47 protein-coding genes are annotated in these 57553 nt (G+C 65.1%); 17 read left to right on the plus strand and 30 right to left on the minus strand.

The features are described from left to right. Together KBA48_RS04320 and KBA48_RS04325 are read left to right on the plus strand one after the other, a co-directional pair. The coding region (locus KBA48_RS04320; protein ID WP_292903767.1) for a PilZ domain-containing protein at positions 1–331 on the plus strand (331 nt) is incomplete at its 5' end. 165 nt (positions 332–496) lie between these two features. Beyond that, positions 497–1768 carry a DUF4010 domain-containing protein gene (locus tag KBA48_RS04325; protein WP_292903768.1) on the plus strand — a complete coding sequence of 424 codons (1272 nt, stop codon included), beginning with the start codon at positions 497–499 and terminating at the stop codon, positions 1766–1768. Positions 1769–1783: 15 nt separating this feature from the next. Here the strand turns inward: KBA48_RS04325 and KBA48_RS04330 are convergent, their stop codons facing one another. After that, complete coding sequence (locus KBA48_RS04330; RefSeq protein WP_292903769.1) at positions 1784–1993, minus strand: hypothetical protein; 210 nt, start codon at positions 1991–1993, stop codon at positions 1784–1786. A gap of 145 nt (positions 1994–2138) precedes the next feature. Beyond that, positions 2139–2612: a MaoC family dehydratase gene (locus KBA48_RS04335; RefSeq protein WP_292903770.1), complete on the minus strand. Its 474-nt coding sequence runs from the start codon at positions 2610–2612 to the stop codon at positions 2139–2141. A gap of 159 nt (positions 2613–2771) precedes the next feature. On the opposite strand from KBA48_RS04335, the gene bfr reads away from it, so the two are divergent. Further along, entirely contained in the window at positions 2772–3248 is a 477-nt protein-coding gene (bfr, locus tag KBA48_RS04340) for a bacterioferritin (protein ID WP_292903771.1), read from the plus strand. A 64-nt stretch (positions 3249–3312) separates the two neighbouring features. Here bfr and KBA48_RS04345 read toward each other — a convergent pair whose 3' ends face one another. The 4 genes from KBA48_RS04345 to KBA48_RS04360 form a co-directional block, all read right to left on the minus strand. Then, on the minus strand, positions 3313–4095 hold the full coding sequence (locus KBA48_RS04345; protein WP_292903772.1) for a siderophore-interacting protein: 783 nt from the start codon (positions 4093–4095) through the stop codon (positions 3313–3315). Between the two features lie 2 nt (positions 4096–4097). Beyond that, positions 4098–4667: a PadR family transcriptional regulator gene (locus KBA48_RS04350; RefSeq protein WP_292903773.1), complete on the minus strand. Its 570-nt coding sequence runs from the start codon at positions 4665–4667 to the stop codon at positions 4098–4100. A 544-nt stretch (positions 4668–5211) separates the two neighbouring features. Then, positions 5212–8304 (minus strand): efflux RND transporter permease subunit, encoded by a 3093-nt coding sequence (locus KBA48_RS04355; RefSeq protein WP_292903774.1) that lies wholly within the window; start codon positions 8302–8304, stop codon positions 5212–5214. Then, positions 8301–9410 carry an efflux RND transporter periplasmic adaptor subunit gene (locus KBA48_RS04360; protein WP_292903775.1) on the minus strand — a complete coding sequence of 370 codons (1110 nt, stop codon included), beginning with the start codon at positions 9408–9410 and terminating at the stop codon, positions 8301–8303. Before KBA48_RS04360 ends, KBA48_RS04355 begins: the two co-directional genes overlap by 4 nt. 123 nt (positions 9411–9533) lie before the next feature. Here KBA48_RS04360 and KBA48_RS04365 point away from each other — a divergent pair, with 123 nt between their 5' ends. Then, the gene (locus KBA48_RS04365; RefSeq protein WP_292903776.1) at positions 9534–10169 is read left to right on the plus strand and encodes a TetR/AcrR family transcriptional regulator; all 636 of its coding nucleotides are present in this window, start codon (positions 9534–9536) and stop codon (positions 10167–10169) included. Between the two features lie 219 nt (positions 10170–10388). Here KBA48_RS04365 and KBA48_RS04370 read toward each other — a convergent pair whose 3' ends face one another. Further along, a complete protein-coding gene (locus KBA48_RS04370) occupies positions 10389–11381 on the minus strand; it encodes an aldo/keto reductase (protein WP_292903777.1) in 993 nt (330 codons plus the stop codon). 104 nt (positions 11382–11485) lie between these two features. Here KBA48_RS04370 and KBA48_RS04375 point away from each other — a divergent pair, with 104 nt between their 5' ends. After that, positions 11486–12391, plus strand: coding sequence for a LysR family transcriptional regulator (locus KBA48_RS04375; RefSeq protein WP_292903778.1), 906 nt, complete (start codon positions 11486–11488; stop codon positions 12389–12391). Positions 12392–12406: 15 nt separating this feature from the next. Here KBA48_RS04375 and KBA48_RS04380 read toward each other — a convergent pair whose 3' ends face one another. The 5 genes from KBA48_RS04380 to KBA48_RS04400 all read right to left on the minus strand — a co-directional run bounded on the left by KBA48_RS04380 (position 12407) and on the right by KBA48_RS04400 (position 17179). Next, positions 12407–12934, minus strand: a complete 528-nt coding sequence (locus KBA48_RS04380; protein ID WP_292903779.1) for a hypothetical protein — start codon at positions 12932–12934, stop codon at positions 12407–12409. Then, complete coding sequence (locus tag KBA48_RS04385) at positions 12934–13503, minus strand: hypothetical protein (RefSeq protein ID WP_292903780.1); 570 nt, start codon at positions 13501–13503, stop codon at positions 12934–12936. Before KBA48_RS04385 ends, KBA48_RS04380 begins: the two co-directional genes overlap by 1 nt. A 5-nt stretch (positions 13504–13508) precedes the next feature. Then, on the minus strand, positions 13509–14060 hold the full coding sequence (locus KBA48_RS04390) for a hypothetical protein (RefSeq protein ID WP_292903781.1): 552 nt from the start codon (positions 14058–14060) through the stop codon (positions 13509–13511). Between the two features lie 200 nt (positions 14061–14260). Continuing rightward, positions 14261–15607 (minus strand): amidohydrolase family protein, encoded by a 1347-nt coding sequence (locus tag KBA48_RS04395; protein WP_292903782.1) that lies wholly within the window; start codon positions 15605–15607, stop codon positions 14261–14263. Between the two features lie 75 nt (positions 15608–15682). Further along, positions 15683–17179 (minus strand): MFS transporter, encoded by a 1497-nt coding sequence (locus KBA48_RS04400; RefSeq protein ID WP_292903783.1) that lies wholly within the window; start codon positions 17177–17179, stop codon positions 15683–15685. A gap of 249 nt (positions 17180–17428) precedes the next feature. On the opposite strand from KBA48_RS04400, the gene KBA48_RS04405 reads away from it, so the two are divergent. Next, on the plus strand, positions 17429–18607 hold the full coding sequence (locus tag KBA48_RS04405) for an FAD-dependent oxidoreductase (protein ID WP_292903784.1): 1179 nt from the start codon (positions 17429–17431) through the stop codon (positions 18605–18607). Between the two features lie 6 nt (positions 18608–18613). Here KBA48_RS04405 and KBA48_RS04410 read toward each other — a convergent pair whose 3' ends face one another. From KBA48_RS04410 to KBA48_RS04435, 6 genes are all read right to left on the minus strand, one after another. Then, positions 18614–19348, minus strand: a complete 735-nt coding sequence (locus KBA48_RS04410) for a DUF6065 family protein (RefSeq protein WP_292903785.1) — start codon at positions 19346–19348, stop codon at positions 18614–18616. 2 nt (positions 19349–19350) lie between these two features. Next, positions 19351–20544, minus strand: a complete 1194-nt coding sequence (locus KBA48_RS04415; RefSeq protein ID WP_292903786.1) for a DUF2336 domain-containing protein — start codon at positions 20542–20544, stop codon at positions 19351–19353. A 4-nt stretch (positions 20545–20548) separates the two neighbouring features. Then, positions 20549–21088 (minus strand): MarR family transcriptional regulator, encoded by a 540-nt coding sequence (locus KBA48_RS04420; protein ID WP_292903787.1) that lies wholly within the window; start codon positions 21086–21088, stop codon positions 20549–20551. 173 nt (positions 21089–21261) lie between these two features. Next, entirely contained in the window at positions 21262–21684 is a 423-nt protein-coding gene (locus KBA48_RS04425; protein WP_292903788.1) for a VOC family protein, read from the minus strand. An 11-nt stretch (positions 21685–21695) separates the two neighbouring features. Then, positions 21696–22157, minus strand: a complete 462-nt coding sequence (locus tag KBA48_RS04430) for a hypothetical protein (RefSeq protein WP_292903789.1) — start codon at positions 22155–22157, stop codon at positions 21696–21698. Positions 22158–22293: 136 nt separating this feature from the next. Then, entirely contained in the window at positions 22294–23202 is a 909-nt protein-coding gene (locus KBA48_RS04435) for a spore coat protein U domain-containing protein (protein ID WP_292903790.1), read from the minus strand. 264 nt (positions 23203–23466) lie between these two features. On the opposite strand from KBA48_RS04435, the gene KBA48_RS04440 reads away from it, so the two are divergent. Further along, positions 23467–24870 carry an amidase gene (locus tag KBA48_RS04440; RefSeq protein ID WP_292903791.1) on the plus strand — a complete coding sequence of 468 codons (1404 nt, stop codon included), beginning with the start codon at positions 23467–23469 and terminating at the stop codon, positions 24868–24870. Here the strand turns inward: KBA48_RS04440 and KBA48_RS04445 are convergent. Both KBA48_RS04445 and KBA48_RS04450 read right to left on the minus strand, forming a co-directional pair. Next, positions 24812–27400 (minus strand): fimbria/pilus outer membrane usher protein, encoded by a 2589-nt coding sequence (locus tag KBA48_RS04445; RefSeq protein ID WP_292903792.1) that lies wholly within the window; start codon positions 27398–27400, stop codon positions 24812–24814. The two genes, KBA48_RS04440 and KBA48_RS04445, sit on opposite strands and share 59 nt — an antisense overlap. A 16-nt stretch (positions 27401–27416) precedes the next feature. After that, entirely contained in the window at positions 27417–28148 is a 732-nt protein-coding gene (locus KBA48_RS04450; protein ID WP_292903793.1) for a molecular chaperone, read from the minus strand. A gap of 352 nt (positions 28149–28500) precedes the next feature. Here KBA48_RS04450 and KBA48_RS04455 point away from each other — a divergent pair, with 352 nt between their 5' ends. The 3 genes from KBA48_RS04455 (at position 28501) to KBA48_RS04465 (ending at position 31635) form a co-directional block, all read left to right on the plus strand. Further along, a complete protein-coding gene (locus tag KBA48_RS04455) occupies positions 28501–30429 on the plus strand; it encodes an ATP-binding protein (protein WP_292903794.1) in 1929 nt (642 codons plus the stop codon). 109 nt (positions 30430–30538) lie between these two features. Further along, on the plus strand, positions 30539–31024 hold the full coding sequence (locus tag KBA48_RS04460; protein WP_292903795.1) for a sigma-70 family RNA polymerase sigma factor: 486 nt from the start codon (positions 30539–30541) through the stop codon (positions 31022–31024). Then, entirely contained in the window at positions 31021–31635 is a 615-nt protein-coding gene (locus KBA48_RS04465) for a hypothetical protein (RefSeq protein ID WP_292903796.1), read from the plus strand. The genes KBA48_RS04460 and KBA48_RS04465 overlap by 4 nt, the downstream gene beginning before the upstream one ends. Positions 31636–31747: 112 nt before the next feature. Here the strand turns inward: KBA48_RS04465 and KBA48_RS04470 are convergent, their stop codons facing one another. The 6 genes from KBA48_RS04470 to KBA48_RS04495 all read right to left on the minus strand — a co-directional run bounded on the left by KBA48_RS04470 (position 31748) and on the right by KBA48_RS04495 (position 42722). Further along, positions 31748–33334, minus strand: a complete 1587-nt coding sequence (locus KBA48_RS04470; protein ID WP_292903797.1) for a tyrosinase family protein — start codon at positions 33332–33334, stop codon at positions 31748–31750. A gap of 134 nt (positions 33335–33468) precedes the next feature. Then, positions 33469–34680, minus strand: coding sequence for a DUF3667 domain-containing protein (locus KBA48_RS04475; protein WP_292903798.1), 1212 nt, complete (start codon positions 34678–34680; stop codon positions 33469–33471). An 89-nt stretch (positions 34681–34769) separates the two neighbouring features. Continuing rightward, positions 34770–35837 carry an efflux RND transporter periplasmic adaptor subunit gene (locus tag KBA48_RS04480; protein WP_292903799.1) on the minus strand — a complete coding sequence of 356 codons (1068 nt, stop codon included), beginning with the start codon at positions 35835–35837 and terminating at the stop codon, positions 34770–34772. Positions 35838–36179: 342 nt separating this feature from the next. Continuing rightward, positions 36180–39290, minus strand: coding sequence for an efflux RND transporter permease subunit (locus KBA48_RS04485; RefSeq protein ID WP_292903800.1), 3111 nt, complete (start codon positions 39288–39290; stop codon positions 36180–36182). A 187-nt stretch (positions 39291–39477) separates the two neighbouring features. Further along, on the minus strand, positions 39478–40635 hold the full coding sequence (locus KBA48_RS04490) for a hypothetical protein (protein WP_292903801.1): 1158 nt from the start codon (positions 40633–40635) through the stop codon (positions 39478–39480). Positions 40636–40661: 26 nt separating this feature from the next. After that, positions 40662–42722 carry a di-heme-cytochrome C peroxidase gene (locus KBA48_RS04495; protein ID WP_292903802.1) on the minus strand — a complete coding sequence of 687 codons (2061 nt, stop codon included), beginning with the start codon at positions 42720–42722 and terminating at the stop codon, positions 40662–40664. A 210-nt stretch (positions 42723–42932) separates the two neighbouring features. On the opposite strand from KBA48_RS04495, the gene KBA48_RS04500 reads away from it, so the two are divergent. The 3 genes from KBA48_RS04500 to KBA48_RS04510 all read left to right on the plus strand — a co-directional run bounded on the left by KBA48_RS04500 (position 42933) and on the right by KBA48_RS04510 (position 44682). Beyond that, complete coding sequence (locus KBA48_RS04500; RefSeq protein WP_292903803.1) at positions 42933–43655, plus strand: hypothetical protein; 723 nt, start codon at positions 42933–42935, stop codon at positions 43653–43655. A gap of 110 nt (positions 43656–43765) precedes the next feature. Next, a complete protein-coding gene (locus tag KBA48_RS04505) occupies positions 43766–44164 on the plus strand; it encodes a globin family protein (RefSeq protein ID WP_292903804.1) in 399 nt (132 codons plus the stop codon). Positions 44165–44244: 80 nt separating this feature from the next. Continuing rightward, the gene (locus tag KBA48_RS04510; RefSeq protein WP_292903805.1) at positions 44245–44682 is read left to right on the plus strand and encodes a YbjN domain-containing protein; all 438 of its coding nucleotides are present in this window, start codon (positions 44245–44247) and stop codon (positions 44680–44682) included. Positions 44683–44720: 38 nt separating this feature from the next. Here the strand turns inward: KBA48_RS04510 and KBA48_RS04515 are convergent, their stop codons facing one another. From KBA48_RS04515 to KBA48_RS04530, 4 genes are all read right to left on the minus strand, one after another. Further along, entirely contained in the window at positions 44721–46142 is a 1422-nt protein-coding gene (locus KBA48_RS04515) for a short-chain fatty acyl-CoA regulator family protein (RefSeq protein WP_292903806.1), read from the minus strand. 79 nt (positions 46143–46221) lie between these two features. Then, positions 46222–46647, minus strand: coding sequence for a helix-turn-helix transcriptional regulator (locus KBA48_RS04520; protein WP_292903807.1), 426 nt, complete (start codon positions 46645–46647; stop codon positions 46222–46224). A 243-nt stretch (positions 46648–46890) separates the two neighbouring features. Further along, positions 46891–47325, minus strand: coding sequence for a hypothetical protein (locus KBA48_RS04525; RefSeq protein ID WP_292903808.1), 435 nt, complete (start codon positions 47323–47325; stop codon positions 46891–46893). Next, the gene (locus KBA48_RS04530; RefSeq protein ID WP_292903809.1) at positions 47322–50633 is read right to left on the minus strand and encodes a winged helix-turn-helix domain-containing protein; all 3312 of its coding nucleotides are present in this window, start codon (positions 50631–50633) and stop codon (positions 47322–47324) included. Before KBA48_RS04530 ends, KBA48_RS04525 begins: the two co-directional genes overlap by 4 nt. 488 nt (positions 50634–51121) lie before the next feature. Between KBA48_RS04530 and KBA48_RS04535 the strand changes: the two genes are divergently transcribed. The 4 genes from KBA48_RS04535 (at position 51122) to scpA (ending at position 57538) form a co-directional block, all read left to right on the plus strand. Further along, positions 51122–52654, plus strand: a complete 1533-nt coding sequence (locus KBA48_RS04535; RefSeq protein WP_292903810.1) for an acyl-CoA carboxylase subunit beta — start codon at positions 51122–51124, stop codon at positions 52652–52654. 167 nt (positions 52655–52821) lie between these two features. Beyond that, positions 52822–54822 (plus strand): acetyl/propionyl/methylcrotonyl-CoA carboxylase subunit alpha, encoded by a 2001-nt coding sequence (locus tag KBA48_RS04540; protein WP_292903811.1) that lies wholly within the window; start codon positions 52822–52824, stop codon positions 54820–54822. Positions 54823–54885: 63 nt separating this feature from the next. Next, positions 54886–55275, plus strand: a complete 390-nt coding sequence (locus tag KBA48_RS04545; RefSeq protein WP_292903812.1) for a hypothetical protein — start codon at positions 54886–54888, stop codon at positions 55273–55275. A 106-nt stretch (positions 55276–55381) separates the two neighbouring features. Continuing rightward, a complete protein-coding gene (scpA, locus tag KBA48_RS04550) occupies positions 55382–57538 on the plus strand; it encodes a methylmalonyl-CoA mutase (protein WP_292903813.1) in 2157 nt (718 codons plus the stop codon). Positions 57539–57553: the final 15 nt, after the last annotated feature.

A 57553-nucleotide genomic window follows, 5' to 3' on the forward strand; every position in this document is an offset into this window, starting at 1 on the left:
GTCCGACACCCCGGCCGAACGCCGCACGCATCCGCGTACCCCGACCGAACCCGTTTATCTGATGGTTGCCGGCCGCCCCGCCCGTCTGCTCGACTGGTCGTTCGGGGGGCTGCGTGTGCGTCCGGAGGATCGGGGCGGCGGTTTTGTCATCGGCCAGCGGGTGGACATCACCGTGTTGCGTCCCGACGGGCGCAGTTGGGCCCGTCTGCCCGTCACCATCCGTCATGTCGATCACGCCGATGGCGGTGCGCTCGGCGTGATGCTGGTCGACCGGCTGTCGGCTTTCCCGTTGCTGCTGGAACTGTTCAACCACTCCCTGGCGCGGGCCTGATACCAAGAGCCATGGGGGGTATGAGCACTCGCCCTCACGCGCCGGGCGCCGCGGCCTCCAAGGGTCATGGTCCATGACCCTTGATATGAGCCTTCCGCTCCCTTGCCCGCGTCGGCCGGCCGGGGCATCCTGCGCGCCGCGATGCCGGCCTTGGAAAGGGATGACGTGGACGAGCTTGACCTTCTGATGCGGCTGGCCGTGGCGCTGGCCATCGGCTTGCTGGTGGGGCTGGAACGGGGTTGGCGCCTGCGCGACACGCCGGAGGGACAGCGCGCCGCCGGCCTGCGCACCTTCGCCATTACCGGGCTGCTGGGCGGCACCGCGGGGCTGCTGACCCATTCCTTCGATAATCTGCTGTTCCTGGGCCTGGCCTTTCTGGGCTTCGCCGGCGCCTTCACGGCGTTCCACTGGCTGGAATCCCGCGAGGAAGGGCGTAATTCCGCCACCGGCGTCATTTCCGGCCTGCTGGTCTTTCTGCTGGGGGCCTATGCCACGCTGGGCGACTTGCGCGTGGCGGTGGCCGTCGCCGTGGCCGCAACCTTGTTGCTGGCCCTGCGCGACCCGTTGCATGACTGGCTGCGGCGGCTGCAATGGGCGGAAATCCGCGCTGTGCTGATCCTGGCGACCATGAGTTTCCTGGCCCTGCCGGTCCTGCCCAACCGCACCATCGATCCCTGGGGTGTGCTGAACCCGGCGGAAATCTGGTTCCTGGCCATCATGATCGCCGCCATCTCCTTCGGCGGCTATGTCGCCGTGCGGGTGCTGGGCGAGAAACAGGGCGTCATTGTTGCGGCCCTGGCGGGTGGCCTCGCCTCCTCCACCGCCACCACCCTGACACTGGCCCGTCTGGCGCGGCAGCAGCAGGAGGCGGGTCCCCTGCTGGCGGCGGGTGTGCTGATCGCCGGCATGGTGATGGGGCTGCGCGTGGTGCTGGTGGCAGGCCTGCTGAACCGGGCGATGGTGGTGCCGCTGGCCGTGCCGGCCGGGGCGGCGCTGCTGGTCCTGGCGCTGGCCAGTGCCGTCCTGCTGCTGCGTGATGGCAAAGGCAAGAGCGATCAGACGGACAGCCCGCCCCTGGCCCTGTCCAACCCGCTGGAACTGGCCACGGCGCTGAAGCTGGCGCTGTTCATTGCCGTCGTCCTGGTGGGGGCCGAATTGCTGCGCCGGTTCGTAGGCGATACGGGCCTGCTGCTGGGGGCCGCCGCATCGGGCATCGCCGATGTCGATGCCATCACCATCGCCATGTCCCGCATGGGGCAGCAGCAGCCGGACAGCCTGCATCTGGCCGCAGGCGCCATCCTGTTGGCCGTGGGCGTGAATACGGTGGCCAAATCCGTGATGGCGGGGTCGGTCGGCGGTCTGCGCCTGGGTCTTTTTGTCGGCGGCCCCAGCCTTCTGGCCCTGTTGGCCGGGGGGGCCGCCTACTGGTTCTGGTGATGGCGCGGCGCGGGGTCAGCGCACGCGGCGGAAACGCTGTATGTCGGCCAGGGCAAAAATCGACAGGCTGAGCCGATGGACAGGGTTTCCATCAATGGCCAGTTCCACATTCGGCGCCTTGATCCCCGGCTTGGCATGAACGGCCATGATCTGAAGCCGACGCCGGGGCGGCGTCAGTTCCTCCACCCATTCCCCCGGAGAAAAATCAATCACTTCCCGCGCCATGATGGCTCCCATTGCACCGACAGGGGGACATCATACGCAAATTTCCAACCTTTTGGGAAGGGTGGCGGAGGTGGGGATAGTCCATTCGGAATAAATTTGCCTGCATGGACATGTCTAGAAGACCCCCACTCTCCGCTTTAACAAGTTAATTAGCCGAAATATCCGGTATCGCACGCGCACGCACCATTCCAATGGAGATCGTCGACATGACGACTTCATCCTTCTGGTTCAGCACTTCCGTCGTCTGCCGGATGGTGCCCATTTCAGGGCGCGAGCGTGAGCGCTTCACTTCCACGATGCGCACCCGGACGCGCAACCGGTCGCCCGGACGCACCGGCTTCAGCCAGCGCAGCTCATCCAGGCCAGGGGAGCCCAGCGATGTCTGCGGCGACAGCATGTGATCGACCAGCATACGCATCATGAAGCCCGCCGTCTGCCAGCCGCTGGCCACCAGTCCGCCGAAATGGGTGGCCTTGCCCGCCGCCTCGTCCAGGTGGAAGGGCTGCGGATCATATTCCCGCGCAAAGGCCACAACCTCTTCGGCCGTGACCAGACGGTCGCCGAATTCGAATGCCATGCCGGGGGCGAAATCTTCCAGGTAACGGACGGGCGGACTCATGCTGCTCCTTTCGGGGAGGGGTACACGCGATTGGTTATCAATCGCTTTTCCCTTCAATTGCAATACGTTATCAGAAGACAAAGGCGGTGGACCATGCCAGTATCGGGTCAGCGGAACATTGTTCCAACCCGTTCCTCCTGATCCATTGTGAAGGTTCCCATGCAAGGCGACGCCACCGTCATCCGCCATCTCAACACCATCCTGGTCAACGAGCTGACGGCGATCAACCAATATTTCCTGCACGCCCGCATGCTGAAGAACTGGGGTTTTCTGCGCCTTGGCAAGAAGGTGTACGAAGAAAGCATCGGTGAGATGAAGCATGCCGACCTGCTGATCGAGCGGGTGCTGTTCCTGGAAGGGCTGCCGAACCTTCAGGATCTGCACAAGCTGAAGATCGGCGAGGATGTGCCGGAATGTTTCGAGGGCGACCTGTCCATCGAAACCCGCAACCGCACCGAGCTGCTGGAGGCCATGCATTATTGCGAGGGCGTCCGCGACTACCAGTCCAAGGAGATTTTCCGCCGCATCCTGGAGGATACGGAGGAGCATATCGACTGGCTGGAGACACAACTGGGCCTGATCAAGTCCGTCGGTCTGCAGAACTACCTGCAAGAACAGATGGGCCGCGACGACTGATCGCGCGGACCGGCCCTCGCGGCTGCCCTCTTATCCCCGGGGTCATCATCGGTGACCCGGGGGATTATTCCCCCGCTTCCGGTTTCTGCCAGTAGCCAGAGGCCTTGATCCGCTGTGGATCGATGCCATGGCGGGTGGAGAGCAGGTCGCGGATCTGGCGCACCTCCCCGGCTTCCGCCGCCACCCAGGCGAAGATGTCCGTTTCCGTGACGCACAGACGGGCGACCGCGTCGGCCAAAGCGTGACCGCCATGGGCCGGATCGCGGAACAGCCAGTGGATGGTCGCATCGGCCCTGCTGTGCAGTTGCAGCTTTTCCGCCGGATTATCCACGGCGACCAGGACCAGGGTGCGCGTGCCGGCCGGCAGTTCCTCCAGCCGGCGGCCGATGGCCGGCAGGGCCGTTTCATCCCCGATCAGCAGATGCAGGGCGTAATCCACGGGCCAGACCGTGGAGCCGCGCGGCCCGCCCAGCACCAGCGTGTCGCCGGTGACGGCGCGGTGTGCCCAGAGCGTCGCCAGTCCCGCCGTGCCATCCGCCACCCCATGCAGGGCAAAATCCAGGGTGAGCCTGCCCGCCGCGACGTCGAAATAACGGGGTGTGTAGTCGCGGGCGATGGGTTTTTCATCCCCGCCCGGCATGGCGATCAGACCCGTTGCCGGATCGGGGAAAAACAGTTTTACATGATCGTCGAAACCCAGGGACTGGAACCCCTGCATATCGCCCCACAGGGTGATGCGGCGCATATGGGGCGACAGGTCCCGGATGGCGGTTACGGTCAGGTCGCGGCGGCGTGTGTCGAACCGCACGCGGCGCGGCTCACGCGCCGGAAAAATGGCATCGGGCATGCTTATTGCCTTTCGATCTTGCGGGCCAGCTCGTCGATCCAGTCGACGATGGTTTCCACTTCAGTCTTTGACAGGGGGCGCATGCCACGGGTGCGCAGCGCACCCTTCAGATTGTGCATGGCGCGGAACAGGGCGGCATATTCGTGGATACCGCCGCGTTCCTCCTCCCCCTCCAGCATCAGGGACAGCAGGCGGGCCACCTCGTCCGCCTGTTCGGCCAGGAAGGACTGGCCGGCCGGAGTGATGCGGGCCAGCTTGCGCCCGTCATCCGCCGCCGCGATGGTGATCAGGCCGCCATCCTCCAGCCAGCTCAACGCCGGATAGACGACGCCGGGGGAAGGGACGTAGCGGCCCTGCGACCGTTCCTCGATCTCCTTGATCAGCTCATACCCATGGCGGGGCCGGTCCTCCAGCAGCTTCAGCAGCACCAGCCGCAGACCGCCATGGCCGAAGCCGCGCCCATGGCGCCCGCCCCGACCGGGATGGCCGTGGCGGTGCCGCCCGCCGAAACCGCGCATATCGTCATCATCGTCACCGCCGCCGAAGCCGCCGCGTCCGAAAAAACCACGCATGTCGAATCTCCATATCCGATCATAACTCGATATATCTGATATCGCGCTGAGTGACGGAAAAGTCGATAGGGATTAGATGCATATTAGATATATCGAGTTATGCTCTGAATGCAGGGCTGGGGTTTTTGCGGGTTTTCCTCGCCCTTGTCTGGGAGGGGCGGTCTTCTCCTTTTCCCTCACCCTCCCACCCGCTGACGCGGGCGGGCCCCTCCCTCTCCCGCAAAGCGGGCGAGGGACGAAATCAGGCGTGGGGCCAAGTTCCGCCCCTCGCCCACGCCAGTGGGAGAGGGAGGGGCCCAAGCCCGTCAGGGCTTGGGAGGGTGAGGGTGGCGAGGGTTTGGGAGGGTGAGGGTTTAAGAGGCGAGGGGTTTGGGTTGGCAAACCCCTCGCCCCTATACCAGCGGCATGAAATCTTGACCTTCGGTCACTCTTTCCTGCCCCTCAAGCGCCGGGCGGCTGCATCCGCAGCCTTGGCTAACGCCGCACGTGCGGCGCGGCGGCGGTCGCCACCGATACTAACGGTCAAGAATTTTGACCGTTAGTATTACTCGGCCCCGCCCCAGCCGCCGGGGGCGGTCGGTCCCGTCTCGTCCTTGCGGACGCGGAACCAGGCGGCATACATGGCGGGCAGGGAGTAGAGGGTGAGCGCCGTGGCCACGATCAGGCCGCCCATGATGGAGATGGCCATGGGTCCCCAGAAGCTGGACCGCGACAGGGGGATCATGGCCAGCACGGCGGCGGCCGCCGTCAGGGCGATGGGCCGGGCGCGGCGCACCGTGGCATCGACCACGGCGTCGAAACGACCATGGCCGGCGGCGATGTCCTGTTCGATCTGATCGACCAGGATGACGGAGTTGCGCATGATCATGCCGGCCAGCGCAATCACACCCAACTGTGCCACGAAGCCGAAAGGCTGCTGGAAGGCAAGCAGGGCCAGCGTCACGCCGATCAGGCCCAGCGGCGCCGTCAGGAACACCAGCACCACCCGCTGGAAGCTTTGCAACTGTACCATCAGAACCGTCAGCATGATCACGATCATGGCCGGAACGACCGCCATGATGGAGGCCTGACCCTTGGCACTTTCCTCCACCGCACCGCCCACCTCGATCCGGTAGCCAGTGGGCAGTTTGGCGCGCAGGGGGCCGAGGACGGATTCGATTTCCGCCATCACCGTCGGAGCCTGGACATTGCCCCGCAGATCGGCGCGCACGGTCAGGGCCAGATCGCGCGACCGGGTCCAGAGAATACCTTCCTCCAGCCCGTACTCCAGGCTGGCCACCTGTGACAGGGGAACGGGGCCGTTGGGGCCGCGCAGACGCAGTTGGGCCAGCCGGTCGGACGCCACGCGTTCATCCTGTCCGGCGCGCAGCACCACGTCGATCAGTTCGATGCCCTCCCGGTACTGGGTGGCGGTATAGCCGGTCATCACCGTCTGCAGCGCCAGCGCCAGATCCTGGCTGGTGACGCCCAGCGCGCGGGCCCGGTCCTGGTCAACCACCAGCCGCACGGACTTCACCTTCTCCGTCCAGTCGAGATTGACGTCGGTCGTGTGCGGATTGTCCCGCATCAGGTCGCGCAATTCGCCGGCAATGCTGCGCAACAATTCCGGGTCACGCCCCATGACGCGAAACTGCACCGGATAGCCGACGGGCGGTCCGTTTTCCAGCCGTGCCACGCGGGTGCGCACGTCGGGGAAGCGGGTTTCCAGATCGTGCGGCAGGGTGCGGGCCATTTCCACGGTCCGTTCCAGCGACTTGGTCACCACGATGAACTGCGCAAAGTTTGGCCGCTTCAGCTCCTGGTTCAGGGGCAGATAGAAGCGGGGGGCGCCGCTGCCGACAAAGGCGCTGAAGCTTTCGATGCCGTCATCCTTGGCGAAGACGGCTTCCAGTTCCTTCACGCGTTCCTGGGTGACGCCGATGGAGGTGCCTTCCGGCAATTCCAGATCGACCACCAGTTCCAGGCGGGCCGAATTGGGGAAGAACTGCTGCTGCACAAAGCCGAAGCCGACGATGGACAGCACGAAGGCCCCGACCGTGGCCGCGATCACGATGTAGCGGTGGTTGACGGTCCAGACCAGGCTGGCCCGAAGGCGGCGGTAGAGCGGCTTGTCATAGGCGGCGTTATGGTCGTCGCTATGCGTGCCCTCCAGGTTCTGCGGCAGCATCTTGTAGCCCAGATAGGGCGTGAAGATCACCGCCACCAGCCACGAGACCAGCAGGGCCGTGGCCACCACCCAGAAGATGGCGCCCGTATATTCACCCGCCGCCGAATGCGCGAAGCCCACGGGCACGAAGCCCGCCGCCGTCACCAGTGTGCCCGACAGCATGGGAAAGGCCGTGGAGGTCCAGGCAAAGGCAGCGGCCTTGGCCCGGTCCCAGCCCTGTTCCAGCTTCACCATCATCATTTCCACCGCGATGATGGCATCGTCCACCAGCAGGCCCAGCGCGATGATCAGGGCGCCGATGGAGATCTTGTGCAGGTCGATGCCCGCCGCCTTCATCACGCCGAAGGTCACGGCCAGCACCAGCGGCACCGACAGGGCCACCACCACGCCGGTGCGCAGGCCCAGCGACAGGAAGGTGACGATCAGCACGATGCCCAGCGCCTCGGCCAGGGCGCTGGCGAATTCGTTGATGGAACTGCGCACCACTGTGGGCTGGTCGGCGACCAGCGAAATCTCGATCCCGTGCGGCAGGGTGGCCTGGATGTGTTTCATCTCCGCCTTGACGGCGTCGCCCAGCTTCAGGATGTCGCCACCCGCCGCCATGGCGATGGACAGACCCGTCACCGGCTCACCATTATGGCGCATCAAGGTTTCGGCCGGGTCGCGGGCGGCGCGGCGGATGGTGGCGATGTCACCCAGGCGCAGCAGCCGGCCGCCGGCCTGAATCGGCACCTGCGCCACCTGTTCCTCCGTCTTCAGCGCGCCGGAGACACGCACGCGGATCAGGTCGGTGCCGGTATCGATGGTCCCGGTGGGGTTGACCTCGTTCTGCGCGGCCAGGGCCTGGCCGATCTGCTGTACCGTCACACCCAGCGAGGCGAGGCGGCCGGTGTCGAACTCCACATAGATCCTCTCATCCTGCACGCCCAGCAGATCGACCTTGCCGATCGATGGCAGGGTCAGCAGCCGCTGGCGGGCCGCCAGCAGCACCTGTCGCATCTCCGTCTGGCTGAAGCCTTCGCCGGAGAAGGCGTAGATGATGCCGAACGTGTCGCCGAATTCGTCGTTGAACTGCGGACCGATCACGCCGGCGGGCAGGGTATGGGCCATGTCGGCCACCCGCTTGCGCACCTGATACCAGATGTCGGGCAGCGTGTCGGAGCGGGTATAATCATGCAGGTTGATGAAGATCACGGTTTCGCCCGGCCGCGCATAGGACCGGGTGAAGTGATAGTTGGGCACCTGCTGCAAAGTCTGTTCGATGCGGTCGGTGACCTGTTCCTGCACCTCCCGTGCGGTGGCGCCCGGCCATTGGGCCGTGACCACCATGGTGCGGATGGCGAATTGCGGGTCCTCGGCCCGGCCCAGCGTCACGAAGGAATAGACGCCGATGGCCAGCGACATGACGATCATGAACAGCACAAGTGCCTGATGCCGGATGGCCCAGGCGGAAAGGTTCAGTCCGCTCACGGCAGGCCCCCATCCCAGACGCGCACGGGCAGGTTGGCATCCAGCCGGTGGGCGCCGGCCGTCACCACCAGTTCACCTTCCTTCAACCCGGCCTTCACCGCCACCCCGTCGGGGCGATAGGCGCCGACCTCCACGGGGCGCAACTGCACCCGGTCCTTGGACGGGGCCAGGACCCAGACAGCGGGCTTGTCCCCCTGCTGGAACAGGGCGGACGACGGCAGCAGGGCCACGGAAGGTGCCGCGGCGTCGGGGAAGCTGACACGCGCCGTCATGCCCAGACGCACGGCATCGGGCGCGTCGGCCGGCAGGGCCACACGCAGGCGGAAGGTGCGGCTGGCGGGGTCGGCCACCGGGGTGATCTCGCGGATCGTGCCGGTCAGGCTCAGGTCACCATCGGCCCACAGCGCCACGGTCGCGGTGCCGCCGACCGATAGCCGGGCCAGATCGCCTTCCGCCACGTCGATGGCGATTTCGCGGCCCAGATCGGTCGCCATGCGCAGCACCGTCTGCCCGTCGCCCACCATCTGTCCGGCATCGGCCAGGACGGCGGTGATCACCCCGCCCTGGTCCAGGGTCAGGGACCCATAGGCCCGCTGGTTGCGGGCGATGGACAGGCTGGACGCCGCCTCCCGCTTCTGCGCGGCGGCGGTGTCGGCGGCGGCCTTCACCTGATCGAACTGCGCCTGGGCAATGGTGCCGCTGGCCAGCAGGGGGGTGTAGCGTTTCAGGCTGGCGGCCGTCTGGATCGCCTGCGCCTCGGCCTGGGCCAGCCGCGCCTCAGCGGCCTTCAGCGACAGTTCCAGGTCGGTCGGGTCCAGGCGGGCCAGGATCTGTCCGGGCTTCACCCGGTCACCCACCTCCACCATGCGGGCCGCGATGCGGCCGCCGACACGGAACCCGGCCTGCACCTCTGTCCGGGGCACGATCGTGCCGGTGAAGGACCGGTCGGCATGGCTGTCCTTGAAGGTGACCGCCGCCACGCGCACGGGGCGGGCCGGCACCGGCTCCGCCTCCTTCGCGCCGCATCCGGCCAGAACCAAGGGCAACAGGACGGCCAACGCCGCCCCCCGCCGCCAATTGCCGCCGGCGCCCCGAAGCCCCACCATCTGATACCCCCCAAAAGAAACCCTGTATGGATGGATAGGATAATGTAACGTACATTACAGTCTTCAAGTGATGACCGTCACGCCCCGTTGCGGGATGTGCGGGGGGAGTGCGATGATCCCGCCATGACAACCGAACTTGCAGAATCCGCCGACCATTCCCCCCGCATGGTGGCCCGGCGGCAGGCCATGATCGACGCCGCCGCCACCGTGTTTTTCGAGCATGGGTTCGAACGGGCCAGCCTTTCCGCCATCGTGCGGCGGTCGGGGGGCTCGCTCTCCACACTCTACCAGCTTTTCGGCAGCAAGGAGGGGCTGTTCGAGGCCATGATCACCCAGCGCTGCGCGGAGATCATGGAGCCGCTGACGGCCCCCAGCCTGCCCGACCAATGCCCGCGCGAAACCCTGACGCGCATCGCGCGCGGGCTGATGGGTGTGCTGATGGACCCGGAGGCGCAGGGACTCTGGCGCATGCTGATGGGGGAGGGGATCAAGTTCCCCCGCCTGCCGGAGATTTACTTCCGCTGCGGGCCGGACCCGTTGCAGGCGGCCATGATCCGGTATCTGGGGGATCTGCATGAACGGGGCATCGTGCGATGTCCCGACGTGGCGGCCGTGGTCAGCGCCTTCTGCGGCATGATGCAGAGCGACCTGTTCTATCGCACCGTTACCGGCATGCGCCCCATTCCCGATGCGGCGGAGGTGGAGCGGCATGTGCAGAAGATGGTGGACCTGTTCATGCGCATGGTGGCGCCGGGGTGAGGGGGCGTTGCTCCTGTTTCTGTCGAGTGGGGCCGATGGCGCGCCTTTTGCCCTCACCCTTCCACCGCTTCGCGGCGGGCCCTCCCTCTCCCACGTTCGTGGGCGAGGGGCGACATTGAGCGCATTGCCAAAGCCAAAGTTCCGCCCCTCGCCCGCCTGGCGGGAGAGGGAGGGGCCCAAGCCGGCAGGCTTGGGAGGGTGAGGGAGCGACGCACCCTTTCAGCGCTCGCTGTCCAGATGGGCCATCTGCACCGACGGGTACCGGTCCCCGGCCACGGCGTCGGCCGGCATCGCCGCTTCGATGGCGGCCAGTTCGCTGGCGGACAGGACCAGACCCGCCGCCCCCAGGCTTTCCGTCAGCCGGTCGCGGCGGCGCGCACCGATCAGCGGCACGATGTCGGCCCCGCGTGACGCCACCCAGGCGATGGCGACCTGTGCGACGCTGGCCCCGATCCCGTCCGCCACCTTTCGCAAGGCCTCCACCAGCGACAGGTTGCGGTCCAGGTTCTCCCCCTGGAAGCGGGGCACGGCGGCACGGTAGCCGGCATCGCCCCTGTCCTTGGTCCAATGGCCGCTGATCAGGCCGCGCGACAGCACGCCATAGGCCGTGATGCCGATGCCCAGTGCGCGGCAGGTGGGCAGGATCGAGGCCTCTATTCCCCGGCTGATCAGGGAATATTCGATCTGCAGGTCGCTGATCGGATGCACGGCGGCGGCCCGGCGGATCGTGTCCACCCCCACCTCCGACAGGCCGATATGGCGGACATAGCCTTCCCGAACCAGATCGGCGATGGCGCCCACCGTGTCCTCGATCGGCACCGCAGGGTCCAGGCGCGAGGGGCGGTAGATGTCGATATAGTCGGTGCCCAGCCGTTTCAGGCTGTAGGCCACGAAATTGCGCACCGATTGCGGGCGTCCATCATAGCCCAGAAAGGCCCCGTCCGGCCCGCGCACGGCCCCGAACTTCACCGACAGCACCACATCCTCGCGCCGCCGCTCCTTCAGCGCTTCGGCAATCAGCATCTCATTATGGCCCATGCCGTAGAAATCGCCTGTGTCCAGGATATTGATCCCGGCATCCAGTGCGTCATGGATGGTGGCGATGCTTTCGGCCCGGTCAGCCGGACCATACATGTCGGACATGCCCATGCAGCCAAGGCCGACAGGGGCAGTGGCGGGGCCGGTGGTGCCAAGATTGCGGCGGTGCAGCATGATGGGTCTCCGTAGGGGAAGGATTGGCATGGCCCCATCCTGCCATCCCGGATATTATGCGATAATCCGTCCTTATAAGAATGACCTGTTCGGAAATCCGTACAATGGCACCCTTTGTGAAACCCTATGCCCTTTCCGATCTGGATGCCTTTCTGGCCGTGGCGCGGCACCGTAATTTTCGGCGCGCGGCCAAGGAACGCGGTGTTTCCGCCTCCACCCTGTCGCAGGCGGTGCGCGATCTGGAAGAAATGATGGGCATGCGTTTGCTGCACCGCACAACGCGCAGTGTAACCCCGACAGAGGCGGGGCAGCGGCTGGTGGAAAGCCTGTCGCCGGCCATGGATGCCGTCACCCAGGCGCTGGACGGGCTGAACCAGTATCGCGACACGGCGTTCGGCACGCTGCGCCTGAATGTGCCGTCCATCGTGGCCCGCACGGTCCTGCCCGGTCTGATCGGCCCGTTCCTGGCGGCCCATCCCGGAATCAGCCTGGACATCGTGGATAACAACGCCCTGGTCGATATCTTCGCCGCCGGGTTCGATGCCGGCGTGCGGTATGAGGAAATGCTGGCCCAGGACATGGTGGCGTTGCCTATCGGGCCGCGGGTGCAACGCTATGTGCTGGCAGCCTCCCCCTCCATTGTTGCGCAGCATGGGCTGCCGCAACACCCGACCGACCTGCTGTCCCGTCCCTGTTTGCGCCACCGTTTCCCGGATGGAGGGCCGCTGGCCTGGGAGTTCGAGCGGCAGGGGGAGGTGCTGAAGCTGCATCCGCAAGGCCCACTGGTCAGTTCCTCGACACCCCTGCTGCTGCGCGCCGCCCTGGACGGTCTGGGCTGGATTTACACGTTCGAGGATTTGCTGGCCGACCATTTCGCCGCCGGCACCCTGGTCCGGGCCTTGCCGGATTGGTCGCTGTCCTTCTCCGGCCCATTCCTCTATTACAGCAGCCGCCGGCATGTGCCGGGGCCGCTCAGGGCGCTGGTGGACTGGCTACGACGGGTTTCCTGACGGACGCTTATATGGCTACCGGCATCGCCAGATTTGCCAGAGACCGCTCGCCAGAAAGACCGCTGCAACGGCCAGCATGAACAGACCCCCAACAGGCTTCTGCATCATAATCGCCCCCGCGGCGGGCACCCAGCAAAGGGCCGCCGTCACGTCAAAGGCGAGCGCCTCACGGGGTTGATTGGCCCACAGACGGACCGGGTGATCAGCGCGCACCCAGCGCCCACCAACCCACAGCAACAGGAAATTCAGGAACAGATTTCCCGTCAGCCCGGCAACGCCCGGCAGAAGCATCGCTTCCCCCATGCCTGACCACCAAAGAATGAAGGCGAGTTTCAACAGAAGGATGTGGAAACAGGCCATGGCTGTGGTCAGTTTCGGCAACCAGCCGGCCCAAGCCGGGGACAATTGACGCAGATAGCGACCGGATTGCCATTCGTCACCGCGAGGCTGCAAAAAAAACGGTATGGCGGCTCGGGTCCAGACTGGCTGCCAATGAAAGAAACCGTAATAGACCTGCCCATCTTCATCGATGAACAACGCCATCAGCCGTCCCCCACCGCCAGCGCCAATCTCAAAGCCCTGTTCTCCCGCCGAACCGCCTTCACCCGGCCCCAGAGCAGCCAGACCCAGACCAACGCCAGGAAGATGGATGGCCCGTCCCCGTCCATGACGTCCAGCCCCTTGACCCAGGTTAGCACATAAAGCGGCCCCGCGAAGGACAGGATCAGGGCGAGGCGCAGCAGCCGAGGCGGCCAGGGCTGGACCGGAACCAGCGTCACCGGTCCCTCGAACGGCACGCCCTGCGCACAGATCTCCGTGACAAAAAACAGGCGCAGCGCGGCACACCACAGGAAGCCCGTCACGGCCAGCGCCAGGGCAACAGGCCAGTCCCGTTCGGCCAGCAACAGCGACGCCAGGGTCAGGCCCAGCCCGCCCGTTATGGCGGCAACGCAGCCAACCCGCAGCCAGCCGGCCCGATCCGGTCGCAGACGGGCAATGTGGGGCCGGATGCCCTGCGCCATACGCTCCGCCGACAGGGCCGGCGGGTGCAGGATAGGTGCGATCCGGTCATGCCAGTAGCGATGGCCTTGATTGTCCTGATAAAGCGGCATTCTGGTCAGGAAGGTCGAACGTGCATCCGCATCAGGGAAAGCAAAAGCAGACCCATCTGCGCCAACATGAATAAGATACCGCCCCCCAGCACCAGGGCGACAGCCTGACGCCAAAGGCTGTCCATATCGTCGCCCAGCATGTCAAGCGTGACGGACAGGTACAGGGTGATAAGAGACAGTTTGCCGGCCAGTTCCAATAGCAGCGATCCCCATGGCTGTGGCCGCAGCAGACGCAGGACCGTGCTTGGCACCATCTGGATACCGGTGCGCCGAAGGATCACCATTTGGCCGATGAGGGCGACCATGACGGACATCGCAGGCAGGCCTCCTGCCATATCGTGCCCGCCCCTGATCATCAGCACCACTGCCACCGCCGCCAGCAACAGGGACAAAGACCCGATCAATCGCCCGGACCATGTGAAGCTGTCCAGCCGATGCCCATGGATCAGGAAAGGCGCACCCCATCGGTGAGCCCGATCTTCGGTGTATGTTGTGATGACCGGGCCTGCCGCATCGATCCAGTAGAGATTGCCCATATCATCCTGGTAAAGCGCCATCACCCGTTCTCCGCGACCCACCGCCCCCGATTACACAGTGCCGTCAGCAGGCATAGGGCCATGAAGCCTGCAGGCGATCATCATCGCCGATTCATTCCTGAGGTTGCGATGCAATGGCTTTGTTCGCGCATCATAATCGGGCGGTGGCGGTCCTGTCCAGGGGCGGGGCCGCCACCGCCCCTGGATTTCTTGTCCCCGGATCAGGTCTTGGGCACGAACGGCATCGCCGCCCCGTTCAGCTTGTGTACCGTGCCCTGGCGCATCACGAACTGCACACGGCTCAGTTCCGTCACATCCTCGATGGGGCTTTTGGCCACAGCGATGATATCGGCATCCTTGCCGGCTTCCAGGGTGCCGATGCGGTTGCTGCGGTCCAGAAGGTCGGCGGCGTTCACGGTGGCGGCCTTGATGGCGTCGGCGGCCGGCATGCCGGCATCGACCATCAACTTGAACTCATAGGCATTCGTGCCGTGGGCGGACACGCCGCTGTCGGTGCCAAAGGCCACCTTGACGCCGTTCCGCACGGCGTTGCCGAAGCTCAGCTTCATGCGCTCACCCACATCCAGGGCCTTGGCGGCCTGGGCCGGGGTCAGGGTGGTGCTGTTCTTCGCCATGTTCACGACGGTGTAACCGGCCAGCAGGGTTGGCACCAGATAGGCGCCGGACTGCTTGAACAGCTTGATGCTGTCGGCATCGATGAAGGAGCCGTGTTCGACAGAATCCACGCCGCTGCGCAGCGCCAGATTGACGCCGCCGGCCGCGTGGGCGTGGCTGGCCACCTTCTTGCCCATCAAATGGGCCGTGTCGATGATGGCCTTGGCCTCGTCATCGAACATCTGCTGGCCGGTGCCAGCGGCGATGTTGGACAGCACGCCGCCGGTCGTGGCCAGCTTGATGACGTCCGCGCCCTTGCGGATCTGTTCGCGTACCGCGCGTCGGCAATCATCGGCGCCGTTGCAGATGCTTTCGGGGCGCAGCGCGTGGGTCACTTCCTCGCTGAAGCCGTTGACATCCCCATGGCCGGCCGTGATGGAAACCATCATGCCGGCGGCCAGGATGGTCGGCCCCTCGACCTCCCCCTTGTTGATGGCATCGCGCAGGGCAAAGCCGGTGCGGGCGGGTGCGCCCAGGTCACGCACGGTGGTGAAGCCGGCCATCAGGGTGCGGTTGGCGTAAACGACACCGTCCAGCACCGTTTCCTCCGGGTCGTCCTGCACCTCGGCAAGTTGCGAGCGGGGACCCAGTTCGCCCGTGATATGCACATGGCAATCGATCAGGCCCGGCAGCACAAAACTGTCCTTCAGGTCGATGGTGCGCGCATCGGCAGGGGCGCCGGCCCCGGCGGCATCCAGATAGCCGCCCTTGACCGCGCTGACCTTGCCGTCGGTGACGATCAGGGTCTGCTGCGTCAGCGGCTTCTGCCCCGGTACCGCCAGCAGGGTGCCGGCATGGATCAGTACCGTTTCAGCCCCCGCCGCCCCGGTCAACAGGGCGACCGACGCCACGGCCCCGGCCAGATTGCGGCGCCAGTTTGAATGTATGGACATGGGATTGCCTCACCCGCGTTTGTTATCCGTTACGGATGGAATGACCGGGTTCGGCAGCGAAGGCAAGGGGTTGCTTCAGGCATCATCCTTCACGGCCAGCATGGAAAGGGCGGCCAGGATCATGGAGCATCCGCCCAGGACCAGCGCCCAGATGGCCTCCCCCCCGAAACCCGCGCGCAGGATGGCGCCCAGGATGCTGGCCGCCAGCACCTGCGGCACCACGATGAAGATGTTGAAGATGCCCATATAGACCCCCATCTTGGCCGCCGGCACCGCCGCCGACAGGATGGAATAGGGCGAGGACAGGATCGACGACCAGGCAAAGCCCACCCCGATCATGGGCAGCCACAGCAGGGCCGGGTCCGTGATGAACATGAAGCTGATCAGGCCGGCACCGCCCAGGCACAGGCTGAACATATGCGCGCCGCGCCGCCCGATGACCCGCGCAATGACGGGCAGCAGGAAGGCGGCGATGGCCGCCACGCCATTATAGACCGCGAACAGCAGACCGACCCAGTCGGCCCCGTCATTATAGGCCTGAGATGCCGTATCGCTGGTCCCGTAATGGAAGGCGGTGACGGCCGAGGTGGTGTAGATCCACATGGCGAACAGGGCGAACCAACTGAAGAACTGCACCAAGGCCAGCCGGCGCATCACGGCGGGCATGGCGAACAGATCCTCCATCACCTCGCTGAACCCGTTCTGCGCCGTGCCCGAGCCTTTCAGCCGCGCATGAACCAGAAGGCACAGGCCGAAGGCGATCAGGCCCGCGCCCAGGATGTGAACCTCCTTCTCCAGGTCCAGCGCCCCCACGGCCAGCGTCACCCCGGCACCAAGCAGCGCGGATATCAGGCCCCAGCGGCGGAAATCCGTGGCCGGACGGTCGGCGCGCGCGACGGCATCCACCCCGCGCTGGGCCAGCCTTGCAGCCTCGAACGCTGCCATCTGTTCGGGCGAATATTCGCGTGTGGTCAGGACGGTCCACAGAACCGCGATCAGGATGGCGGCGGCACCCACATAGAAGGCGATATGCACCGTCAGCGGCACCACGCCGGGGGCGGCCGTATTGTCCATGCCGAACCAGTGGGTCAGCATCCAGGGCAGGGCCGAGGCGCCCACGGCACCCACCCCGATAAAGAAGCTTTGCGCCGCGAATCCGGTCATCCGCTGTTCATCGGGAAGCAGGTCGCCCACAAAGGCGCGGAACGGTTCCATGGTGATGTTGATGCTGGCATCCAGAATCCACAGCATGGAGGCCGCGAACCAGAGCGCCGGGGACGAGGGCATGATCAGCAGGGACAGCGTCACCAGGATGGCGCCCAGCAGGAAATAGGGCCGGCGCCGGCCCAACCGCCCCCAGGTCTTGTCCGACAGGTGCCCGATGATGGGCTGTACCAGCAGACCCGTCAGCGGGGCCGCGACCCACAGGATCGCCAGTTCGTTGATGTCGGCGCCCAGCGTCTGGAAAATGCGGCTGGCATTGGCATTCTGCAACCCGAACGCCACCTGGATACCCAGGAAGCCGATGGACATGTTCCAGATCTGGATCAGGCTCAGCCTGGGCTTCTGCATGGTCCCGTTTCCCCCGTAGCATTCTGCTTTGTTGCCCGCGACCATGCGGGGGGTGGGGCACGCCGTCAACGGCAGGTCCGGTTGAATACGTAGTCAGGCCGCGGTCCGCCTGCATAAGAAAAACCAGGGTCAAACCCCAGCAAATATCATTCGCCGTAGCCGCGCGACAGGCGACCGAGGCTTTGTGATCACCCGCGCAATGGCTTAGGCTGGCGCCCGATGAAGCTGACTGAGAATGACAGGCTCCGCATGACCCGTCCCGCCCTTGCCCGCCGTTCGCTGCTGACCGGCGGCGGTGCCGCCCTTTCCATGGCTCTGCTGGGCGGCTGTGCCACCGGTCCGGTCAAGGTCGCCCGTGCTCCGGCCCCCAAGGCTCCGGTTCTGACCCTGCCGTCCTTGCGGGTGTCGGTCGACCGCATCACCCAGATCACCGTTTGCACCCGCCCCTTCCGGCCGCAGGGCCCCCGGATCGAGCGGGTGAGGTTCGGCGACAAGGACATGGTCCACCATTACGGGCATGGCGGCTCCGGCTGGTCGCTCTCCTGGGGGTCGGCCAGCATCGCCACCGACCTGGCGATGGGGACGGGCGCGCGGGAGATCGCCGTCATCGGCTGTGGCGCCATCGGCCTGACCACGGCCTTGCAGCTTCAGCGTGCAGGCGCGCGGGTCACCATCTATGCCAGGGACCTGCCGCCGGCCACCCGTTCATCGCTGGCCACCGGCGTCTGGTCACCGGAAAGCCGCATCTGCCTGCAACAGCACGCCACACCGGAATTCAAGGCACAATGGGCCGGCATGGCGCGGATCAGCTTCGACCGGTATCAGACCCTGCTGGGCCTGCCCGGCACGCCCATCGAATGGATCGATACGCATAATCTGTTCTCCAACGCCCCGTCCGTACCCGATGACCGCCCGGCCTTCGCCCATGGGCTGACGCGGGAGATGACGCCCGAACTGCGCACCCCCCGCGTCACCTATGCCGCCGGCAACCACCCGTTCGGCGACCGGGAGGTGCTGACCACCTCCGGCCTGATGTTCAACATCGCGGCCTATTCCGACTATCTGCTGTCCGGCTTCCTGTCGCTGGGCGGGAGGATCGAGGTGCGGGAATTCCACAGTGCCGCGGAACTGTCGGCCCTGCCGCAAAAGACGCTGGTCAATTGCACCGGCTATGGCGCCAAGGCCCTGTTCGGCGACGACACGCTGGTGCCGGTGCGCGGACAGTTGGCCCGCATGATCCCCGATGGCGAGGTCCGCTACGGCCTTTATTTCAACCAGACCTCCTTTGTGCCGCGCCGCGACGGCTGGGTGTTCCAGGTGACGGGGGCCAATGAATATTACGGCTTCGGGATTGACGATCCCACCCCCGACCGTGCAGAGGCGGAACGGGCCGTCACCACCATCGCGGGCCTGTTCGCGGGGGTTTGAGCGCGGTTAGCGCCGGTCGACAAATCCCGGCGGGCGCAGCTTGATCAGATGGTCGGGGTCGGCCGGGCTGCCATCGGGGTTCAGGCCCAGATAGTAGCTTTTCTGCCATTTTTCGGCCTGGGCGGTGGAGCCGGGCTGGGCCAGATCGGCATTGAAGCGCAGGCGGCCGGACGACCATTCCTGGAACCGCCGTTCCAAGTCCGGATCATCCCCGATGGACCGGATTTCCGGCTCCACACTTTCCAGCAGGCGGCGCTGCACGGGGAACAGGGCGCAGAACGGCTCCCCCGCCGCGAACCGGACCACGCGGCCGGGAGCGGTGAATTTCCAGTTCATGGTGAAGCTGTAGGGCGCCCAATCGGTTTCGATGATGCCGGTCAGGGCGGCGATGCCGTCCTTCGGCATGTTCACCGGCCCCTGGGCATAAAGGCTCCATCCCGGTTCGGTGCGGAACACCGCCTCGATATGGAAGGTCAGCACGCCGGAGCCGAAATGGCTGATCGCCGGGGCCATGGTGCCCGGATCGGGCGTGATGGTGATGGCATCGGTGGAGGCACCGCCATCCCAATGGGCCGTGAAGCCGGACCGGCACAGCACCTCCCACCCGTGGGCATTGGCGATGTTCAGCGGCAGGCAGCGATAGGCATAGGCCTGCGGCGTCGCATCCATCCAGTCCCGCGTGGCAGGTGCCGCCCGCAGCAGCGGCGGTTCGCCATGCAGGGCATAGCAGGTGAGTTTCATGCTCAGGCCCGCATGGGGTTCAGGCTGGCACCGATATCGATGCCGGGCTGGTCGGAGATCTGCATCAGCAATTCATCCACCTCCCGCTCCGCCGTGTCGGCGAACCGGTCGAACAACGTCTCCAGCACCGCCTGCTGATACCGCTCCCGCGTACACTCGCCGCTGGCATAGTCGGTTTCCAGCGCCACCTGCTGTGCCGTGCGGAACGGGGCGGTCAGCGTGCCGGGGATGTTCGCCGCCTCCATCAGGCAATGCAGGCCCAGGATGCCATCATCCCAGGCCAGGATGCCGGCCGCCTGCGGCGTGATATTGGCCCGTGCCGCCATGCCGGCCACGAACAGTTCCAGATCACCGGCGCACAGGGCCCGGAACAGGACCTGGGGTGTCAGCCGGCCCTGACGGTAAAGATACTTGGCCACCATCTCCGCATCGTCGCGCGACAGCAGCAGCGGTTGCAGCACGCGCAGGGTCGCCGCCTCCCGCCCGCCCTCCGCCAGGCGTTTGGCCAGTGCCGGCTCGATCTTGTGATCGCGGATCAGTTGCTGGCGCACATCCTCCGACACCAGGGCGATCATGCGTTCGACGATGGCAAAGGTCACCTCCGGGCGGGCCGCGATACTGTCGGCCACGATGCGGAACTGCCCGAACCTTTCGGCGGCGCGGGTCAGGGTGGCCGCCCGCACGGCGGCGCCCCGGTTGCGCAGCAGATGCACCACGGTGACGACATTGCCGGTTTCGACCAGGGCGGCCGACACCGCCGCCGATACGGTCCGGCGGCCGGCGATGGCCAACTGCTTCTGCGGATCACGCTCCGCCACGATCTCCAGCAGCAGTTCCTCCGGCAGGCCATCCACATATTTCAGGATGGGGACCGCGACCTGCGCCACGTCGCGGGCCAGCTTCTCGGCGATGTCGGCGGTCAGGATGGGGCTGTTATGGATCTGCCAGGCCACGGCGGCCCGCACCTCGGCTTCCGCATCGGACGCGAAGGCGCGCAGGATATCCAGCGCCAGCCGCTTCTCCGCTTCGGTGAGGTCGCCTTCCTCCATTTCCATGACCAGCTTGGACATGGTGTCGATTCGCGGCGCGGCGCCGGGCTGGTGCAGCAGACGGTCAACATCGCTGCTGTTCAGCCGCGACCGGAGGATGGGGCGTAACGGGGCTTCCGGGTCCCCGCTGGTCGGGGGCATCATCATGCCATCAGTCCTGACCACGGCTGTCATAGCGCACGACGTCGCCCCACAGACGTTCCAGCCGGCGCAACATGCGGTAGGTGGTCTCCAGGTCCTGTGCATCGCCGGGGGTGCGCAGAAGCTGCGTCGCCTGCCGGCTTTCCAGCTTGCCGATCTCCGCGCACAGCCATTCCCCCTTTTCCGACAGGCGCAACCGGGCCGCGCGGCGGTCGCGGGCCGAGGCGCCGCGGTCGACATAACCCTGTTCGACCAGATGCTTCAGGTTGTAGCTGGCGTTGGAGCCCAGGTAGTAGCCGCGTTCCATCAGGTCGCGGACCGTCAGCTCGTCATGCCCGATATTCAGCAGCATCAGCACCTGCATCGGGCTGATATCGTCCACGCCGATCCGGCCCAGCTCCACCCGGACCACATCATGCAAACGGCGTTGCATATGGTCGATGACGCGGGCGATATCTGCATAAAGCGAGACTTCGCTGACCGGCGCTTCCCCCCGGTCGTGGGTAACATGTTCGATGGGTGCGTCGCCCATGCGGGTCAACCTGATCATCGTTCCAAAGCCCCGCCCCTCGTCACCCGCCATCATGACCGCCTCTTGGCTCGCCGGGCCATAAAAAACCGTCCTGCCCGGCTCATAGATTAGACTCTATGGCGGTTACCGCAAGTGCGCAGGAAGGAAATCGGTGCACCCCGGAGACATAGGTCGTTGGTGAGGGGAGGGGGTCAGCGCGCGAAGATCATCGCCTCGTCCCGGAATGCCTTGAATTCCAGGGCGTTGCCGGAAGGGTCCAGCAGGAACATGGTGGCCTGTTCCCCCACCTTGCCCTGAAAACGGATGCCGGGTTCGATGATGAAGCGCTGACCCGCAGCGCGAAAACGCTCGGCCAGCGCGTGCCAGGCGTCCCAATCCAGGATCAGGCCGAAATGGCGCACCGGCACATCATGCCCGTCCACGGGATTGGTGTCGGCATCGCCGCATTCATCGGGGGCCAGATGGGCCACGATCTGGTGCCCGTACAGGTCGAAATCCACCCATTCCGGGCTGCTGCGCCCTTCCGGACAATCCAGCAGCCCGCCATAGAAGGCGCGGGCGGCGGCAAGGTCATGGACGGGGAAGGCCAGGTGGAAGCGGGGGCGCGACGTCACGGTTCAATCCTTCATTTCGCGGCGATGGCGATGGTTACCGTATCTTCATACTGCCCGGCCTGACGCTGGGCGCCCGCGGGCACGGAGACCGACAGAACCGTCTGGCGCCCGCTGCCCGTGACATCGCGGGCGGTGGACAGGGTGCCGTTGCTGCTGCTGTTGTCGCCATATTGCATGGTATAGGCGATGGTGGCACTGCCGGACGACAGCGCCCCGCCATTCTTGGACGTCAGGCTGACCGTGTAGCCATTGGCGGCGTTGCAGCGTTCCTCCACCGTCGCCACGGGGATGGAGGCGGACCCGGCATTCAGGTCCAGCGTGGCATTGCCGGTGGACAGCGTGACGGCACAGGTGGTGGTGACGGTTGCACGCAGGGTGATGGTTCCCTGGGCCGACCCCTGTGCCCCCGCAGAAGTGGCCAGCAGACCGAGGCCCGTGATGCATAACGCCAATAAATACCCCGTCCGTGCCATGGCCGGTCCTTTCCGCCCGTTCTGGGCAACCACGGCGGTTTGGTCCGCGCCGTGACGGTCATGATATGCCGGTCCTGAACCCATCCGCCTTGATGCCGATCAAACGACGGATGCCGGCCGTTTCGCCAGCTTGGTATCAGTTGGCAGTGATGGTCAAGATCAAGTTGTCATGATAGGTGCCGGCCAGCACCTGTCCCGCCGCCCCGGTTTCCACCCGCAATTCATAACGGCCGGCTCCGCCCAGATCGACATTGGCCCCGCGCGCCACCGACACGGCCCGGCCGGAGACGTAGAGCTGATAGCCCACGCTGCCGCCACCGGTGGTGACAAGGCGTCCGCCATTCTCTGACGACAAGGACAGCGAATAATCGCCATTGCCGCTGATATCCAGGTCGAAACGCCCGGACCCGCCACGGGTCAGGTCGCCCAGATCCACGGTGCCCACCGTGCCGCTCAACGGCCGCGCCACCCCATCGACGATGACGCTGGCGCTGACCACGGACCGGACCTTGGTGCGGACCTGGGCCGTGCGGGACGCGATGGGGCCGACCGGAATACCATCCAGCAACTGATAGACATTCACCGTCACCCGGTCGGAATAGGTGCCCTTGACCACCAACTGCCCGCCGGGGATGTTGGAGAAGAACTGGATCGACGCCTTGTCGTTCTTGGGGTCCATCGCCAGGGCGAACATGTTGCTTTCGCTGCCCCTTATGTCGCCGACCCGCTGGCCCAGACGGCTGTCCTTGTACAGGTCGTAGACCAGCCGGTCCTTGGAGCTTTCCAGCACGCGGCTGCCATTGTTGCCATCATCGATGCCGACCAGCAGGGCGCAGGCCGGCCCGTCATCATGTTCGAGTTCCACCGTGTGATATCCCGTGGCGTTGCCGCCATAGGGGTCGTATTCGGCCGTGGGTTCGATCCGGTCGATACTGCGGATGTCGATATCGCAGCGGTTCTTGTCCGTCGCGGATACCGGCGCCGATAGCAGCAGGCACAGGGCCAGGGCGGAGGCGAGGCGGGACGGGCGGGCAAGGATCGGCATGGTCATTCCAGGTGTCAACGGTACCACCAGAGGTGGATGCAACGAGAATGCCAGCTTCGGTGGCGGCAATCCAAGCGATACGATGGATAGCACCAAGAGCCATGGAGCATGGCTCTTGGTATGTGCCCTCGCCCTCACGCGCCGGGCACCGCCATCCGGCGGCCTCCAAGGGTCATGGTCCATGACCCTTGGCAAAAGCCTGGATCGCGGGGCCGCCGTCGCTATGATGACCACCCCTTCAGCCACCCGCCGGTCTTTCCGATCATGCCTGACTTCGCCCGTATCGCCGAGACCGCCCTGGACCGTATCGCCCGGTTCGATCCGCATCTGCACGCCTTCGCCCTGGTGGAACCGGAATGGGTGCGGGAGGAGGCCTGGCGGCAGGACAAGGCGGCGCCGAAGGGGCCGCTGGCCGGTCTGACCCTGGCAGTCAAGGATCTGCTGGACCTGCGCGGCCTGGCCACGGGCGGCGGGTGCCGCACGCCCGTGATCGCGGATGCGCCAGCGAACGCGGCGGCCGTCGACGCCCTGATGGCGGCCGGCATGCTGACCCTGGGCAAGACCCATACGGTGGAACTGGCCTTTGGTACCTGGGGCATCAACCGCGCCACCGCGACGCCACGCAACCCGTGGGATGCCGCCACGGTCCGGGTGCCGGGCGGATCGTCCAGCGGGTCCGCCGTGGCGGTGGCGGCGGGGCTGGCCGATGCCGCGCTGGGCACCGATACGGGCGGATCGATCCGCATCCCGTCGGCCCTGAACAATGTGGTGGGGCTGAAACCCACGCGGGGCCGGGTGCCGATGGGCGGCTGCCTGCCGCTGTGCCCGGAACTGGACACGATCGGGCCCCTGGCCCGCACGGTGGAGCGGGTGGCCCGCATGCTGGGCGCCCTGCGCGACCCGGCGGCGGGGCCGGTCCAGCCGGGGCCGAAGCTGGCGCGGCAGGCACAGTTCGATGCCGATGCCGCCCTGGCCGCCAGCCCGCGCGGCCTGATCCTGGCCGTTCTGCCCGACCGGTTCATGGATGGGGTCGACGGGGCGGTGGGGGCGGCCTATCTGGCCGCCCTGGCACGGCTGGAGGCGCTGGGCGTGAAGCTGGTGGAGGCGGCGCCCGCCATCAATCCATCGGCCTGCGTGGAACCGTCCGGCCTGTTGATGGCGGGGCGTGCCTGGCGGCTGTGGCAGCGGCGTATTGATCATTACGATTCCGAAATGGATGCCGGCGTGTTGGGTCGGCTGCGCGGGGGCGAAGATATTTCGGATGCGGAATTAACCAGGCTGATCAAGGCCCAGGCGCAGGATAAGACGCGGTTTTACGCCTGGGCACAGGATTTCGACGCCATCGCCACGCCCACCGTGCCCATCCCCGCCCCGGCCCTGGCCGATGCCGACGAGGGGCGGTTGCCGTTCAGCCGGTTCGTGCGCATGGGCAATTGGCTGGACCTGCCGGCCCTGGCCGTGCCCTGCGGGGCGACGGATACGGGCCTGCCGCTGTCCCTGCAGCTTCTGTCCACACCCTGGCGGGAGGCGGTGCTGGTGACGCTGGGCCACGCGTATCAGTGTGCCACCGACTGGGCCGACCGTCGCCCCGACCTGGGGGCGATCGTGGCTATGGCAGCCGGATCGGCTCCAGCTTCACCACACCTTCCGCCTCCGACGGCACGGTGACGGGGTAGGGGGTCTTCTCCGCCCCCGTCACGATCAACCGCCATTCGCCGGGCCGCACGCTGTCGATCCGGAACAGGCCGGTCCGGTTGGTGAAGAAGGCCAGATCCTTGGCATCCTTGATGCCCACGGGCCGCAGCACGCCCGACAGCAGGGCGGCGGGCTTGCCATCGGCCGTCACCAGCGTGCCGACCAGCGAGGCGATGGCATCGGTGCCGATGGTGATGATGGTCCCGGACTTGTACCCCGGCTGAACGGCCGGCCGGTCCTCCCCCAGGTCGTAATTGGCCGGCGCATCGGGCACGTCCAGCAGGATGGGCCGCACCAGATAGGCGGAGATGTTGGGCACCACGGGCACGCCCAGCCAGTCCGTCTCCGCCGTATAGCGGTCATCGACGGGATCGACGCCCACATCCTTGCCGTCAAGCCGTGGGTGCGGCACGACGATGGCGAAGCTGTTGGTGATGGGGCGTGTCACGCCGACATGCCCGTCGGCAAAGGCCAGCGCCGTGGCCGCCGTAAGCTGGGTCCGGCTTTCCACGCCCTTGGCATCGTTCAGGCTGCGCCGCACCGTATCCTGTCGCAACTGCGCCTCGAACCGCTGATGCGTGTAGCTGAGGTTGCCCTGGACCCGGTCGCCCGCCGTTCCCTTCTCGTTCAACAGTTCCAGCCCGCCCGACAGGGCATTGACCGGGTACAGCGACTGGAACCGCCAGTCCAGGCGCTGCTGCCGGGAGATCGTGTCGATATTCAGACCGGCACTCTGCCGCCCGCCGCTGAAGATGAAACGGGTGGTGAGATAGAGGCCCGTCTCCTTCACCCCGAAACCGTCGCGGCCATGGCTGAAGGTCAGGTCGATATTGCCGGTTTCGAACAGCCGGCGGCGCAGCGCCAGATCGACCGAATAGCTGTCATCCTCGCTGCTGCCCCGCGTTTCCCGATAGCGGCCGCCCAGCGAGGCGGTGATATCGGCGAATAGCGGATGGCTGACGCGCAGCGCCGCATCCAGCTTGGTATTGGAAATGAAGGTGGAGCCGAAGGAACGGTAATTGGGATCATAGTAGGAGACCTGCGCCGTGATCGCCTGACTGTCCAGCACGGAGGCACCGTTGGAATAGGAGCGATAGCGCAGTGTGCCGCCATAACCCTGTTTGCGGTCGGCCGGGGTTTCGGTCGGGTCCCAGTCCCGCCGCCGCAGATAGGCGGCCGGTTCGATGCCGAACGTGCCCAACGGCGTCGCCACCAGCGCTTCCGCCGTCACGCTGGTTTCCGTCTTGTTGATCTGCGTGCCCAGGGTCAGGGTGAAATTGTCGGTGACACCCACCCGGTGATAGGCCGACAGGACGGGGTCCTTCTCGTCATAGACATAGCGGTCATTGACGACCTGCGAGGTCACGCCCAGGCTGTAGCCATATTCCTGCACCCCGGCGGCCAGCAACTGGCTGTCGAAAAAGAATGGGAAATCGATGGTCTGTTCCCGGCCATAAGCATCGGTGATGCGGATCTGCACATCGTTGGTGCCCGACGCGCCGGGGAAATTGTTCAGATTGTAGGGGCCGGGTTCCAGACGGAAGGTGCGGGTGGGGCGCCCATTGACGATGACCTCCACCACCGACGGGTTTTCCAGGATGAAATCCCGGTTGCCGCCCGGCTGCACCTGATCATAGGGCCGGATGGAGAAATTCTTGGCCACCGAGATGCCGGCCATGGCACGGCCCACCTGTGCGCCGACCACCGGCACCGACAGGTCACCCACCTGTGTGCGCATGCCCATGTCGGTGAAATCATGCACCAGCCGCACCGCCCCGCGCGACAGGGTGCGGACGGCGTTTTCACGATAATTCACCTCCCCTTCCACCACCCAGCCCTTCCAGTTGATGGCCGGTTCCAGGGAGACGGAAAGCGGCCCCAGCCCATCCTTGCCCAGGCCGGTGGGCACGGACAGATAATCGATGGCGGCCCGCATGTTCATCTGTGCCGACAGGTCGGCCTGCGGGATGATCGTATAGGCGCGCGCCGCCGCGCCGCGTTCCAGCACAGACAGGTCGCGCGGTTTGCGCGCCGCCGCCGGCACTGTCACCTTCACCAACTGATCGGCACCATCATAGGCCAGTTGGATGCCCGTCCGGGCCATACGCGCCGGGGCCGCCAGCCCGTCCGCCCCCGCCTGGGCCAGGAAGGCCTGCAACGGTTCATCCTGGGCGATGGGGCGCAGCAGGTCTGCCAGCTTGCGCAGGTCCACCACCGTGTCGGCCGCGTTCAGCGACACCATGGCCGGTACCTGCCCGATCTCGAACCCGTCGAAAAAGACGGGGATGTCGGCCTTCTGGCTGGCGGTCTGCTTTTTCTGGCCAAACGCCTTCTTGAACAGTTCGTCCGCCGTGATCTTGGCCGGGGTGGCCGCCGGGGGCGGCGCCGGTTCCGTTCCCGCCCCCGAAGCCAGCCGGGCCGGGGCCAGGGCAAGCGCCAGCGCCGACGGCCAGGCGATGGCCAGCCGTCTTTGCCGTCGGGTCAAAAGGGCGCGTGCGGACATGGGGGCAGGGCGGCGATCAGGGGAGGTTCAGCTTTGCCTGCAGCGGCCCCTTGGGCAGATCGGCGGGCCAGGGCAGCAGGAAGCCCCGCGTCACGCCGGGCAGCACATTCTCCCCCGCCAGCCCCCCCAGCCGGTCGGACGGGATGGTGACCGACTTGCCCCCCGCCGACACGGTCAGTGTCGGGTCCTTCAGGATCTTGTGGGCCGTGCCATCGTTGCGGACCTGGATTTCCATCACGGTCCCGTCGACCAGTTGCCGCGGGCCGGCACTGATCACGTTGATCTGCGGCTTCACACCCGGCGGTGTGACATAGATCGACGCCTTGTATTGCACCAGCAGCTTCACTTTCCCGCCTTCGGTCGGGGTCTGACCGATATCGACATCCAACTGCTCGGCGATCAGCCGGTATGCCAGTTCACGGTCGGGCGTGGCATTGCCTGTCCATTGCACCCGCACCGACTGGCTCTGATTGGGTTCCAGCACGATCTGTTCGGGGAAGATGATCCATTCGTCGGACGGTTCGGCCGGCAGATCCTCCCCATCCGGTCCCATCTTGCGTCCCGTGATATGGACCTCGATGGCGATGGGGAGCTGGGTGTCGTTCTCCACCCGGAAGATCTGCGTGGCGCCCCGGCCCGACGGCTCGAACTCCATCTCGATGGGAATGAGGCGGAAGGCGGCGGCGGGGGCGCTGTACAGCAGCAGGGCCCCCATGGTCAGCAACAACCCGCGAATGACGCTTTTCATGATCTCTGCCCCGGACTTTGCATTCCCGATGCCGTCCTGCGGACGGCCCCCACTGGCCCGAAGGTTTAATCCCAACGGACAGACCTTTGAATCATATCGACCTATCATTTGCCACAACGAAGCACGGAACAAGATGACCGGATGCGCATCGGTGGGGCGCACCCTGTTTTCATTCATCCATGTCCGGTACCAGCCAGGCCGCCGCGATGCAAGTCGACAGAAAAAATTCCGCGCAAATCCGTGTTAATGTGTTCATGAATCGGAGGCAGAATATTCACCATCCTCTACTATAGATCATGTTGGGGTCGCCATTCAGTGGTCGCGATTGCGTATTGAGCCGCCATGTTGCAAGATGGACGGGCTGCTCAATCTTCTGTTTACGATCGCTGCTGTCATTTTGACGACCATGAACCTGGAATATGCCCTGCTGCTAGTCAACGCTGCGCCCCTTCTGGGGGCCAGTGCGCTGCTGGCTGTTGTCTGGTGGCATGGAAGGCGGGAAGTCTATGCGCTGGCATGGGCCGGGACTTTCGGCCTTGCGCTCTTGGCGGCGCCGATGATCGGTGTGGTGAAGGGGCCGTTCACCCTGGCCACGGGGATTGTGGGGCTGGTGGCCGATTTTTTGTACAATCTGGCCCTCTATCTTTTCGCGTACGGGGCCGCCCATTATGCCGGCCAGCGCCTGCGCTGGCGACGCTGGCTGGTGGGGGGGCTGCTGGTGATGGTGCTGGTGGCCGTGGCCCTGGCCCGCAATGACGGCGTTCTGCGCCAGTTGCTGAATGCCGGCTTCATCCAGGTTACGGCCATCGTCGCCCTGTCGTCCCTGGCGTCGGTGCAGCCGCGGCGTCTGCCGGAATGGGTGCTGCTGGTGGCGACGACCGTGGCATTGCTGGCCAATTCGATCTATCTGGCCGACCTGCTGATGAACCGGCCCGACAATGTCTTCGATCCGCTGACCATGGGCAATCAGGTCATCGCCTTCGCCCAGCCCTTCATTGTGGCGGCCGTGGCCATGGGTGCGTCGGCTTCCGCGCTGCTGCGCGTCACCGACCGGCTGGCGGCGGAGCGGGCGGCGGCGGAGGTGGCGGCGGAGCAGGCGCGCGCCGCCGACCGGGCCAAATCCGAATTCCTGGCCACCATCAGCCACGAGATACGCACCCCCATCAATGCCATCCAGGGCTGTCTCCAGATTCTGGAGACACACAACCTGAATGCCGCGCAGATCCGGCTGCTTGAGGTGATGGGCGGGTCGAGTTCGGCCCTGCTGACCCTGATCGACGATGTGCTGGACATGGCGCGGCTGGAGGCCGGGCGGCTGGAGATGCAGACGGGTCCCGTCGATCTGGGCCTGCTGCTGGGCGATCTCATGTCCACGGTGGGGCCCCGGGCGGAACGCAAGGGCCTGGTCCTGTCGCTGCGCACCGGGGACGGTGTGCCGTCGGGTGTGGTGACGGATGCCAAGCGGTTGCGCCAGATCCTTCTCTGCCTGCTGGATAATGGCGTGAAGTTCACCGAGCAGGGGCGCGTCACCCTGTCGGTCGACCGGGTGGAGGCGCCGGGTGCCGTGCCCGGCCTGTCCAGCCCGTCGCCCATGCATTGGGTGCGGTTCCAGGTGGTGGATACCGGTATCGGCATCCCGCCCGAAAAGCTGGACCGGATTTTCGAAGTGTTCAGCCAGGCCGACAATTCCATCACCCGCCGCTTCGGCGGGGCGGGCCTGGGCCTGTCCATCGCCCGCTCTTTAACGGAGATGCTGGGCGGCAATCTGACGGTGGACAGCGATCCCGACCAGGGCAGCCAGTTCACCCTGTGCCTGCCGCTGGTGCCGCTGCCTGTAGAACGGCCGCGCCAGGATGCCCCCATCCTGGACAGCCTGCCGCCGGGGGCCGCCGGTCCGCCCATCGTCCTTCTGGTCGAGGATGACGAGGTGAACCGTTTCGTCGCCACCGAACTGCTGGTTCAGCACGGGGCCGAGGTGCTGCAGGCCGCCAATGGCAGCGAGGCGATCGCCGTGATCAAGGATAAGCATGTCGATGCCATCATCATGGACCTGTCCATGCCGGACATGGACGGGCTGGAGGCGGCGCGGCGTCTGCGGGCCATGGGCGGCAGGGGGCAGCTGGTGCCCATCATCGCCCTGACCGCCAACCTGTCGCCGGAAATCCGCCAGCAATGCCGCGATGCCGGCATGCAGGCCTTCCTGGCCAAGCCGATCAAGCTGGAACATCTGATCGGCACCCTGTCGGCTGTGCTGCCGCAGGAAACGCAGCCCGCTGCCTGATAATTCTGTCCTGATCCTGTAAGGAATCGGCGGGTCCGCCTGTCTAACCTATCAGATCGAACGGGAGCGGATGATGGGCGGGGCGCGGGACACCCTTTTCAGAGAATGGATGCGGGACCATCTGGACCTGCTGCGCCGGGTGGCCCGAGGCTTCGCGCCGCCGGCCGACCAGCCGGACCTTCTTCAGGAACTGATGCTGGCCGTGTGGCGGGCCCTGCCGGCCTTTCGCGGCGACAGCCGGCCCGCCACCTTCATCTATCGCGTTGCCCATAACCGGGCGCTGACCTGGCAATCGGGGCAGGGCGGCCGCGCCAGACGGGACGCGGAAGCAGCGGCGGAGGCTATCCGGCGGGAATCGCTGGCGGCCGATCCGCAGGAGGTGCGGATGCTGGACCGGCTCTATGCCGCCATCCGGCAATTGCCGGCGCTGGACCGGTCGATCCTGATCCTGTCGCTGGACGGGGTGCCCTATCGCGACATCGGGCAGATGCACGACATGACCGAAAGCAATGTCGGCGCCCGCCTGACCCGGGCCAAGGCCCGGCTGACAGCAATCATAGCCAAGACGGAAGCGGAAGAGGAGCAGGGAGCATGAGCATGGATATGGAAAGACTGGAACGGGCCTGGGCCGGGGCCGCCAACCGTGCGGATGTGGCGGCGGGCCTTTACCTCATCGACAGCACCCTGGGGGAGGTGGCGCGGCGGCGGCGGCTTTTCCGGCTGCGCATGGGGCTGGTCGGGGTGGCGCTGGCCGGGTGGAGCCTGGTGGCGGCCTATGGCATCGTCTGGCGCGGCACCACCGATCCGCTGCGCGAATGGGGGGCACTGCTGATGCTGGCCATGACCTGGGCCGTCTATGCCATTGTTCTCCGCCGTGGGTGGGAGGGGGCGGCGGAGGCGCCGGCCGCGTCGCTGCCGGCGGGATTGCGCGCGCTGCTGGACCAGACGGACGGGGCGATGCGGCGGATACGGGTGATGGCGGTGGCGGTGCCGCTGTTCCTGCTGGCCATGGGCGTGGCCGTGGCGCAACTGGGACAGGTGGGCAAGATGAATGCCGGCAATATCCGGGATTTCGCCTTGCTGGCCGGGATCGGTTTCACCCTGTCGGGTGGCATCTTCGCCATCCGCTATCACCGCGTGCTGAAACCGGAGGCCGAGCGGCTGCGCCGGCTGCTGGGGCAGTACGAGGACAGCCCCAGCCGTTGAGCAGGCAGATTTAGTGTTCGCTCTTGCGGCGTAACCGAGTCCACGGATGTGGGCGCTGGTGACTGAAGCGCTTGAAGGAGTGACCATCGGTCACTCTTTCAAGCCACTGGGGTTACACGCCGCGAATTTCCAGCGCCTCGATCACGGGGACCGGGGCGTCGGGCTTGTTGGAGGGGGCGGCCAGCCGCAGGTCCAGATGGCCCCCCGCCTTGGCCACCAGATCCCGCTTCAGGGCCACGATGTACCGGTAACGATGCCCCATATTGGGCATGTGTCCGCCGAAGAAGGTGATGGCCCCGGTGTAATAGGGACTGTCGGGGCCGGCACTTTTCACATCGGGCGGCGCGTTCAGCAGGACGGTATATTCGCGGGCGGAATTTTCCGGCCGGGTGAAGCTGATGATGGCCAGCAACTGTTTGGCCCCCGTGCCCACGGACCAGTCCGACAGGTCGTCCACGGCCTTGGGCGAAGGGGCGGAGGCCAGCAGCAGCGGTGTCGGAGCCGGCTTCTGCTTCATCGCCGTCACCAGCTTTATCAGGTCCTGGCCCACCGGTTCGGCGTAGCGATAGTCGAAGCGGGCGGGGTTGATATAGTCGCCGGCCTTGCCGTCCAGAACCGGCTGTCCGTCCGCCGTCCAGAAGAACAGGAACGGATCGCTCTTGAACTGGGCCAGGGTCTGCGGGTCGGTGGGCAGGGTGGGAAGGCCCAGGGAAAGCTGCTTGCCCTCCCAGATCCACCAGAGCCGGTCCATGTTGGAATGGTGCAGGAAAAAGATCGGGTCCACAGGCGACAGGTTGTTCGTCATGTTGCCGAACGGCCCGTCCCCCCAGTTGCCCGGCCCCTGGAAGGCCCCGCCGATGAAATTATGCACCTTGTTGTGCGGGTCCCCCTCCAGCAGGGAGAAATCCGCCGAACCGGTGGGCATGGCATTGTGCGAGGCGGTCAGGCGGCTGGTGAAGCTGTTCGACATGTTGGGACTGTTGAACAGGGTGGGTTGCAGGCCCAGCGCCACATGCTCCGGCGCGCACAGGTCCGCCACCGATTTCACCAGATCGGGATTGGCCGCCGTGGGATAGCGCGAACGGTCGGTGGCGGCAAAGGCCCGGTCGCCGATGTCGACGCCGTTGGTGCCGGCCACCCCGTCCCACAGCTTGCCGAAATCCGTATTGCCGCGCAGTTTCTGCTGCTCCATCTGGAACCGGTTCAGGCCGTTGTAATAGGTCTGCAGGGCCGGCTGGATGAAGGCGGTGAAGGTAGGCAGATCCTTGGCATAGGTGGAGAATGCCTGCGCCACCGGCGTCAGCACCCCGTCGAACATTGTGGCCGGCAGCCGCTGCTGTGTCGTCCAGTCCCAATAGGGGAAGGCAAAATCCGCCATGCCGCTATATTTGCGGATGGTCTGTTCGACAAAGCCGACATAGCCGCGATGCCAGACATAGAACCACCAATTGCCATGCGGGCAGTCCATGTAATGGACGAAGGCGTTGCGGAACCAGTTGTGCGGATGGGTTGCGGGCTTGGCCAGCATCACCTCGATCGCCTTGGCATAGCCCCGCAACATCCGCTGCCCTTCGGGACTGGCCACGTCATGGCGGATATAGCGTGGCGGCTTCAAGGCCATCGCCGCCATGCCCGGCATCACCCCCAACCCGGTAAGGGCCGCCCCGCTGGCCAGCAAATCACGTCTTGCTACGCGCATAACCCCATCCTCCCGTTCCCGTTGGAGGGGCAGGATAGGGTGTGTGGGGGAATGTGTCACGCTTATATGCGCGTTATGGTAGTTTTTGGGTGTATGGCCATGCGGTGCGGTGAGATGGCCCGAGATGATGGCCGCTACCCGGCCACCCCCATCGAAACGATGAACACCACAAAGGTGATGCTGGTCATCAATGTGATGAACAGCAGCGCGACGGTGCGCCACAGCGCCCCGAAATTGGACAGGCGATAGGTACCGCGCAGCTGGAAGAACATGTGTACCGGCGGGGCCACCAGGATCAGGGATGCGATCAAGCCCTCCCATCCCGGTACAAACTTGATCGCCAGCGAGATGACAATGAACAGCAGCGACATGAAGGACAGGGAGTAGAGCGAGAAGATGGCATGGTCATACATGGCCACGCCGCGCTTCCAGAAGAATAGCAGCCACAGGAACGGCAGCGAGATGGGGATCAGCAACCAGGAGAATTTATAGGCCGTGTTCTGCATCTTATAGAGAAGCAGTTCCGGATTCTTCAGTTTTTTCTTGATCTTGGCCTCAAGCTCCGCGTCGCCGATATTGATATTCAGATCTTCATCGAAATTACGGACAAGCACGTCCGACAGGTTTTCAGTCGTCACGGGACCGTTGGTGACGACCTTGGGCAGGTCCGGAACGGTCGGCTTCTCTCCCGGCTTGGGTGGGGTGGGGGGCACAATGGCCACGCCCGCCGCCGCCAGGGCCGTATCCATGGCCTCAACGGATTTCTGCGCGGTTTCCAGGCGCCGCTTCGCCCGGTCACGCTGCTTCGTCTCGGCCTTGACATCCTCTCCGGCGCTCAGCGCCTGGGCCAGTTCCGTCTCCGCCTCGGCCAGATCGGCGCGGGCTTCCTCCAGCCCCTGCCGGGCATGCTCCAACGCTTCGCGCTGCTCCTGCACCGGCACGGCCACCGGCACATTCGTGCTGATCCCCATCAGGGAAAAGCTCATGAACATGACAAAGACGGTGAACAGGAACATGGCCATGGGCGTGACATAGCGCGCCCGGTGGCCATGGATGTAATCATAGGTCAGCTTGCCCGGCCGGAAGACCAGCATGGGCAGCGTCCGCCACGCCTTGCTATCGAAATGCAGGATGCCGTGGAAGAATTCCTCCACAATATGCAGCATGGACCGGTGCAGATGCCCCGCCTGTCCACAGGCATGACAGAAATTTCCTGTCAGCCTTGTGCCGCAATTGGCGCAGGCCCCATGGGCGCCATGCCCATGATGCCCGCTCTCCCCCTCGATGGCGGCCGCCGCCAAGCCAGCCGTGGCCATGGCGCCCACAGATTCGATACCGTCGCTCATAAAACCCCCCACCCCACACACAGGCAGAAGGGTGCCAGGGAAGGCAGGCGAAGATCAAGGACCAGTAGGGGCCGGTATTACATGCCCGGTTAACTCACCTTAGGGTCCAACTCGACCTCCTGCCCCTCGCGCAGCCTTTCGGCGCCGCGCACGATCATGCGGTCGCCGTCACGCACGTCACCCGTCACCTGCACCCAGTCGCCGATGCTGGTGCCGGTCTTTACCGCCACGCGTTCCGCCTTGTTCTCGGTATTCACCCGGAACAGATATGTGCCGTCACCGCGCAGGACCAGGGCGTCGCGATGCACGGCCACCACCTGTTCGGCCGTGGCCGAGGGGAGACCCACCTTGACCGCTGAGCCCACGATCCAGGGTGCCTCGCCCTTGGGCAGGGCCACGCGCACCTCGAAGGTGCGGGACTGCGCCTCTCCGATGGCGATGATGCGGGTGACCTTGCCGCGCGCCGCCTGCCCTTCGATATCCAGCGGCACCTCGCTGCCCTCCACGATATGGCGGGCGATGGAGACGGGCGCCTGGGCCCGCACCTCCACCTGATCGACGGCCACCAGACGGGCCACCTTCACCCCCGGTGCCGAATATTCACCGACCTCCAGCATCCGCTCCGCCACCTGTCCGGTGAATGGCGCCTTGACGGTGGTGCGCTCGATCTCCAGCGCCGTGCGGTCGCGGCTGGCCTGGGCGCGGACCAGATCCTGGGCCAGCACGTCGCGCTTGCTGGTCGTCTCCTCCAGCCGGGTCACGGGCGTGGTGCCGCGCTCGGCCAGTTGCCGCTGGCGGTCCACCTCGCGCTCCTGAAAGGCCAACTGACTTTCCAGGCTTTTGATCTGCGCCTCGTACTGGCGCAGTTCCAGGCGCAGCAGCCGGTCATCGACCCGCGCGATGGCCTCTCCCGCTGCCACCCGCGTGCCCGCCTCCGCCACCCAGGTGACGCGGCCCGACACTTCGGCCGCCACATCGGCATCCTGGCGCGACATCACGCTGCCCGGCACCTGCAGCATCGGCGCCATCTGCCGCAGGCTGGCGGCTTCCACCTTCACCCGGGCGGCCGGTGCCGGTGCCTGCTGTGCCGCTGCCGGCAGCATGATGGTGCCCAGCAGCAGGGCGGCGGCGATCTGGTGCGCAATGCGGCGGGTCATGGCGATGATCCCTTTTCTGGGGGAATATTGCACCCTTGTAATCAAAACCCCGTTACGTGGGCGTTTCGATATGTAACGGGGGTGTAAAGGTAGAGAATAGGCGGGGGTGCCGATTTTGCCCTCACCCTCCCACCGCTTCGCAACGGGCCCTCACCCTCCCGAACGCTGGCGCGTTCGGGCCCCTCCCTCTCCCGCAAGCGGTAGAGGGGCGAATTTAAGCACACCGCCAAGTTCCGCCCCTCGCCCACGAAGTGGGAGAGGGAGGGGCCCGCCGCGCAGCGGGGGGAGGGTGAGGGCGCGACCAAAACGTGAGGGAGCGACACCATCCAAGGAAAACCCCCACTACTCCGCCGCCAGCCGCGTCACCTTGGCCCCGTAATCCGGTCCCGGTTCCTGCACGGCGCGGCGGTGCTTCTCCCCCATGCGCAGCAGGGCCGGCAGCAGCAGCAGGGTGAACACCGTCGACACGGCCAGCCCGCCCGTCAGCACGGCGGCGATACCGCGATAGATGACGCTGCCCTCCCCCGGCACCACGATCATCGGCGCCATGCCGGCCACCGTCGTCAGGGTGCCCATGAAGATGGGCTGGATGCGGGACCGCAGGGCCTGATGCACGGCCTCGGCCCTTCCCTTGCCCTCCGCCTCGCACAGGCGCGTTTCATCGACCAGCAGGATGGCATTGTTGACCACGATGCCCAGCAGGATGATGAAGCCGATCATGGTCAGCAGGTCCAGCGGCTGGAACGTGAACAGGTTGGTGAAGTCCAGCAGCGCCAGCCCGCCCACGGTGGCCAGCGGGATGGAGATCATCACCATGGCGCTGTCCTTCACCGATTTGAAGGTCAGGGCCATCAGCAGGAACAGCAGGCCCAGGGCGATGATGAAATTCTTAGCCATGGCCGCCACCGTTGCATCCAGCCGGTCGGCCGATCCGCCATACCGCAAGGTGCCGTCGGCCGGCAGGAAGGCGCGCAATTGCGGCTCGATATCCCGCCGCAGCATGGTCATCACATCCTCCAGCGCGATATTCTCCCCCGGCTGCAGGTTCAGCGTGATAGTGCGGCGGCCATCGACCCGGGTGATGCTGGATGGCCCCACCTCGCGGGCAACCGACACAAGCTGGCCCAGCGGCACCACCGTGCCCGACGGGGTGGCCACCGGCACCTGTTCCAACTCCTCCGGACCCGTCCATTCCGGGGACCGCATGATGATGTCCAGACGGTTCTGCCCGTCGAAATGCTCGCCCAGCCACAAGCCATCGCCCAGGGCGCGCACTACCTGGCCCACCTGCACGCGGGTCCAGCCCACCTCCGAAATCCGGCGGTCATTGGGGGTCACGGTCAATTGCGGCTGTGCCATTTCCGGGTTGGGGTTGGACCAGGACTGCACGTCGGGCAGCTTTTCGCGCAGCAACGCCAGACCCTTGGATGCCGCGTCGGACAGGCCGGCCGCGTCGGACGATTGCAGCAGGATGGAGACATTTCCCTCCGCCCCCAGCCCGCCGAACAGATTGCCGCGATTGGCGAAGCCTTGCACATCGGGGAAGCCGGCCAGGATCTCGTTCTTCACGATGCCCATCATCTCGTCCAGGCGCGTGTCATCTTCCAGACGCACCGCGATGGACCCGCCGCCGGGCCAGCCCAGGACATAGAAATTCTTGGCCTTGGGCTGCTTCTCGCCTGTGTAATAGGGCATGAACCGGTCGACGATGACCTTCGCCACCTCCTCCCTCGACAGGTCGACCGACGTGCCCACGGGGAAGTTCAGGAAGGCATCGACGCTGTCGCGCTTCACAGGCGGCAAGTACGACATGGACGGGAACAGCAGGTACGATCCGCCCAGGGACAACGTCAGCAGACCGGCAATCACGGCGGCGCGCTTCCTGTTGGTGGCCGTCAGGTCCATGATCTTCAGCGACAGCCATTCCACCCACCGCGCCTCACCCCCCATGCGCGGCGTCACCTTCATCAGCTTGGCAGTCGCCACCGGCAGCACCGTGGCACAGACGATCAGGCTGATGGTGACGCCGACCGCGATGGTCAGGGCCAGATCGGCGAAGATCTGCCCCTCCACCTCGCGCATGAACACGATGGGCACAAAGGTGATCACGGTGGTGGCGGTGGACGCGAACAGGGCGGAGATGACGCGCCGCGTGCCCTCGTGGCTGGCCTCGTCATTGCCCATGCCCCGGTCGCGCATGCGCACGATATTTTCCAGCACGACGATGGCGCTGTCGATCACCATGCCCACGGCAAAGGCCAGCCCCGCCAGGGAGATGACATTGATCGACCGCCCCGTGATGGCCAGCACGGCAAACAGCGACAGCAGCGAGATGGGAATGGTCATGGCGACCAGCAGGGTCAGTTGCGTGCGCCGCAGGAACAGCCAGAGGGCCGCCACCGCCAGCACGATGCCCGACACCAGATTGCCCGACAGCAGGCCGATGGCATTCTCGATATAGACGGAGGGATCGAAGCTCTGATTGTTGGTCAGACCCTTCGCCTTCATCTCCCCGTCGCGCATCCCGGCCATCAGCTCCTTGACCTCGGTCAGGGTGGCCAGGACATTGGCCCCCTCGCGCCGGATGACGCGCAGGCCGATGGCCTCGTTGCCATTCTGGAAGGCATATTGCCATTGCCGGCCCAACTGCACCTTGACCTCAGCCACGTCGCCCAGCTTCACCGGCCGCCCGTCGCGCCATTCCAGGACCAGATCGCTGAACTGTTCCGGCTTGAACCTTCCCTTATAGCGGACCGTATAGATGCGGCGGCCATCATCGACGAAGCCGCCCGTCACATCCTGCGCCCGGCCCACCAGGCCTGACACGGTGGGGATGGTGATGCCATACTGGGCCATCCTGAACGGGTCGAAGATGATCTGCACTTCCTGCTGCGGCGCCTCGGCCTGTCCGCCGAAATCCACGCGCGCCACGCCCTGGATCGCCTCGATCCGGGGGATCACATCCTCGATCAGGTAATGGTAATGGTCGGTCAGGGCGCCGGCCGTGCCCGGCAGCTTCTGCACGAAATAATAGATCAGGGTCTCATTGGCATTGTCGCCCCCGCCCATGATCAGGCGCGGCGGATCGGCATCGGCGGGGCGCGAGGGGATGCGGTTCAACCGGCTGATGACATCCAGCATGGTCTGCTGCATGTCGGTGCGCGCATCGAATTCCAGGCTGACAAAGGCCCCGCCGGGATTGGCGAAGCCCTGCATCTCCGTGACGCCGGGCAGGCCCTTCATCACGTCCTCGATGGGCTCCAGGATCTCGCTTTCCACCTCCTGCGGGCTTGCGGCGCGCCAGGATGCCTCGATGCCCAGCGTGGGCTGCTTGACCTCGGGGAAAAGCTGCACCGGCAGCGTCAGCACCGACCAGATGCCCAGCCCCATCACGATCAGCACCGCAACACCCAGTGCCGCCGGATTGCGCAGACCCAGCTTGATGAGATCCATGACCAACCCCTGTCCGTTCGGGACTTATAAAAAGGGCGTGTCCGGCCGTCCGAAAACCGCCCGCCCATGGGATCACCATAGGCGGGGTCATGTAACCTGTCCGTTGGGCTTGGTTAATGAATGGTAGGGATTTGTAACGGATCGTTACAAAAGGGAAGGGCAGGGGGCGTCGGGCATGTCACCCGTCTCACCCGCCGCCGCCGGCCGGTGTGGCGCCAAGGTTGGCCGTGGCCTGACGCAGGGCAAAAATCCGCTCATAGATGGCCTTGCGCATGCGGTTGACGGCGCCCAGCGGCTTATGGTCCGGCAGCGCGTGCCAGGGGGAATAGGAACTGGCCTCGCAGGCCGCGTTCTGCGGTTCGGTGTTGAAATCCTGCTCCGGGATGTCGATCCGCGCCACCTCCTGGAACGGGGCCTCGGTTTCCGACCATTCATAGCGCGGATCCTCCACGCTCATCCCCGCCGTCCGCACCTGGACCATGAACCGCATGCAGGCATTGCCCACCGACAATTGCCGCACCATGGCGGCCCGCAGATAGTTGGGGTTCTTGGTATCGGGAATGATCACCGGCAGCGGATCGCATGGCATGGCGGAATATTTGACGGCCACGGCATCCGGGCCGCTGCCCAACTGGTACGGCACCATCGACCAGTACCGGGTGTTCAACGGGTTGTCGATGCGCGAACTGGTGGCCCCCACCGCGTTCATCGTGCCCTTCCAGCCGATGGAGGTGAGGACAAGCACGGGCTGCAGCCATTGCGTCAGCTTGTTGGCGCTGTCGGTATAGCCGACCAGGGTCTGATAATCCTTGGGCGCCGCCACCAGGAAGGTGGGGTAGTTGATCATGATGAAATCCTGCGACGGCACGGCCCCCGGTGCCACCAGCAGGGGCGTACCGGGCAGGGGCCTGTCGGCGGTGCCCGTCACCTTCACCGCCATGCCGCGCCCATCCTTGTCATAGTCGGGGCGCGTGGGATTCTCGTTGGAATTGGAATAGCGGATGACGGCGTGATAGGTGCCGGGTTCCGCGAACAGGCCCCGGCGCAGCGCGGCGGGGACATCATCCCGCACCGTGAAACGGGCCTGGACACAGCCATGCGGCTTGGGATGCGCATCGCGGCGTACCGGCACGTCGACATACATGCGCAGCAGATGCGCCTGAATGATGGCCGCCACACGGGCCGCCGCCTCCACCTCGTCCGGCTGCAACTGTTCGCCCGGCCCGTCGGCGCGGGGATAGTCGGCCGGCGGTATCGGCCGGTAATATTCATCACCGGTTTCGGCACAGCCGGCCAGCAGGGCGACGGCGGCGGTGCCGAAACAGAGGCGGGTCCATTTGGACATGGTTCTTCCCCGGTTGGTGCGGACGGTCATAGCGTCTTCAGATATTCGATCAACGCCAGCTTGTCGTCATCGCCCAGTTCCGTCCCATAGAGCCGGCCGGTATGGCCCGTGTTGAAATTGCCGGGAAAGCCCGTGTCGAATTCATAGGTCTCGCGACCCGGCTCCGGCTCGGTCTGGTAGCCGACCTTGACGGGGTCGAACTGCCGGCTGCCGACATGGAAGCTCGTGGGCCGCCTCTTTTCATCGGTCAGCAGGTCGGCCAGGGTGGGCACGGAACCATTATGCAGATAAGGGGCCGTGGCCCAGATGCCCGTCAGCGGCCGCGCCTTGTAGGAGCGGGGGTCCGCCCCCTTGTCGAAGGAACCGGTATAGGTTTTCGACAGGCGTCCGGCGGAGATCGTGTTGCTGAAATCCGACAGCAGCACACCGGCCACCTGCACGACCAGCGCCTCGCCACGGTCGGGCAGGGTTGTGCCGTAAGGCTTGGCCCAGAATTCGACGAGGTTCGGGCGCTTGCCTTCCAGCTTGCCGCTTTCCCATTCCAGACCCGTTTCCTTGTTCAGCCGCAGCAGGAAATTGTCGGCCATGGCGGGGTCGGTGCCGATGACGGAGGTCTGGATCAGGGTGGCCTTGTAGGGTTCCCCCTCATCCTTGCGGGCGATCACCTGATGGCACAGGCTGCAATTCACCTTTTCGTCCTGCTTGCCATTATAGATCTGGGCGCCGCGTGCGGCCTTTTCCTTATCGATGGCGGGCAGGACACCGTCCGGCCAGCGCGGCGAACGCAGGCTGGACAGCCAGTTCTCGATATGGCCCAGATTCATGGTCAGCACAGTCGAGGCAAAACCGAAACGCGGGTCCTTGCCGGGCACATCCTCGAACGAGCCGTCAGAGACGGTGTATTTCGAGGGATCGTTGGGCGTGACCCGGATGCGCCCGTAAACGCCCAGCACCTCGCCCGTATTGCGGCCCAACGGACCGACCCCAATACCCAGGACGGAGGTGTTCTGTGCGAAACCATTCCATTGCACCACGTCCGACTGGGGTGCGCCCCAGAGGAAAGGATAGCTGACCGGAGCATTGGACGGGGAGTAGTTGGCCTCCGGCACCGCGATATTGTAGCCGGATACCTGATTGAAAATGGCGCCGATGGCATCAATGCGGCCATTGCCCGGCAAGGGCACATAATTATCCCGGATGATGGCATCCTGCCGCGCCCGCGCCTCCAGCGTCTGGATACGCAGATTGGCCTTCAGCGCCGTGTTCTTGGCCTCATAGGCGTCATAGGTGGAGACGCCCGGCTTGGCATCGACGGGGCATTCCTTGCTTTGGTGGCTGCCGCACAGGTTGCGGCGCAGATATTCGGCCAGCCAGATCTGATGCTCCGCCATCTGGCCCAGCAGTTCATTGCGGGCGGCGGGCGTATCGGCCGGGATGAAGCCTTTGGCCACCAGTTGCGTCACGAACCGGTCGAACTTGTCCTTCTGCTCCGACGTGACCAGCAGGGCATCCAGCAGTTCGGCGTTGAGACGGTAGAAATCACCCAGCGATGGCGCCCCGTCGATAATCAGCGACTTGCCGCCGTAATCCAGCCGGTTGGTGTGGCAGGCCGCGCAGTTGGGACCAGCCCAGGCCATGCCCGGCTTGCCATCCGGCCCCTTGGCCCCCGGCGTCACGGTAAAGCCGATGGGCAGCGCCTCCGGATTCCAGATATCCTTTTGTGCGGGGATATAGCCCAGCCTTTCCATATTGGCGGGCGCGAGAAATCGTTCCTGATTGTTCGCCTGTTCCACCGCCAGAAGCCAGCCATAGGGCACCATCCAGGACCCTTGCGGTGTGAACCAGAAGGCGCGGCGCTGATCGGCGGACCAGCCCTGATCCACCCCCCACCAGCCCGCCCAGCCATCCTGGCCGGGCGCCAGCTCCGCCACGCCGCCCATGGCATTGCTGGCCTGCCATTTCGGAACCGGCAGTTTGCCGGCCGGAACGCTGCCAATCTCGACATGGCTGGTATCGGCCCCACAGGCCGTCAGCCCCAGGATAAAAGCTGCCAGCGGCAGAGTCCGTATCCAAGTCTTGCGCACCATGCCCCCCTGTTCCGCCCCACACATGATCGGTATCATGGTTAAAATCACTCGCCGGACGATTGCATGATTTTAGTACGTTAACAATAATTAATATGTTTAAGGATTATGGCCTATGGCACGGATTGCGACAATCCGGCGGCCTCTGTTTTCCGCGTAACCTTTCTGGCGTCGCGTGCGAATATCGAAGGGCTCGCTTCCAGGGATATCGTCTTGCGCCTTGTGCTTTCGCTCTGCCTGGCCGTGATGGTCATCGCCGCCGCCCTGCCCGCCGGTGCCCAGACCACCGATCTGCGCTGCGGTCCCGATCTCTATCGCCCCGGTATCATTCTGACCGCGTCACCCGTTTGCGGCGCTGTCTATAGCGAGCATGTCCAGGGGCTGGGCCGCCTGCATCTGGGCGTTTTCCGCTCGCTTGACCGCACGAAACCGGATGAGGCGGCAGGGCGGGTCATCAATCTGACGGCGGGCACCTTCTACCGCCTGTCCGACGACATCGCGACATTCACGGATTACGGGTTCCGCATCGAGGATGGGCACCCGGCCTTCGCCCTCTATCATGATGTCATCCATTACGCGTCCGACGAGCTGCGGTTTTTCGCGGGCTATGAGGGGGTGCGGTTCTTCAACGGTTTCACGCGCGCCTATGACAGCCTGCATGTGGCAGCAGAACAGAAGCTGCGCCTGGATGATGGCCGGCTGACCATCGATCTGGTCGCCATGGCCTATTGGACGCGGCGCGGCGACGGCCCCGCCGCCGCCAGTTTTTCCGGCCTGAACCCGTGGGTGGAGGCGACGTGGCAACCCTGGCGCGCCACCGGCCCCCGCTGGCAACGGGTGCTGCGTTTCTATACGCAGGTTGCGGGGTTCACGGGACAGAAGGGGCGGCCCGACCTGTACCTGACCGGGTTCGCCGGCATCCGCACCAGTTTCTGAGGCACATGAGGCGAAAATTCATGTCCGGCTACAGTAACTGATATAATATCCAACACCCCTGCGCACGCTGCCGTGGCGCCCGGCCGGTTTTACTTTCACCAGGAAAAATCATGCAGAGCATTGATATCGAGCGGGTCCAGCGCACGTTCGGCAAGGTCGCCCTCCAGAAGGAGGCGGTCGCCGCCCAGTTTTACGACCGGCTGTTTGAGTTGGATGCCTCGCTGCGCCCCCTGTTCAAGGCCGACATCCGTGCCCAGGGCGAGAAGCTGATGTCCACCCTGGCTGTGGCCGTTCGCAACCTGAAGACCCCGGACCTGATCCGTGATTCCATCGCCAAGATGGGGCAACGACACCAGACCTATGGCGTCAGGGACAAGGATTACGACACGGTCGCCGCTGCCTTGCTGTGGACGCTGGAGAAGAATCTGGGGCCGGACTTCACGCCAGAGGTCCGCAAGGCCTGGACGGAGGTCTATCTGCTGGTTGCCAGGTTGATGAAGGCGGCCTGACCATCCTTGCTGGAAAGGATTGCCTGTCCCTGTCGGGCTGTTGCATGGTCCCGCCGGCATTGGCAGGAAAGGGAAGGCGGATGTTGGACAAGCTTTTGAAAGGGGTAACCCTGGCCGACCTGGAAGCGGCGCTGGAACGGCTGGGTCTGCCCGCAACGCAGGACCTGACCCCGGCAGGCGCCCCCGTGTTGCGCAGCGCCATCGGCGGCCTGACCTTCAATATCCGCCCCGGCGCCCAGGTCGACCCCGAGGCCGCCCGCTATGGCGACTATAATTTCAACCTGATGTTCCAGGTGCAGGATCATTTCGATCCCGCCATCCTGAACCAGTGGAACCGCCATAAACGGTTCGCCCGCTTTTCCCTGCGGGATGATTTCCTGGTCCTGGAGATGGATAATCTGGCCGTCGGCATCAGCGGCGATCAGATCCTGGCCAGCCTGGAACTCTGGGGCCGGCTGGTGGTGGAAGCGCTGAATTTCCTGCGCACCGCGCATGGGGCGGAGGCGGGGCACTCGTAAGTTTTCATGCGCCTTCACGGGTCAGCCGTAAAGAAGCCCTAACTCACGGTGTAGGGCACCACCCGCCGCTCATGCGCATCCACGCGCAGCGCCTTGCCGATGGGCGGGAAGGCGCGGTGGCGGCAATCCTCGCGGTCGCAGACCTTGCAGTTGGAGCCGATGGGCACCGCCGCGTCGACATTGCGCAAATCCAGCCCCGCTGAATAGACCAACTGGTCGGCGTAGGCGATTTCGCAGCCCAGGCCCACCGCCGCCTCACGCGGGCGCGACAGGTAGGAATTGCCCTTTGCCACCACGGTGCGCGCGATGCACAGATAGGTGGCGCCATCGGGCATGCGCGCCTGCTGTACCAGGATGCGCCCCGGCTGGGCAAAGGCCTGATGCACGTTCCACAGGGGACAGGCGCCGCCGAACCGCGCGAACTGGAACCGCGTGGCGCTGGACCGTTTGGCAATATTGCCTGCCATGTCCACCTTTACGAAATAGAAGGGCACGCCCGGCATGCCGGGCCGCTGCATGGTGGACAGGCGGTGGCAGACCTGTTCGAAGCTGACATTAAAATGCGCTGACAGCCGGTCGATATCGTAGCGCATGCGCTGCGCCTCGGTCAGGAACCGCTTGTAGGGCAGGATCAGGGCGCCCGCGAAATAGTTGGCCAAGCCTACGCGCAGGATCGACCGCGCCTCGATGCTGGACAGGCCCGCCTCGGCCACCAGCCGTTCGATCTCCACCCCGTAATCCAGCAGGGCGATCTGGTGCGCGGCGAAGAAGGTCCGGCTTTCGCGCGGGGTGCCTTCGGAAACCAGCAGTTCCTTGTCGTCGGGATCATAGCGCCACAGCACGTCATGCCGGGCCAGCATGGGCGAGACACGGATGGTCACCCCATGCCGGTCGGCCAGATGCTGGGCAAGATGTTCCAGCAGCCGGTCCTTGGAAAAATGCCCGCCCTCGAACAGATCCTCGGCCGCGTGGTCCAGCGTTTCGAAATGGTTGCGCTGCTGCTGCACGAAGTCGCGCACCTCGTCATAGGGGAAGGCCGCCGGCCCTACCACCGCGTCGCCGCCCCCCACCTTGTCCATCAGCGCCTTATATTCCTCGTCCAGCCCCTGATAGGCGCGATATAGTTTCAGCAGCGATCCCATGATGGAAGGTGCGGCGCGCACCGCATCGCGGATGCCCGCAAACGTCACCGACGCATCCCCGAACAAGGGATCGCCCAGCACCTCGCGCAGTTCGGACGCCAGCCTTGTGTCGCTGTCATCGGCGAAATGGCTGGGCTCCACCTGGAAATAGGTGGACAGGCGGATCACGGCGGCGGCCGATAGCGGCCGCTGGTTATTCTCGATCTGGTTCAGGTAGGAGGTGGAAAGCCCCACCTCTGTGGCCAGTTGCGCCTGGCTGATGCCCCGCGTCTCGCGTAGTCGGCGGATGCGTTCACCGGCATAGATTTTGGCGGTCATGCTGCGGCGCTCTCCGTTGCCCGTGCGGGTCCCTGTCGGGCCGGATGTTACCCGGTCCGGGGCGCAGCGCCATAGGCTTTCACGCCGGCAGGATGACGCGGCCCCGCGTGATCATCTCTCCCACCGTGCGCACGCCCAGCTTTTCGCGCGCCCGCTCCCGGTGTTTCTGCACCGTCAGAGGGCTGATCTTCAACAGGCGTGCGATCTCCTTGCTGGTGCAGCCAGCCACGACATGGCGCACCACCTCCGCCTCACGCGGGCGCAGCAGGTCCCAGGGCAGGGGGGCGGCCGTCGCGGTCTCCGTCTCCTCCTCCGCTATCTGGCCGCCGGCAAAGGCGATCAATTGTGCCGTGGACCGGAGCCCCGCCTTGCGCATGATGGCGGAGCGGTGCTTACGGATTGTCAGTTCACAGATACCCAGTTCGGCGGCGATCTGCGCACTCTTCAACCCGCGTCCGGTCAGTGTCAGAACCTGGCGCTCGCGGGGGGTCAGCATCTCGGACATGGGCGGCACAATCCCTGGCAGGTGGACGATGACCAGACCCTGCCAGGGATCGGAAGAATTCTTCCTTCTGTTATTCTTCCGACGCTTAGTGATTTGATTATGATGGATTTTTTAAAGGAAGAATCGCGGGCGGCCGGCAGGTGGGAAAGGGGGCGGACCCGGGTCTGGTCCGCCCCCATTTGCGGAAGTGGAAGAATTCTTCCGCATCATGCTGCCGGCCTGATCGTCAATCAGGCGCCCGGATCAATCGCGGCCGGTATTGATGATTTCCGGATCGGAGGCGAAGCCGCCTGTCGGTCCGTCGCCGTTGCCCCCGAAATCCTGAATAAAATAGAACAGCGTGACATCGCCCACCGCATGGTCGCCGACATGAAGGTAAGTGTCACTGACGGTGACGGCTTCATCCGTGACCGATGCCAATTTCAGATCGTCACAGACCCCGGCTTGATTCCGGATGGGCGTGACATTGGCGCCCGTGAAGAAGAACGGAACCTCCTGGGCTTCCAGATCCCGATAGAAGGATATCTTGTCGTAACCTGGCGGAACAAGGATCGACAGATTTTTGTCCGGCTGCCCATTATAGAATAGAGCCGGAACGACACCGCCGCCTTCATGGGGCACATACCGGCAGGTGATCTTGATGGGCAGAGTTTTGTCGCCGGGTGAAGAGATGCTCATCTGACTGTTCCTTCCTGTTGGTTCGGCTGGCTGGAATGGGTGCGCAGATAATCGGCGTCGCGATAACCGATCTGGTCCAGCACCCGCTGACCGCCTTCGGCGGCCTGCTGGGCGCCGCCGCAACGATTGGCGCGCACCCAGGGATCAAGGATTCTGTAATCGCGGCTGTTCTCTGCGACGCTGCGCAGATTGTCGGCCGCCTCAAGGCAGGTGGTTTTGGCGGCTTCGGCACGACCGCCCGCCGTCTCGATGGCCGCGCGGGCCAGCAAGGTGTTTGACAGCAGGACGCTGCGCATCTTGTCCTTCTGCCCCTGCCGGTTGACCGACTGTGCGATGGAGCGTGCGACGGCTTCCGCCGGGCCGATGGCGTTTGCCGCACCGGACAGGTCCCCCCGCCGCAGCAGAATCTGGGCGTTCAACAGCCGCGCCTGACCCAGAAGCCGCAACTGGGCGTCGTCGGCGGGATCGGTCTGTACGGACTTCTCCAGCCCGGCCAATATCGGTTTGACGATGTCCGATGCGGGGCCCGTGTTTTCATTGGCCAGGTAAAGCCGCGCGGTCAGAAGCCCGATCTCTGCTTCATCCGCCCGCCACAGCTTGTTTGCGGGTTCCTTGGCAAGGCATTCGCCAATCTGCCGCATGGCCAGGTTCAGGGTGGTGATTGCATCGGCACTGTGCCCCTGCGCGGCCAGCAACGCCCCTTTCAGCCGATGGGCGAGCGCAAGCCGGTAGGACCAGCCCAGCGTGTTCGGCTCCGCGGTGCGCAAAGTCTCCAGAACCTGTCTTTGCTGATCATAGAGGTCGGCGGCTTCACCCAGCCGGCCGGCCTGGGCGCGGGCATTGGCCAGCCAGGACAAACCATTGGCCAGTCCCGCCGCAAGCGCGCGGTCGTCGGGGCGTTCCCGCATGGCGCGACGCTTCAGCTCAAGAGACAGCTCGAAATCGGCCGCCGCGTCGGTAATCTCGTCACGGCGCAGCTTCAGGCTGCCCAGACTGCTGAGAGCGTAGGAAAGTTCCAGCCAGGCATCGACGTCATCGGGCGCCAGACGCACCATCTCCTGCGAATAGTCGCGATAGCGGGCCAGTTGGCTGGCCGCCTCCGGCAGCTTGCCCTGGTCATAGGCGATCTGCCCGAACCAGAAGGCGATGGCCCCCAATTGCTTCAGCAGGTCCCCATCGGCGCCGCTTTCCGCCCGGTTGGCCAGCAGAAGCAACTCCGCCCGTCCCAGCGCCGTCAGCGCCGCATCCACATTGCCGCGTGACCGGTTCACGTCGGCCAGCGTCAAAAGCGCCTTTGCCTGCCGCAATCGCAGCGGACCGGGCACGCGGCCGGGGTCCTCAGCGGTCAGATAGGCCATGGCCTTCTGCGCCACCCCGTCCAGCAGGTCCAGCTTGGCCAGCGGTTGCAGTTTCTCCGTCAGGTCGCCCAGCATGAAGTCGACCAGGCCCTCCGCCTCCTCCCGGCGCTGGGCCGCCAGTGTTTCCGCCTGCCGGGCCTGGAACCCCATGGCAACGGCCACCAGCGCCACGAGGGCAAAACCGGCTACCGCCCCCAGGCGCAGACGGTCGGCGCGGCGGGCCTGCCGTGCCGACGCATTGATCAGGGCCGTCACCTCGGCCGACAGGGGCACGGTGCGCGCCGTCAGCAACTCCATCGCCTCCGCCAGCGGCCGTCCCTTGCGCAAAAGCCGGTCGGCTCGCCGCCCGTCGGCCAGCCATTGCTGGGTCTCGCCCTCCAGCCGGGTGCGGATGCGCAGGGCCTGGTGATGTTCGGCGATCCAGGCGACGGCGCGCGGCCATTGCCGTAGCAACGCCTCATGTGCCACCCCGAACACCGGTTCGGTCGCATGCACCAGGCTGACGAACAGCCGTTCATCGACAAAGGTCTGTACCAGCCGCCTTTCATCCGGCCCTGACAGGGCGGACCAGGGTGCGCGCAGGCCACGGGCGGCGCCGTCGCCGCCCCCCACCGCCACGATCAGGGAGAAGATGCGCGGCAGTGCCGCCTGCGCCGCCGGCGGCAGCCCGGCCAGGATGGCGTCGGCCCGGCGGCCGATGGCCCCGTCGATGCCGCCCAACGCCCGATAGGCGGTGATGGTCAGTTCCCGCGCCGGGCTGCGTTGCTGGTATAATTGCTCCAGCGTATATTGCAGCAGGGGCAGGGCGTCGGGATTTTCCGCCACCCCGTCGCACAGCATGTCGTCCAGGCGGGTGCCCGTCTCCGGATCGATGCCGAACCGCAGGTCGGCCACCTGGGCGGGCAGACGGATCATCTGCATGATCTCCGCCCGCGCCGGTGGCGACAGGTCGACATGCCCGCCATCGGACTTGCCCTCCATCAGCACCGGTTCGCGCGCCAGATCGGGATAGAAGTCGTTACGGCAGGCGGCGATGATCACGAACTGTCCCGACCGGGCCAGCCGGTCCAGCGCCGACAGGAAGCGGGCGCGCGGTCCCGCGCCATCTGCCCCACCGCTGAACAGCACCTCCAGACGATCGATGAACAGGGCAAAACGCTGTCCCGCCGCCGCCGGGTCGGTGATGCTGGGCATGGGGTTCCGCCCATCCTCCCCGCCGGTCAGAACGCGGCCCAGCGTTTCGGCATTCTGCCCGGCAAAGATCGGCTGGCCCTCGATCTCCAGGTCCAGCAGCGCGCCGCCCAGGGCCGTGGGCAGCGGCAGGCCGCCGGCATCGCCCAGGTCCAGGCCAGCCGCCGCCGCCACCCGCAACGGGCCCCCGCCCTGCAACAGGGCCGGCAGCATCCCCGCCTGTACCAGTGATGTCTTGCCGCTGCCGCTGGGACCCAGCACCAGCACAAAGGGCCGCCCCGCGGCGGTGCGTGCCGCCAGCGCCGCACCCAGCCGCGCCAGGGCCACATCGCGGCCGAAAAACACCGATGCATGACCGGGGCCGAACGGGTTCAGCCCCACATAGGGCGATTGCCGCGACCAGAGATCGGTCGGCGGCGCCAAGGCATGGCCGGGTGGAAAGCTGACCGGCGCGATGGTCCGGTAACCGCGCTTGCGGATATTTTCGATATAGGCGGGCTGACTGGCGCTGTCACCCAGGGCGCGGCGGAGCTGCGCCACCGCCTTGTGTACCTGATTTTCCCCCACCGCGATGCCGTCCCAGCACAGATGCAGCAGGTCGTCGGCGCTCAGGATGCTGCCGGCGCGGTGACACAGGGCCGACAGCACATCCATGGCCCGCGGCTCCACCTGGGTTTCCAGCGCATCGGACAGATGCCGCAGGGTGCAGGACCGCATATCGACCTGCCATTCGCCAAACTGGAAACGTTCGCTTTTCAAGGTTGGTCCCGCTGATCATGACGGATATGCAACTTCTTATAGTGTCTATCCAGGCAGGGCATCAAATAATGGTTTTGTTCCTGGCACGGCACGTGCCATCAGGATTTTGACGCATAGGACTTGATGCGGTTGCGCCGATGGTGGATGGGCGCTCACTATGGAAGACGGGTCTGGTCATATCCATCCCACTGATTACGTAGTAGTGTATCGAGGCGGATTTGTTCTCTGCTCGCGTCAGTGGGAGCAGGCGGTTAAGCAGCGCCCAACGCTGTGACCGGCGGCCTGTGCGGCGGCCGGTAACCTGCGGCGATCCTGCCGGCCAGACGGTTTGTCCTTGGCCACGCGGCGTGGATTGCAAATTCGCAAAATTCGCAATGCACACCGGTCCCCTTCGCATTTCCACACCCATCCACGCCTTTCCAGGCCATGCTGAAATTTGCAAACTCCGCTCAACCTTCCATGAACCTTTCCCAAAGGGCGGATTTCCTATGCAGGACGTGCTGGTACGGTTGGAGAAGATGCGGGCCGGTGCCCGTCAGGGCGGCGGCGAAAAGCGGATCGCGGGCCAGCATTCCAAGGGCAAGCTGACGGCGCGGGAGCGTATTGAAATCCTGCTGGATGAAGGCTCGTTCGAAGAATGGGACATGTTCGTCGAACATCGCTGCGCCGATTTCGGCATGGCGGAGCAGAAGGTGCCCGGCGACGGCGTGGTGACTGGACATGGCACCATCAATGGCCGTCTGGTCTTTGTCTTTTCCCAGGATTTCACGGTGTTCGGCGGCTCCCTGTCGGAAGCGCATGCCGAGAAGATCTGCAAGATCATGGATCAGGCGATGAAGGTGGGTGCGCCCGTCATCGGCCTGAATGACAGCGGCGGTGCCCGCATCCAGGAAGGTGTGGCCTCGCTCGGCGGTTATGCCGAAGTGTTCCAGCGCAATGTGCTGGCCTCTGGCGTCGTGCCGCAGATCAGCCTGATCATGGGCCCGTGTGCCGGTGGTGCCGTGTACAGCCCGGCCATGACCGACTTCATCTTCATGGTGAAGGACAGCTCCTACATGTTCGTCACCGGCCCCGATGTGGTGAAGACGGTGACGCATGAGGTGGTGACGGCGGAGGAACTGGGGGGTGCTGTGACCCATACGGCCAAGTCCGGCGTTGCCGATCTGGCCTTTGAAAACGATGTGCAGGCGCTGCTGGAAACCCGCCGTCTGGTGGACTTCCTGCCCCTGTCCAACCGGGAGAAGCCGCCGTCGCGCCCCACGCACGACACGGCGGACCGGCCGGAACTGTCGCTCGACACGCTGATCCCGGCCAATCCGAACAAGCCCTACGATATGAAGGAACTGATCCTGAAGATCGTGGACGAGGGCGATTTCTTCGAAATCCAGCCGGATTACGCGAAGAACATCATCACCGGCTTTGCCCGCATGCAGGGTTCCACCGTCGGTTTTGTGGCGAACCAGCCCATGGTGCTGGCCGGCTGCCTGGATATTGACAGCGCCATCAAGGCGGCGCGCTTTGTCCGCTTCTGCGACGCGTTCAACATCCCCATCGTCACCCTGGTGGATGTCCCCGGCTTCCTGCCCGGCACCAGCCAGGAATATAACGGCATCATCAAGCATGGCGCCAAGCTGCTGTTCGCCTATGCCGAGGCCACCGTGCCCAAGGTGACCCTGATCACCCGCAAGGCCTATGGCGGGGCCTATGACGTGATGGCGTCCAAGCATCTGCGCGGCGACGTGAATTATGCCTGGCCCACCGCCGAAATCGCGGTGATGGGGCCGAAGGGTGCCGTGGAGATCATCTTCCGCGGTGATATCGGTGATCAGGCCAAGATCGAGGCGCGGACCGAGGAATATCGCCAGAAATTCGCCAATCCCTTTGTGGCGGCGGGCCGTGGCTATATCGACGACGTCATCATGCCCCACAATACCCGCCGCCGCCTGTGCAAGGCGCTGTCGATGCTGAAGAACAAGCAGCTCCAGAACCCCTGGAAAAAGCACGATAATCTGCCGCTGTAACTCCATCTTCCCTCGCCCACGAACGGGGGAGAGGGAGGGGCTCGGGAGGGTGAGGGGAAAACGTTGCATATACCCTCACCCTCCCACCCGCTGACGCGGGCGGGCCCCTCTCTCTCCCGCTGATGCGGGAGAGGGCACGAAAGCGCCCGCCTCGGAGGCACACGCCCATGTTCAAGAAGATCCTTATCGCCAACCGTGGCGAAATTGCCTGCCGCGTCATCAAGACCGCCCGCCGCATGGGCATCAAGACGGTGGCCGTCTATTCCGACGCCGATGCCGGCGCCCTGCATGTCGAGATGGCGGACGAGGCGGTGCATATCGGCCCCGCGCCCTCGGCCCAGTCCTACCTGATCGCCGACAAGATCATCGCGGCGTGTAAGCAGACCGGTGCCGAGGCTGTGCATCCCGGCTATGGCTTCCTGTCGGAAAAGGCCCCGTTCTGCGAAGCGCTGAAGCAGAACGGCATCGTCTTTATTGGCCCCGATGTGCATGCCATCGGCGCCATGGGCGACAAGATCGAGAGCAAGAAGCTGGCCAAGGCCGCCGGCGTCTCCACCGTTCCCGGTTATCTGGGCGTCATCAAGGATGATGAGGAAGCGATCCGCATCGCCCGCGATATCGGCTTCCCCGTGATGATCAAGGCCTCGGCCGGCGGCGGCGGCAAGGGCATGCGTGTGGCCTGGAATGAAGGCGAGGTGGCCGAGGGCTTCCGTTCCGCCACCAATGAGGCGCGGTCGAGCTTCGCCGACGATCGCGTGTTCATCGAGAAATATATCACCGAGCCGCGCCATATCGAAATCCAGCTTCTGGCCGACGCGCATGGCAATGCCGTCTATCTGAACGAGCGTGAATGCTCCATCCAGCGCCGCCACCAGAAGGTGATCGAGGAAGCGCCGTCGCCCTTCCTGGACGCGGCCACCCGCAAGGCCATGGGTGAACAGTCGGTGGCGCTGGCCAAGGCCGTGCAGTACCGCTCCGCCGGCACGGTGGAATTCATCGTCGACAAGGATCGCAATTTCTACTTCCTGGAGATGAACACCCGCCTGCAGGTCGAACATCCGGTGACCGAGATGATCACCGGCCTCGACCTTGTCGAACTGATGATCCGGGTGGCGGCGGGTGAAAAGCTGCCCATCAGCCAGGATGATGTCGGCATCAATGGCTGGTCGCTGGAAGCGCGTGTCTATGCCGAGGAGCCCACCCGTGGCTTCCTGCCCTCCACGGGCCGCGTCACCCGCTACCGCCCGCCGGTGGAAGGCAAGCGCGAGGATGGCTCCATCGTCCGCGTCGATACCGGCGTGTATGAGGGCGGCGAGATCAGCATGTATTACGATCCGATGATCGCCAAGCTGATCACCTGGGCGCCTTCGCGCGATCAGGCGACTGACGCCATGGCCGATGCTCTGGACGGGTTCCAGATCCGGGGTGTGGGCCACAATATCTCCTTCCTCACCTCCCTGATGCAGAAGCAGCGGTTCCGCGACGGCCGCCTGACCACCAACTTCATCGCGGAGGAATACCCGGACGGCTTCCACGGCCTGACGCCGGACCCCGCCGTGCGTGACCGGTTACTGGCACTGGCTACTGTCCTGCATCATCGCCGCGCCAGCCGCGACGCCATGATCTCAGGGCAAGTGGCGGGCCATGGGTTCCACGTGGCCCAGGATTGGGTGGCGCGCGCGGATCGCCAGAACCACAAGACCCACCTGTCCTTTGCCGGCGGTGCCGCCACCGTCACGCTGGACAGCGGCCCGCACACCGTGCTGGGCGACTGGGAAATCGGCCAAAGCCTGTGGGAAGGCACCGTCGCCGGTGTCGCCATGACCGTACAGGTCGATATCAAGGGCACGTCACTGGTCCTGACCCATGGCGGCTTCGCCTTCGTGGTGGACGTCCTGACCCCGCGCGCCGCTGACCTTGCCGACCTGATGCCGGTGAAACTGCCGCCTGACATGTCCAAATACCTGCTGAGCCCCATGCCGGGCCTGCTGGTGTCGGTGTCGGTGAAGGAAGGCGAGGCCGTGAAGGCCGGTCAGGAACTGGCCGTGGTCGAAGCCATGAAGATGGAAAACATCCTGCGCGCCGAGGCCGACGGTACGGTGAAGAAGGTCCACGCCGTCAAGGGCGCCAGCCTTGCCGTGGATGAAAAGATCATCGAGTTTGAGTGAGCGTAACGGCAGGGGAATGATGGGCTCATGCAACAGGCCACAAACATATTTCGGGTGATCTTGATGATCACCGTGGCCGGGGTGGGCTACATAATACTGCTCTTCCTGCTGTCGTCCCTGCTGCCCAGGCCGGAAGCCGGTTGGGCGGTGATGTTGCGGGATGCTGCGCTTAACCTGCTGCTGGCGTTTGGTCTCGGCATGGTGCAATGGCGGGCTAACTCCCGCCATCGCGATGCGATTGCCCTGGGGACCGGGGTCGCGCTCTCGTTGTTCTGGATGGTGGGCAGCCTTCCGCTGCAACAACCGGCAACGATGGTGAAGCTGACGCTGCCGGATGCCCCGATAGCGTCGCACGGCGGTATTCCCGACGACCAGCCCCTGTATCCCTTTGCCATGATGCTGACCACCGTCGCTGGATTGGTGGCAACTTGGCGATGGCGGAGAATATCATGATGGCTCATCGCCATGTTCCGTGCGGCAACACGAATGCCGGCCACTGTCTGAGTCACACCGCTACAATCATGCGGAAATTTGAATTTGCCTCCCGCGGAGATCGCCCATGACCACCCAGTTCCCGACCAAGACCCTCGCCGACTGGGAAGCGCTCGCCGCCAAGGATGCCGGCAAGGATGCGCAACTCTCCGACCTGACCCGCACCACGGCAGAAGGTCTGGCGGTCAAGCCGCTCTACACGGCCGAGGACCTCGCCGATCTGGAGACGGTGGGCACCCTCCCCGGCTTCGCGCCCTTCACGCGTGGCCCCCGTGCCACCATGTATGCGGTGAAGCCCTGGACCATCCGCCAATATGCGGGCTTCTCCACGGCGGAAGAGAGCAACCGCTTCTACCGCGCCAATCTGGCCGCAGGGCAAATGGGCCTGTCGGTGGCCTTCGATCTGGCCACCCATCGCGGCTATGACAGCGACCATCCCCGCGTCGTGGGTGATGTCGGCAAGGCCGGCGTGGCGATCGACAGCGTCGAGGATATGAAGATCCTGTTCGACGGCATCCCGCTCGACAAGATGTCCGTCTCCATGACCATGAACGGCGCCGTTCTGCCCATCCTGGCCATGTATATCGTGGCCGGCGAGGAGCAGGGCGTCCCGACGGAGAAGCTGTCCGGGACCATTCAGAATGATATTCTGAAGGAGTTCATGGTCCGCAACACCTATATCTACCCGCCCGAACCCAGCATGCGGATCATCGCCGATATCATCGAATATACGGCGAATTTCATGCCCAAGTTCAACTCCATCTCCATCTCCGGCTATCATATGCAGGAGGCCGGCGCCACGGCGGTGCAGGAGCTGGCCTTCACCTTGGCCGACGGCATGGAATATGTCCGCGCCGCCCTGGCCAAGGGCCTGAACGTGGACAAGTTCGCCCCGCGCCTGTCCTTCTTCTTCGCCATCGGCATGGACTTCTTCATGGAAGTCGCCAAGCTGCGCGCCGCCCGCCTGTTGTGGGCCAAGCTGATGGACAAGCATTTCCAGCCCAAGGATGCCCGTTCCCTTGCGCTCCGCACCCATTGCCAGACCTCGGGCGTGTCCTTGACCGAACAGGACCCCTACAACAACGTCATCCGCACGACGATCGAGGCGATGGCCGCCATCATGGGCGGCACGCAGAGCCTGCACACAAACAGCTTTGACGAGGCGCTGGGCCTGCCCACGCCGTTCAGCGCCCGCATCGCCCGCAATACACAGTTGATCATCGCCGAGGAAACCCGCATCCCGCATGTGGTCGATCCGCTGGGCGGCAGCTATTATGTCGAACACCTCACCGCCTCCCTGGCCGAGGCGGCGGAAAAGCTGATCGATCAGGTCGAGGAAATGGGCGGCATGACCAAGGCCGTGGAAAGCGGCCTGCCCAAGCTGATGATCGAGGAAGCCGCCGCACGGCGTCAGGCCCGCATCGACCGGGGCGAGGAAGTGATCGTCGGCGTCAACAAGTACCGTCCGCAGAACCCGGAAAAGGTGGACGTTCTCGACATCGACAACACCGCCGTGCGCGAGGCCCAGGTCGCCCTGTTGCAACGCATCCGGGCCACCCGAGACGATGCCAAGGTGAAGGAAACCCTGGCCGCCCTGACCCAGGCCGCGCGGGAGAAGTCCGGCAACCTGCTGGCCCTGGCGGTGGATGCCGCCCGCGCCCGCGCCACCGTTGGAGAGATTTCCGACGCCATGGAAGAAGTCTTCACGCGCCACCGCGCCACCATCCGTTCCGTCTCCGGTGTCTATGGTGCCGCTTATGAGGGCGATGCCGGCTTCCAGCAGATCCAGAAGGACGTGGCCAGCTTCGCCGAGACGGAGGGCCGCCGCCCCCGCATGCTGGTGGTGAAGATGGGCCAGGACGGCCATGACCGCGGCGCCAAGGTCATCGCCACCGCCTTTGCCGATATCGGCTTTGACGTCGATGTCGGCGCCCTGTTCCAGACCCCGGAAGAGGCCGCCCGCCAGGCCATCGAAAACGACGTGCATGTCGTGGGCGTCTCCAGCCTGGCCGCCGGCCATAAGACGCTGGTTCCGCAACTGGCCGCCGCGCTGAAGGAGCAGGGGGCCGGTGACATCCTGATCGTCTGCGGCGGCGTCATCCCGCCCCAGGATTACGAATTCCTGCTGAATGCCGGTGCGTCGGCCATTTACGGCCCCGGAACGAACATTCCCAAGGCTGCTGCCGAGATCATGTCCATGATCCGCGCCAAACGCGGCGCCTGACCTTCACTTCACCCC

This window comes from Niveispirillum sp., assembly GCF_017996735.1.
In the GTDB taxonomy this organism is placed as follows: domain Bacteria; phylum Pseudomonadota; class Alphaproteobacteria; order Azospirillales; family Azospirillaceae; genus Niveispirillum.

What these genes read in the sequence shown, in the direction of transcription:
- KBA48_RS04475 (WP_292903798.1), bottom strand. Translation starts at nt 34,680, where the DNA reads ATGAGCGACGGTATCGAATCTGTGGGCGCCATGGCCACGGCTGGCTTG.
- KBA48_RS04470 (WP_292903797.1), bottom strand. Translation starts at nt 33,334, where the DNA reads ATGCGCGTAGCAAGACGTGATTTGCTGGCCAGCGGGGCGGCCCTTACC.
- KBA48_RS04375 (WP_292903778.1), top strand. Translation starts at nt 11,486, where the DNA reads ATGGCACCCTTTGTGAAACCCTATGCCCTTTCCGATCTGGATGCCTTT.
- KBA48_RS04345 (WP_292903772.1), bottom strand. Translation starts at nt 4,095, where the DNA reads ATGCCCGATGCCATTTTTCCGGCGCGTGAGCCGCGCCGCGTGCGGTTC.
- KBA48_RS04330 (WP_292903769.1), bottom strand. Translation starts at nt 1,993, where the DNA reads ATGGCGCGGGAAGTGATTGATTTTTCTCCGGGGGAATGGGTGGAGGAA.
- KBA48_RS04445 (WP_292903792.1), bottom strand. Translation starts at nt 27,400, where the DNA reads ATGTCCGCACGCGCCCTTTTGACCCGACGGCAAAGACGGCTGGCCATC.
- KBA48_RS04385 (WP_292903780.1), bottom strand. Translation starts at nt 13,503, where the DNA reads ATGCCGCTTTATCAGGACAATCAAGGCCATCGCTACTGGCATGACCGG.
- KBA48_RS04415 (WP_292903786.1), bottom strand. Translation starts at nt 20,544, where the DNA reads ATGATGATGCCCCCGACCAGCGGGGACCCGGAAGCCCCGTTACGCCCC.
- KBA48_RS04520 (WP_292903807.1), bottom strand. Translation starts at nt 46,647, where the DNA reads ATGTCCGAGATGCTGACCCCCCGCGAGCGCCAGGTTCTGACACTGACC.
- bfr (WP_292903771.1), top strand. Translation starts at nt 2,772, where the DNA reads ATGCAAGGCGACGCCACCGTCATCCGCCATCTCAACACCATCCTGGTC.
- KBA48_RS04460 (WP_292903795.1), top strand. Translation starts at nt 30,539, where the DNA reads ATGCGGGACCATCTGGACCTGCTGCGCCGGGTGGCCCGAGGCTTCGCG.
- KBA48_RS04545 (WP_292903812.1), top strand. Translation starts at nt 54,886, where the DNA reads ATGATCACCGTGGCCGGGGTGGGCTACATAATACTGCTCTTCCTGCTG.
- KBA48_RS04435 (WP_292903790.1), bottom strand. Translation starts at nt 23,202, where the DNA reads ATGCCGATCCTTGCCCGCCCGTCCCGCCTCGCCTCCGCCCTGGCCCTG.
- KBA48_RS04540 (WP_292903811.1), top strand. Translation starts at nt 52,822, where the DNA reads ATGTTCAAGAAGATCCTTATCGCCAACCGTGGCGAAATTGCCTGCCGC.
- KBA48_RS04410 (WP_292903785.1), bottom strand. Translation starts at nt 19,348, where the DNA reads ATGAAACTCACCTGCTATGCCCTGCATGGCGAACCGCCGCTGCTGCGG.
- KBA48_RS04395 (WP_292903782.1), bottom strand. Translation starts at nt 15,607, where the DNA reads ATGTCCATACATTCAAACTGGCGCCGCAATCTGGCCGGGGCCGTGGCG.
- KBA48_RS04480 (WP_292903799.1), bottom strand. Translation starts at nt 35,837, where the DNA reads ATGACCCGCCGCATTGCGCACCAGATCGCCGCCGCCCTGCTGCTGGGC.
- KBA48_RS04405 (WP_292903784.1), top strand. Translation starts at nt 17,429, where the DNA reads ATGACCCGTCCCGCCCTTGCCCGCCGTTCGCTGCTGACCGGCGGCGGT.
- KBA48_RS04365 (WP_292903776.1), top strand. Translation starts at nt 9,534, where the DNA reads ATGACAACCGAACTTGCAGAATCCGCCGACCATTCCCCCCGCATGGTG.
- KBA48_RS04360 (WP_292903775.1), bottom strand. Translation starts at nt 9,410, where the DNA reads ATGGTGGGGCTTCGGGGCGCCGGCGGCAATTGGCGGCGGGGGGCGGCG.
- KBA48_RS04505 (WP_292903804.1), top strand. Translation starts at nt 43,766, where the DNA reads ATGCAGAGCATTGATATCGAGCGGGTCCAGCGCACGTTCGGCAAGGTC.
- KBA48_RS04450 (WP_292903793.1), bottom strand. Translation starts at nt 28,148, where the DNA reads ATGAAAAGCGTCATTCGCGGGTTGTTGCTGACCATGGGGGCCCTGCTG.
- KBA48_RS04490 (WP_292903801.1), bottom strand. Translation starts at nt 40,635, where the DNA reads ATGTCCAAATGGACCCGCCTCTGTTTCGGCACCGCCGCCGTCGCCCTG.
- KBA48_RS04380 (WP_292903779.1), bottom strand. Translation starts at nt 12,934, where the DNA reads ATGGCGTTGTTCATCGATGAAGATGGGCAGGTCTATTACGGTTTCTTT.
- KBA48_RS04485 (WP_292903800.1), bottom strand. Translation starts at nt 39,290, where the DNA reads ATGGATCTCATCAAGCTGGGTCTGCGCAATCCGGCGGCACTGGGTGTT.
- KBA48_RS04495 (WP_292903802.1), bottom strand. Translation starts at nt 42,722, where the DNA reads ATGGTGCGCAAGACTTGGATACGGACTCTGCCGCTGGCAGCTTTTATC.
- scpA (WP_292903813.1), top strand. Translation starts at nt 55,382, where the DNA reads ATGACCACCCAGTTCCCGACCAAGACCCTCGCCGACTGGGAAGCGCTC.
- KBA48_RS04455 (WP_292903794.1), top strand. Translation starts at nt 28,501, where the DNA reads ATGGACGGGCTGCTCAATCTTCTGTTTACGATCGCTGCTGTCATTTTG.
- KBA48_RS04370 (WP_292903777.1), bottom strand. Translation starts at nt 11,381, where the DNA reads ATGCTGCACCGCCGCAATCTTGGCACCACCGGCCCCGCCACTGCCCCT.
- KBA48_RS04440 (WP_292903791.1), top strand. Translation starts at nt 23,467, where the DNA reads ATGCCTGACTTCGCCCGTATCGCCGAGACCGCCCTGGACCGTATCGCC.
- KBA48_RS04350 (WP_292903773.1), bottom strand. Translation starts at nt 4,667, where the DNA reads ATGCGTGGTTTTTTCGGACGCGGCGGCTTCGGCGGCGGTGACGATGAT.
- KBA48_RS04390 (WP_292903781.1), bottom strand. Translation starts at nt 14,060, where the DNA reads ATGGCGCTTTACCAGGATGATATGGGCAATCTCTACTGGATCGATGCG.
- KBA48_RS04335 (WP_292903770.1), bottom strand. Translation starts at nt 2,612, where the DNA reads ATGAGTCCGCCCGTCCGTTACCTGGAAGATTTCGCCCCCGGCATGGCA.
- KBA48_RS04525 (WP_292903808.1), bottom strand. Translation starts at nt 47,325, where the DNA reads ATGAGCATCTCTTCACCCGGCGACAAAACTCTGCCCATCAAGATCACC.
- KBA48_RS04510 (WP_292903805.1), top strand. Translation starts at nt 44,245, where the DNA reads ATGTTGGACAAGCTTTTGAAAGGGGTAACCCTGGCCGACCTGGAAGCG.
- KBA48_RS04535 (WP_292903810.1), top strand. Translation starts at nt 51,122, where the DNA reads ATGCAGGACGTGCTGGTACGGTTGGAGAAGATGCGGGCCGGTGCCCGT.
- KBA48_RS04515 (WP_292903806.1), bottom strand. Translation starts at nt 46,142, where the DNA reads ATGACCGCCAAAATCTATGCCGGTGAACGCATCCGCCGACTACGCGAG.
- KBA48_RS04465 (WP_292903796.1), top strand. Translation starts at nt 31,021, where the DNA reads ATGAGCATGGATATGGAAAGACTGGAACGGGCCTGGGCCGGGGCCGCC.
- KBA48_RS04430 (WP_292903789.1), bottom strand. Translation starts at nt 22,157, where the DNA reads ATGGCACGGACGGGGTATTTATTGGCGTTATGCATCACGGGCCTCGGT.
- KBA48_RS04420 (WP_292903787.1), bottom strand. Translation starts at nt 21,088, where the DNA reads ATGATCAGGTTGACCCGCATGGGCGACGCACCCATCGAACATGTTACC.
- KBA48_RS04400 (WP_292903783.1), bottom strand. Translation starts at nt 17,179, where the DNA reads ATGCAGAAGCCCAGGCTGAGCCTGATCCAGATCTGGAACATGTCCATC.